The 55,265-nt window shown below is 65.3% G+C and carries 57 protein-coding genes, 1 pseudogene and 2 riboswitches (1 of these 60 only partly in view); of the genes and pseudogenes, 27 read left to right on the forward strand and 31 right to left on the reverse strand.

The window, feature by feature from the left end:
- Positions 1–551 carry the 3' portion of a PulJ/GspJ family protein gene (locus HU772_RS14065; RefSeq protein ID WP_189664895.1) on the forward strand. Its footprint begins 7 nt before the window's first position, so the window shows 551 of its 558 coding nt (coding positions 8–558); its start codon lies off the left edge, out of view; it ends in the stop codon at positions 549–551.
- Here HU772_RS14065 and HU772_RS14070 read toward each other — a convergent pair.
- Genes HU772_RS14070 through HU772_RS14080 form a run of 3 tightly spaced genes read right to left on the reverse strand, consistent with a single transcriptional unit; the run spans position 544 to position 2,665 of the window.
- Positions 544–1,449 (reverse strand): FecR family protein, encoded by a 906-nt coding sequence (locus HU772_RS14070; protein ID WP_186654763.1) that lies wholly within the window; start codon positions 1,447–1,449, stop codon positions 544–546. The two genes, HU772_RS14065 and HU772_RS14070, sit on opposite strands and share 8 nt — an antisense overlap.
- Positions 1,450–1,478: 29 nt before the next feature.
- Complete coding sequence (locus HU772_RS14075) at positions 1,479–2,021, reverse strand: RNA polymerase sigma factor (RefSeq protein WP_186654757.1); 543 nt, start codon at positions 2,019–2,021, stop codon at positions 1,479–1,481.
- Complete coding sequence (locus tag HU772_RS14080; RefSeq protein WP_225923024.1) at positions 2,018–2,665, reverse strand: secretin and TonB N-terminal domain-containing protein; 648 nt, start codon at positions 2,663–2,665, stop codon at positions 2,018–2,020. The genes HU772_RS14075 and HU772_RS14080 overlap by 4 nt, the downstream gene beginning before the upstream one ends.
- 159 nt (positions 2,666–2,824) lie before the next feature.
- Here HU772_RS14080 and HU772_RS14085 point away from each other — a divergent pair, with 159 nt between their 5' ends.
- A complete protein-coding gene (locus HU772_RS14085) occupies positions 2,825–3,139 on the forward strand; it encodes a hypothetical protein (protein WP_186654744.1) in 315 nt (104 codons plus the stop codon).
- A 40-nt stretch (positions 3,140–3,179) separates the two neighbouring features.
- Here the strand turns inward: HU772_RS14085 and HU772_RS14090 are convergent, their stop codons facing one another.
- The 12 genes from HU772_RS14090 to HU772_RS14145 form a co-directional block, all read right to left on the reverse strand.
- Complete coding sequence (locus HU772_RS14090) at positions 3,180–3,440, reverse strand: DUF1652 domain-containing protein (protein WP_186654738.1); 261 nt, start codon at positions 3,438–3,440, stop codon at positions 3,180–3,182.
- A gap of 160 nt (positions 3,441–3,600) precedes the next feature.
- Entirely contained in the window at positions 3,601–4,536 is a 936-nt protein-coding gene (locus tag HU772_RS14095; RefSeq protein WP_186654731.1) for a DNA-3-methyladenine glycosylase family protein, read from the reverse strand.
- A gap of 42 nt (positions 4,537–4,578) precedes the next feature.
- Entirely contained in the window at positions 4,579–5,484 is a 906-nt protein-coding gene (locus HU772_RS14100) for a LysR substrate-binding domain-containing protein (RefSeq protein ID WP_186654724.1), read from the reverse strand.
- A 244-nt stretch (positions 5,485–5,728) separates the two neighbouring features.
- Positions 5,729–6,169, reverse strand: coding sequence for a hypothetical protein (locus HU772_RS14105; RefSeq protein ID WP_186654705.1), 441 nt, complete (start codon positions 6,167–6,169; stop codon positions 5,729–5,731).
- A gap of 81 nt (positions 6,170–6,250) precedes the next feature.
- Entirely contained in the window at positions 6,251–6,883 is a 633-nt protein-coding gene (gene ureG / locus HU772_RS14110) for an urease accessory protein UreG (protein ID WP_186654700.1), read from the reverse strand.
- An 11-nt stretch (positions 6,884–6,894) separates the two neighbouring features.
- Positions 6,895–7,569, reverse strand: coding sequence for an urease accessory protein UreF (locus HU772_RS14115; RefSeq protein ID WP_186654689.1), 675 nt, complete (start codon positions 7,567–7,569; stop codon positions 6,895–6,897).
- A complete protein-coding gene (locus HU772_RS14120) occupies positions 7,569–8,114 on the reverse strand; it encodes a HupE/UreJ family protein (protein WP_186654683.1) in 546 nt (181 codons plus the stop codon). Before HU772_RS14120 ends, HU772_RS14115 begins: the two co-directional genes overlap by 1 nt.
- 15 nt (positions 8,115–8,129) lie before the next feature.
- Positions 8,130–8,603 carry an urease accessory protein UreE gene (gene ureE, locus HU772_RS14125; protein ID WP_186654676.1) on the reverse strand — a complete coding sequence of 158 codons (474 nt, stop codon included), beginning with the start codon at positions 8,601–8,603 and terminating at the stop codon, positions 8,130–8,132.
- 10 nt (positions 8,604–8,613) lie between these two features.
- The gene (ureC, locus tag HU772_RS14130) at positions 8,614–10,317 is read right to left on the reverse strand and encodes an urease subunit alpha (RefSeq protein ID WP_186654669.1); all 1,704 of its coding nucleotides are present in this window, start codon (positions 10,315–10,317) and stop codon (positions 8,614–8,616) included.
- Entirely contained in the window at positions 10,314–10,631 is a 318-nt protein-coding gene (locus HU772_RS14135; RefSeq protein ID WP_186655336.1) for an urease subunit beta, read from the reverse strand. Before HU772_RS14135 ends, ureC begins: the two co-directional genes overlap by 4 nt.
- A gap of 10 nt (positions 10,632–10,641) precedes the next feature.
- Positions 10,642–10,944 carry an urease subunit gamma gene (locus tag HU772_RS14140; RefSeq protein ID WP_186654665.1) on the reverse strand — a complete coding sequence of 101 codons (303 nt, stop codon included), beginning with the start codon at positions 10,942–10,944 and terminating at the stop codon, positions 10,642–10,644.
- Positions 10,945–10,954: 10 nt separating this feature from the next.
- Positions 10,955–11,788: an urease accessory protein UreD gene (locus tag HU772_RS14145; protein ID WP_186654661.1), complete on the reverse strand. Its 834-nt coding sequence runs from the start codon at positions 11,786–11,788 to the stop codon at positions 10,955–10,957.
- Positions 11,789–12,023: 235 nt separating this feature from the next.
- Between HU772_RS14145 and HU772_RS14150 the strand changes: the two genes are divergently transcribed.
- The 8 genes from HU772_RS14150 (at position 12,024) to HU772_RS14185 (ending at position 18,074) form a co-directional block, all read left to right on the forward strand.
- Positions 12,024–12,587: a helix-turn-helix domain-containing protein gene (locus HU772_RS14150; RefSeq protein WP_186654658.1), complete on the forward strand. Its 564-nt coding sequence runs from the start codon at positions 12,024–12,026 to the stop codon at positions 12,585–12,587.
- A gap of 81 nt (positions 12,588–12,668) precedes the next feature.
- Entirely contained in the window at positions 12,669–13,253 is a 585-nt protein-coding gene (locus HU772_RS14155) for an HD domain-containing protein (protein ID WP_186654654.1), read from the forward strand.
- A complete protein-coding gene (locus HU772_RS14160) occupies positions 13,250–13,756 on the forward strand; it encodes a GNAT family N-acetyltransferase (RefSeq protein WP_186654649.1) in 507 nt (168 codons plus the stop codon). The genes HU772_RS14155 and HU772_RS14160 overlap by 4 nt, the downstream gene beginning before the upstream one ends.
- Positions 13,757–13,783: 27 nt before the next feature.
- On the forward strand, positions 13,784–14,149 hold the full coding sequence (locus HU772_RS14165; RefSeq protein ID WP_186654643.1) for a glyoxalase superfamily protein: 366 nt from the start codon (positions 13,784–13,786) through the stop codon (positions 14,147–14,149).
- Positions 14,149–14,499, forward strand: a complete 351-nt coding sequence (locus tag HU772_RS14170) for a hypothetical protein (RefSeq protein ID WP_186654638.1) — start codon at positions 14,149–14,151, stop codon at positions 14,497–14,499. Before HU772_RS14165 ends, HU772_RS14170 begins: the two co-directional genes overlap by 1 nt.
- Before the next feature lie 204 nt (positions 14,500–14,703).
- Positions 14,704–15,723, forward strand: coding sequence for a branched-chain amino acid aminotransferase (locus tag HU772_RS14175; protein WP_186654634.1), 1,020 nt, complete (start codon positions 14,704–14,706; stop codon positions 15,721–15,723).
- 310 nt (positions 15,724–16,033) lie between these two features.
- A complete protein-coding gene (locus tag HU772_RS14180; RefSeq protein WP_186654627.1) occupies positions 16,034–16,714 on the forward strand; it encodes a response regulator transcription factor in 681 nt (226 codons plus the stop codon).
- A complete protein-coding gene (locus tag HU772_RS14185) occupies positions 16,692–18,074 on the forward strand; it encodes a sensor histidine kinase (protein ID WP_186654625.1) in 1,383 nt (460 codons plus the stop codon). Before HU772_RS14180 ends, HU772_RS14185 begins: the two co-directional genes overlap by 23 nt.
- Positions 18,075–18,141: 67 nt before the next feature.
- Here HU772_RS14185 and cysS read toward each other — a convergent pair whose 3' ends face one another.
- Both cysS and HU772_RS14195 read right to left on the reverse strand, forming a co-directional pair.
- Positions 18,142–19,524, reverse strand: coding sequence for a cysteine--tRNA ligase (gene cysS / locus HU772_RS14190; RefSeq protein WP_186654620.1), 1,383 nt, complete (start codon positions 19,522–19,524; stop codon positions 18,142–18,144).
- A 9-nt stretch (positions 19,525–19,533) separates the two neighbouring features.
- Positions 19,534–21,237 (reverse strand): glutamine--tRNA ligase/YqeY domain fusion protein, encoded by a 1,704-nt coding sequence (locus HU772_RS14195; RefSeq protein ID WP_186654615.1) that lies wholly within the window; start codon positions 21,235–21,237, stop codon positions 19,534–19,536.
- Positions 21,238–21,496: 259 nt separating this feature from the next.
- Here HU772_RS14195 and HU772_RS14200 point away from each other — a divergent pair, with 259 nt between their 5' ends.
- Together HU772_RS14200 and HU772_RS14205 are read left to right on the forward strand one after the other, a co-directional pair.
- On the forward strand, positions 21,497–21,997 hold the full coding sequence (locus tag HU772_RS14200; RefSeq protein WP_186654611.1) for a peptidylprolyl isomerase: 501 nt from the start codon (positions 21,497–21,499) through the stop codon (positions 21,995–21,997).
- Positions 21,994–22,716 (forward strand): UDP-2,3-diacylglucosamine diphosphatase, encoded by a 723-nt coding sequence (locus tag HU772_RS14205; RefSeq protein ID WP_186654606.1) that lies wholly within the window; start codon positions 21,994–21,996, stop codon positions 22,714–22,716. Before HU772_RS14200 ends, HU772_RS14205 begins: the two co-directional genes overlap by 4 nt.
- Before the next feature lie 35 nt (positions 22,717–22,751).
- Here HU772_RS14205 and HU772_RS14210 read toward each other — a convergent pair whose 3' ends face one another.
- Positions 22,752–24,077 (reverse strand): sigma-54 dependent transcriptional regulator, encoded by a 1,326-nt coding sequence (locus HU772_RS14210; protein WP_186654600.1) that lies wholly within the window; start codon positions 24,075–24,077, stop codon positions 22,752–22,754.
- Positions 24,078–24,410: 333 nt separating this feature from the next.
- Between HU772_RS14210 and HU772_RS14215 the strand changes: the two genes are divergently transcribed.
- Entirely contained in the window at positions 24,411–24,677 is a 267-nt protein-coding gene (locus tag HU772_RS14215) for a hypothetical protein (RefSeq protein ID WP_186654594.1), read from the forward strand.
- Positions 24,678–24,782: 105 nt separating this feature from the next.
- Here HU772_RS14215 and HU772_RS14220 read toward each other — a convergent pair whose 3' ends face one another.
- Genes HU772_RS14220 through cobW form a run of 4 tightly spaced genes read right to left on the reverse strand, consistent with a single transcriptional unit; the run spans position 24,783 to position 31,284 of the window.
- A complete protein-coding gene (locus HU772_RS14220) occupies positions 24,783–25,397 on the reverse strand; it encodes a vWA domain-containing protein (protein ID WP_225923026.1) in 615 nt (204 codons plus the stop codon).
- 53 nt (positions 25,398–25,450) lie between these two features.
- Positions 25,451–26,449 carry a magnesium chelatase ATPase subunit I gene (locus HU772_RS14225; protein WP_186654589.1) on the reverse strand — a complete coding sequence of 333 codons (999 nt, stop codon included), beginning with the start codon at positions 26,447–26,449 and terminating at the stop codon, positions 25,451–25,453.
- Between the two features lie 2 nt (positions 26,450–26,451).
- Positions 26,452–30,213 carry a cobaltochelatase subunit CobN gene (gene cobN / locus HU772_RS14230; protein ID WP_186654571.1) on the reverse strand — a complete coding sequence of 1,254 codons (3,762 nt, stop codon included), beginning with the start codon at positions 30,211–30,213 and terminating at the stop codon, positions 26,452–26,454.
- A 3-nt stretch (positions 30,214–30,216) separates the two neighbouring features.
- Positions 30,217–31,284, reverse strand: a complete 1,068-nt coding sequence (gene cobW / locus HU772_RS14235; RefSeq protein ID WP_189664886.1) for a cobalamin biosynthesis protein CobW — start codon at positions 31,282–31,284, stop codon at positions 30,217–30,219.
- A 100-nt stretch (positions 31,285–31,384) separates the two neighbouring features.
- A riboswitch (cobalamin riboswitch) is annotated at positions 31,385–31,564 on the reverse strand.
- Between the two features lie 60 nt (positions 31,565–31,624).
- Positions 31,625–31,793: riboswitch (cobalamin riboswitch) on the forward strand.
- Positions 31,794–31,895: 102 nt separating this feature from the next.
- On the opposite strand from cobW, the gene HU772_RS14240 reads away from it, so the two are divergent.
- The 7 genes from HU772_RS14240 (at position 31,896) to HU772_RS14270 (ending at position 38,355) form a co-directional block, all read left to right on the forward strand.
- On the forward strand, positions 31,896–32,081 hold the full coding sequence (locus HU772_RS14240) for a CbtB domain-containing protein (RefSeq protein WP_186654556.1): 186 nt from the start codon (positions 31,896–31,898) through the stop codon (positions 32,079–32,081).
- A 10-nt stretch (positions 32,082–32,091) separates the two neighbouring features.
- Positions 32,092–32,784 (forward strand): CbtA family protein, encoded by a 693-nt coding sequence (locus HU772_RS14245; RefSeq protein ID WP_186654552.1) that lies wholly within the window; start codon positions 32,092–32,094, stop codon positions 32,782–32,784.
- A gap of 17 nt (positions 32,785–32,801) precedes the next feature.
- Positions 32,802–33,194, forward strand: coding sequence for a cobalamin biosynthesis protein (locus HU772_RS14250; RefSeq protein WP_186655319.1), 393 nt, complete (start codon positions 32,802–32,804; stop codon positions 33,192–33,194).
- Positions 33,195–33,223: 29 nt separating this feature from the next.
- A complete protein-coding gene (gene cobM / locus HU772_RS14255; RefSeq protein WP_186654551.1) occupies positions 33,224–33,976 on the forward strand; it encodes a precorrin-4 C(11)-methyltransferase in 753 nt (250 codons plus the stop codon).
- A gap of 63 nt (positions 33,977–34,039) precedes the next feature.
- Positions 34,040–34,282, forward strand: a complete 243-nt coding sequence (locus HU772_RS14260; protein WP_186655317.1) for a DUF1272 domain-containing protein — start codon at positions 34,040–34,042, stop codon at positions 34,280–34,282.
- Between the two features lie 173 nt (positions 34,283–34,455).
- Positions 34,456–35,070, forward strand: a complete 615-nt coding sequence (locus HU772_RS14265) for a response regulator transcription factor (protein ID WP_186654548.1) — start codon at positions 34,456–34,458, stop codon at positions 35,068–35,070.
- 3 nt (positions 35,071–35,073) lie between these two features.
- Positions 35,074–38,355 carry a transporter substrate-binding domain-containing protein gene (locus HU772_RS14270; RefSeq protein ID WP_186654543.1) on the forward strand — a complete coding sequence of 1,094 codons (3,282 nt, stop codon included), beginning with the start codon at positions 35,074–35,076 and terminating at the stop codon, positions 38,353–38,355.
- Here the strand turns inward: HU772_RS14270 and HU772_RS25285 are convergent.
- The 3 genes and pseudogenes from HU772_RS25285 to gntR all read right to left on the reverse strand — a co-directional run bounded on the left by HU772_RS25285 (position 38,330) and on the right by gntR (position 40,879).
- A complete protein-coding gene (locus HU772_RS25285) occupies positions 38,330–38,899 on the reverse strand; it encodes a methyl-accepting chemotaxis protein (RefSeq protein WP_437182440.1) in 570 nt (189 codons plus the stop codon). The genes HU772_RS14270 and HU772_RS25285 overlap by 26 nt on opposite strands.
- 15 nt (positions 38,900–38,914) lie before the next feature.
- Positions 38,915–39,688: pseudogene (locus HU772_RS25290) on the reverse strand (PAS domain-containing protein); the annotation flags it as partial.
- A 171-nt stretch (positions 39,689–39,859) separates the two neighbouring features.
- Positions 39,860–40,879, reverse strand: coding sequence for an HTH-type transcriptional regulator GntR (gene gntR, locus HU772_RS14280; RefSeq protein WP_186654530.1), 1,020 nt, complete (start codon positions 40,877–40,879; stop codon positions 39,860–39,862).
- Between the two features lie 207 nt (positions 40,880–41,086).
- Between gntR and HU772_RS14285 the strand changes: the two genes are divergently transcribed.
- The 3 genes from HU772_RS14285 to HU772_RS14295 all read left to right on the forward strand — a co-directional run bounded on the left by HU772_RS14285 (position 41,087) and on the right by HU772_RS14295 (position 43,498).
- Positions 41,087–41,626: a gluconokinase gene (locus tag HU772_RS14285; RefSeq protein WP_186654526.1), complete on the forward strand. Its 540-nt coding sequence runs from the start codon at positions 41,087–41,089 to the stop codon at positions 41,624–41,626.
- A 114-nt stretch (positions 41,627–41,740) separates the two neighbouring features.
- Positions 41,741–43,093: a GntP family permease gene (locus tag HU772_RS14290; RefSeq protein WP_186654520.1), complete on the forward strand. Its 1,353-nt coding sequence runs from the start codon at positions 41,741–41,743 to the stop codon at positions 43,091–43,093.
- A 105-nt stretch (positions 43,094–43,198) separates the two neighbouring features.
- Positions 43,199–43,498, forward strand: coding sequence for a hypothetical protein (locus HU772_RS14295; RefSeq protein WP_186654517.1), 300 nt, complete (start codon positions 43,199–43,201; stop codon positions 43,496–43,498).
- Between the two features lie 152 nt (positions 43,499–43,650).
- Here HU772_RS14295 and HU772_RS14300 read toward each other — a convergent pair whose 3' ends face one another.
- The 4 genes from HU772_RS14300 to HU772_RS14315 all read right to left on the reverse strand — a co-directional run bounded on the left by HU772_RS14300 (position 43,651) and on the right by HU772_RS14315 (position 49,016).
- Positions 43,651–45,078, reverse strand: a complete 1,428-nt coding sequence (locus tag HU772_RS14300; protein WP_186654512.1) for a sigma-54-dependent transcriptional regulator — start codon at positions 45,076–45,078, stop codon at positions 43,651–43,653.
- Positions 45,047–46,540 (reverse strand): sensor histidine kinase, encoded by a 1,494-nt coding sequence (locus HU772_RS14305; protein WP_186654509.1) that lies wholly within the window; start codon positions 46,538–46,540, stop codon positions 45,047–45,049. Before HU772_RS14305 ends, HU772_RS14300 begins: the two co-directional genes overlap by 32 nt.
- A gap of 292 nt (positions 46,541–46,832) precedes the next feature.
- Positions 46,833–48,281, reverse strand: coding sequence for a sensor histidine kinase (locus HU772_RS14310; RefSeq protein WP_186654502.1), 1,449 nt, complete (start codon positions 48,279–48,281; stop codon positions 46,833–46,835).
- A 126-nt stretch (positions 48,282–48,407) separates the two neighbouring features.
- Positions 48,408–49,016 carry a lytic transglycosylase domain-containing protein gene (locus tag HU772_RS14315; RefSeq protein ID WP_186654496.1) on the reverse strand — a complete coding sequence of 203 codons (609 nt, stop codon included), beginning with the start codon at positions 49,014–49,016 and terminating at the stop codon, positions 48,408–48,410.
- A 187-nt stretch (positions 49,017–49,203) separates the two neighbouring features.
- On the opposite strand from HU772_RS14315, the gene gspG reads away from it, so the two are divergent.
- Positions 49,204–49,629 (forward strand): type II secretion system major pseudopilin GspG, encoded by a 426-nt coding sequence (gene gspG, locus HU772_RS14320; protein WP_186654492.1) that lies wholly within the window; start codon positions 49,204–49,206, stop codon positions 49,627–49,629.
- An 11-nt stretch (positions 49,630–49,640) separates the two neighbouring features.
- A complete protein-coding gene (locus HU772_RS14325) occupies positions 49,641–50,819 on the forward strand; it encodes a type II secretion system F family protein (protein ID WP_186654476.1) in 1,179 nt (392 codons plus the stop codon).
- A 15-nt stretch (positions 50,820–50,834) separates the two neighbouring features.
- On the opposite strand, the gene HU772_RS14330 is transcribed toward HU772_RS14325, so the two are convergent.
- Positions 50,835–51,749: a site-specific integrase gene (locus HU772_RS14330; RefSeq protein WP_186654471.1), complete on the reverse strand. Its 915-nt coding sequence runs from the start codon at positions 51,747–51,749 to the stop codon at positions 50,835–50,837.
- A 214-nt stretch (positions 51,750–51,963) separates the two neighbouring features.
- On the opposite strand from HU772_RS14330, the gene HU772_RS14335 reads away from it, so the two are divergent.
- Both HU772_RS14335 and HU772_RS14340 read left to right on the forward strand, forming a co-directional pair.
- A complete protein-coding gene (locus HU772_RS14335) occupies positions 51,964–53,145 on the forward strand; it encodes an NnrS family protein (protein WP_186654459.1) in 1,182 nt (393 codons plus the stop codon).
- Positions 53,146–53,223: 78 nt separating this feature from the next.
- Positions 53,224–53,871 (forward strand): DUF1345 domain-containing protein, encoded by a 648-nt coding sequence (locus HU772_RS14340; RefSeq protein ID WP_186654455.1) that lies wholly within the window; start codon positions 53,224–53,226, stop codon positions 53,869–53,871.
- On the opposite strand, the gene HU772_RS14345 is transcribed toward HU772_RS14340, so the two are convergent.
- Positions 53,797–55,026, reverse strand: coding sequence for a pyridoxal phosphate-dependent aminotransferase (locus HU772_RS14345; protein ID WP_186654452.1), 1,230 nt, complete (start codon positions 55,024–55,026; stop codon positions 53,797–53,799). The two genes, HU772_RS14340 and HU772_RS14345, sit on opposite strands and share 75 nt — an antisense overlap.
- Positions 55,027–55,265 lie beyond the last annotated feature (239 nt).

A 55,265-nucleotide genomic window follows, 5' to 3' on the forward strand; every position in this document is an offset into this window, starting at 1 on the left:
CCATTCTCTTGATGGCAGTGGTCAGCCTGATTGCCTGGCGCGGGCTGGACAGCGTCAGCCGCGCCGATCGCCATGTGCGCCAGGCCAGCGAAGACAACCAGGCCGTGCTGCGGGTGTTCCAGCAACTGGAACGCGACCTGGCCTTGCGCGCCACCGTCGAACTGGTCGAACCGCCCCTGCCCGGCCGCGAACCGCCCGGCAAACCGTTATTGCCCGCCGTGCGCGCCCGTGCCGAACGCCTGGAACTGGTACGCAGCGGCGCCGTGCCAGGCAGTGGCTGGCAGCGGGTGCGCTGGTTCGTGCGTGGCGGTACCTTGTACCGCGCCGCCGCGCCCCTGCGCGACCGTTACCCGTTGCCCGCGCCCAAAGCGGCAGTGGCGGTTCTGGAAAACGTGACCGACTTCAGCCTGCGCGCCTGGCAGGCTACGGCAGGCTGGCAGGCGCCAGGTGGCGAGGCCCGCGATGATCCGGCCGGCCTTGAGGTGCGCCTGGCTTGGCGCGGCCCGCAAGGCGAGGAGCGTTATCGCCAGGTGCTGGGCCCGCTTAACTGACCAGCACCACGCCGCCTGGCAGCTCCAGGCAACGAGCGCCATAGGCGGCGCGGATCAGCTCGGCGGCCTGAGGCAGCTGATCGAAGCTGAAGCGGGCCTGCACCCGGCGTCGGCCCAGGGAAGGATTGAGCAGCACCAGCCGCCCCTGGCGATAACGGTTGATCTCGTCGATGACCTGGGCCAGGGAGGCATCACGCAACACCAGCATGCGCTCGCGCCACGCCATCACCTGGCTGGCATCGAAGCTCTGCGCCTTGCCCAGGCCCTGGGCGCCATAGCGCTGCTGGCGGCCCGCGGGCAGCGCTTCGACCCGCCCACCGGCGGCAATCCGCAACGCGCCACTCAGGCAGGTGACACAGACCCCTTCATCATCCTCGCGCACATTGAAACGCGCCTGCTCGGCACTGATAACGCCAGCTCCGGCCCGTACCTGCACAGCCTGGTGTGCCTGCACCTCGATTTCGCCGCTCAACAGGGCGATCCCCTGTCGCTCGCGACCGATCCGGGTGCGTACGTTCAGCTCCAGCTCGATGCCTGGGGCCAACTCTATACGTCGCTGCTCGCCAGTCTCGGTGGCAAAGGCCGCCGGCGCCACCGCGAAGCCCTCCAGCCAGCCGCCACGCCACACCAGCAATGCCGCCGAGGCTGCCACCGCGCCGCCAAGCACGGCGCGCCGGCTCACAGTCGGCATGGCCGCCTGGCGGGCCTGCCGCGCCGCCGGGCCCAGCAGTTGCCACAGCTGGCGGGCCTGGGCAAACGCCTCGGCATGCGCCGGACTGCGCGCGCACCAGAGCCGCAGGGCCTGGGCGTCGGCCTCGGTGGCCAGGCCGGATGTCAGCCGTACCAGCCAGTCCTGGGCCTGGCGCTGCAAGTCGGGGTCGGGCGGAATCTGGGGCATGGTGCTCACATGAATGGGTCGACTATTGATCAAGACGGTTTTCCCGCGCCTGGACCGAAGCGCTGAAACACTTTTCTGTCCAGGCGCGCCGCGCAGTGCCCCAGCGCAGCCTTGAGTTCCTTCTCCACCGTGCGCGTTGAAATGCCGAAACGTTGGGAGATTTCCAGGTGCGAGGCCTCTTCCAGGCGCGCGGCAATGAAGATCCGTCGGCGCCGCGCCGGCAGTTCGTACAGGGCGCCCAGCAGGCTCTGGATCTCGCGCTGGCCGCCGACGATACGCGCCGGGTCCTGGTCTTCGCCGACCTGCAGCAAAGCCTCCACCTCGGCACCGGTGAGCAGCCGCGCGTCGGCCTCGCGTCGGTCGGCGGCGACATTGAGGGCCATGCGGTACAGGTAGGCGCCAGGCTTTTGCACATCGTGCACCGCCTCCAGGCGATCGACTCGCAGGTAGGTTTCCTGCAGCACGTCGTTGGCCAGGTCGTCCGAACCGAGCCGGCGCTTCAGGCGCACCCTGAAGGCGTCGTAGGAGGACAGAAACAGTTTCACCAGCACACTGTCCCGGGGTTTGTTCATGCCGCCGCAGCTCCTTGCGAAAATGGGCAATCCAGAGGTACCGGGCGCAGCAGCAGGGTGACCGGCTGCGCCAGGGATGTCGGCGGCGCCCCTTCCAGGCGCACCGCTCGCAGACGTTCGATCACTGCGGCATCGCGCACAGGGTCGCCGGTCGAGGCCAGCAGGCGGCTTTGCAGCAGTTGGCCACGGCCATCGATCCACACTTGCAGCGCCGCCCGATAGCCACCCGGTCGGGTCAGCGCCGAGCCACACAAGGCGCGCTCCACCGCCTGTTGCAACGCCAGGGCGTAGCTGCCTGCCAGCACGCCACCCTCGCGCTTGCGCGGCAAAGTGTCGTTGATGCGCATCGGTTGCACGGTAAAGCCACCGCTGCCGCTGTAGCGCGCCTGCAGCCCGGTCCCCTGCAACAGACGCTGCAATCCCTCGCGCGCGGCATAGCGGCCACTGACGGGGCTGGAGCGCTGCCCGGCCACCAGCGCCTGGTCGACCAGCACCGCCAGGCCGCTTTGCCGGGCGAAGCTGTCCAGTGCCCGGTCCAGGGCTTGCGCCGGAATTTCCAGGGTCAGCAACGGCTGGCCGCGCAGCGGTGTCGCGATAAGCGACCAAGCCAGCAGCAGCGCACCGGCCACGAGCAATGCACGCACGGATGAACGGGCCTCCTTGCTGGCCGCCGTCGCCGGGGAAAGGTCATCCTGGGGCTTGTGTATGACGCTGTGGTGACAGCCCATGGCAACCAAAGCTTCACCCCGAGGAAGGCGGGCGGGCGCTAGACTTCTGCCTGGACTTGATCAAGGAGCCTCACCATGGGCCGCTTTTCGCTCACCACCTTGGCATTGCTGCTGGGCACCGCTGGACTGGCGTTGGCCGAACAGCCAAAGACCGCACAGGGTTGCATCGATGTGCAGGTCGGCCAGTCACGGGCACTGGCCTACGACTGCCTGACCGACCAATTGCAGGGCGGTGAGCCGCAGGCCGCCAAGGGCCTGCGCGAACAACTCGATCCGGCGCGACAACTGCAGCGCAAGGCCCCCAACCAAATGGGCCTGGCCACCCCGGCGGCGACCTCGACGCGCATGGGCAACAGCTTTGGCAACTCGGTGGCGCCGCAGCGCCCCTAGACAAGTACTGGCAGGAAAGTAAACGCTTGCGCGTGCGTACTCAGGCAATAGCCTTGAGCGATTGCGCCGGGCCTTGGCGCTGCGCCTTGAGTTGCGTCACCAGGTCGACCAGGTCGCGACAGCTGTTGAGGCTGGCCAACGGCACCCCGGTGACGGTCAGGCACGCGTCCAGGCTCTGGCCCTGGCCGAGCAGAATAGTGAGGTGTTCGCCATCCGGACAGCTCACCTCGCAACGATCGGGCAGGCATGCCTGTTCGATCATCTGCCGCATTTCAAGCATCGAAACGCCTATCAACGACATGGTACGACCCTCTCTAGGTAGTCGGTTGCTGGAGAAACCCAGGCGATGCTCCATTCGCCGAGGTCATGGACACTAGCACCTTAGTGGAAGAAACCTGTTGCAGGCAGGTCGTTCACCCGACAGCGACGCCGGACCGACAGGTGGTCCAACTGACCGGCCATCAGCCCGCTGGAAGCGCATCAGGCCCGCTGAAATCAGCCAGGGAGGCCCACAAGTGCTGTGCCGCATAGGCCCGCCACGGGCGCCAGGCCTGAGCGCGTTCGGCCAGCTGCGCCTGGGGGCCTTCGTGCAAGCGCAAGGCCTTGATCAGGGCAATATCCCCCAAGGGCAACGCATCGCCATCGCCCAGTTGGCGCAAGGCCAGATACTGCGCGCTCCAAGGGCCAATGCCCTTGAGCAGGCAAAGCCGTTCGACAGCCTCGTCGAGCGCTTGCCCGCGCTGCAGCAAGCTGGGTCGATCACACAATGCCCTGGCCAGGGTCGACAAGGTTGCGGCGCGCGCCCGCGGCATGCCCAACCCTTCCAGTTCAGCCGTCGCCAATGTCTCGACAGCAGGAAACACACGGCTCAGCAACGGCGCATCCACGCGCAGCGGCGGCCCATGCCTGGCCACCAGGCGTGCAGCCAAGGTCATGGCACCGGCCACGCTCACTTGTTGCCCCAGTACCGTGCGCATCGCCTGCTCGCAAGGCTCCCATCCCTTGGGCACCCGCAGGCCCGGACGCGCGGCGAGCAACCGGGCCATCAGCGCATCGGCTGACAGCGCGGCGGCTATCCGCGCCGGTTGCGCATCCAGGTCGAACACCCGGCGCAAGCGTGCGATCAGCCCCGGCACCTGGCGCGGGTCGACCCCGAGCAAGCGCACCTGCAGGCAGGCACCTGGCCTGGCCTCGAGCACGCCATGCCGCCCCGCGCAGACGAAGCTGCGTCGGTACACGCCATCGCTGCATGTCTCGATACCGGGGATGCAGCGCGCAGTCAGGAACGCCAGAGTCGATGGCCAGTGATAAGGCGGCTGGTAGCGCAGCCAGAGCAGATGCTGGCCTCCCGGGCTCAGGCTACGTCTGACGGCGTGCAAACGGGTAAGTGGGCTCATCGCGGCATCATGCGCACTCAGCCCGATCCCGGCAAGGCGTGGTCATAGGTTGGCCAGTTGTTCCCGGCAGAACTCGACGAACAACTGCGCGGGCTTGGTCAGTTGCATCCGTTTCAAGTGCGCGGCGGCCAACCCCGACAGGGCCACCGGCTCGGCGATATCGAGGGTCACCAGGCGTTGCCCGTCATAGGTGAATTCGGAGTGCGGTCGGGTAACCAACAGCGAAAAACCGAAGCCCTGCCCCACCATGCCACGCACCATCTCGATCGACGGCGAGCTGAAGACGATGTTCGGCGTCAACCCCAGGTCGTTGAACAGGCTGACGAAGTAGGTGCGGCTGGGCGCCACGTCGAGCAGGATCATCGGCTCCGGACACAGGTCGCGCAGCGACACCTGAGCCTGACCGGCATAGCGGTGCTTCTCCGGCAACAGCACGTAGGGTTTCTGCGGCGGCATCAGGGGTTCGGTTTCGATGGTGCCGTCGAGGTCGTGGTCATAAAGGAAGGCCAGGTCGAAGGTACCGGCGGTCAGCCCCTGGATCAGATCCTGCTGCTCGCCATCGCGCAGGCGGATGTCCACGCCGGGATAGCGCTCGCGAAAGCCCGCGATCAAGCGCGGCAGGTACAGCGGCGCCACGGTCTCGAAGCAGCCGATGTCGATCTGCCCCGCGACCGTGTCATTGTCGGCCAAGGCGTTCTGCTCGAACTCATGGGCCATCTGCAGCAAGGCCCGGGTCTTGGCATAGAAGCGCTTGCCGCCTGGGGTCAGCGAGACGCCCTGGGCATGGTGGCGGATGAACAGCTGCACGCCAAAGCTTTCCTCCAGGCTCTTGATCGCCGTGGAAATCGAAGGTTGCGCGATATACAACTGGCGGGAGGCTTCGGCGACACTGCCTGCCTCCACGGTGGTGACGAAATACTTGAGTTGACGCAAGGTGTAGGAAGCCACAGGTACCTCTCAGCCGCCATGGGCGGCGCCGCAGGTTTTCCTGTCACTTTACCGTGCCAGCCGGGTATTCGGCGGGTTGTCTGACAAAGCATTTGCCTATGCCTTGAACATATTTTCCAGCTAAGCGGCATGGCGGGTTGGCCATCGCCCGCACAGTGCTGTCGCGCGCGATGGCTCCTGCCGGTCAGTCGTAGCAGCGGCTATCCATCAACATCTTCTTGATCTGCCGCATACCACGGCCTGGTTAGTCAAAGTCGAAATCAGGCTGGCAATGCCCTGCCCCGGTGCGATAAGTGCCTTCTGGACACTCGATGGGTGGAAGGCCGCCCAGTGACGCCAACATGGAAATACCGACCTTGTTGATTTCATGCTGGGCGAACGGTGAAACGACGACGGACGCGTCCTGGCTTACTGACGGGACAGTATTGGCATAAGCAACCTGTGCCACACCTGCGACAAGCAGAAAAAAGCGGCAAACATTGGCTTCTTCATGGAGGTTTCCTTGAATGGATGGACTGACTGTCAACGGCTGGGAAACTTTCGTACTCCTCATTGCCGCCAGGCCACCTACTTTAAGGCGTACGCCCACTATCGCCTGTAGGCATACGCCCGGTTTGCCCAAGAATACCTGCTCGCGCAATGTAGGATTTTTATGCGAGACAACCAACAAAGCGAAGCTTTTCACACAAGCTAGTTACCCATGCCTGTCGTAATCAGGTGTCGCCGGAGCGAGTATTCCTTCACACCTTTACGTAATCCAGCGCTTTCAAGTCCGACGTCCAGCCTTACTCAGCATCCCCCGCTCGACGATGAACTCGATGATCGCCTGCAGCCCTTCTCCTTTCTTCAGGTTGCTGAACGTCCACGGCCGCTGTGGGCGCATGCGCTGGGTATCACGCTCCATCACCTCCAGCGAGGCCCCCACGTACGGCGCCAGGTCGGTCTTGTTGATCACCAAAAAGTCCGATTTGGTGATCCCCGGCCCGCCCTTGCGCGGAATCTTCTCGCCCTCGGCGACATCGATCACATAGATGGTCAGGTCAGCCAGCTCCGGGCTGAAGGTGGCGCTGAGGTTGTCACCACCACTCTCGACGAAAATCACTTCAAGATTGCCGAATTTGCGCGCCAGCGCCTCGACCGCGGCCAGGTTCATCGAGGCATCCTCGCGGATCGCGGTGTGCGGGCAGCCACCGGTTTCCACGCCGACGATGCGCTCGGGTTCCAGGGCGCCGGCCTCGGTGAGGATACGCTGGTCTTCCTTGGTGTAGATGTCGTTGGTCACCACGGCGATCTGGTAGTCATCGCGCATGGCCTTGCACAAGGCTTCGAGCAGCGCGGTCTTGCCAGACCCGACCGGGCCACCGACGCCGACTCGCAGGGGTTGCTGATAGTTTTGCATCTGGGCGGTCCTCAGGATCGGAACAAACGGGTGTACTGGGTTTCGTGACGCGATGAAGCGATGGCCAGCAATGGCAGGCCGCCGCCGAGCTGGTCGTCGTCCAGCGCCAGGGCCTGGTCGAGCACGGCGGGCAATTGCGCGCCAAGGTCGCGTAGCAGGGTCTGGGCGGCTTGCTGGCCAAACGGCACCAGCTTGATGCCAGCCATCACCGCCCCCTCCAACCAGGCAAAGCCATGGCCGAGGGCGAGCTGACGCAGCGGAATCGACCAATGCGCGCCCAACCAGGCCATGCCACCCAGTTGGCTGAGTTCGAGACTGGCACGCCAGGCCGGGTCCTGGCCCAGCTGCCAGCCATCGATCAGGCGCGCCAGGGCGCTGCCGCGCTGGGTCTCCTCCAGGCGTAGTTCGGCGGTCTCGCGATTGGCCAGCAAAAAACGGCTCCATTGCGCGAAGGCGCTTGCATCTTCTGCCAGGCACGCCTGGTACAGACGTGCCAGCACCGGCCAGTCGAGATGGCCAAGGGTGTCGCGCAGTTGCTCGCGCTGCCAACTGGCAAAGCCGGCGGCATCCTTCACCCAGCCGGCCTCCACGGCCCACTCCAGGCCCTGCGAGTAGGTAAAGCCCCCAACCGGCAGCCCCGGGCTGGCCAGCTGCAACAGGCGCAGCAACGCCAGGTCGCTGCTCATCAGCCGGCCAGCACCAGCGCGGCGCCGGCCAACATGCCGCCACCAAAGGCTTTCTGCAGGCCGGCGTGACGGCGCAGCAGGCAGCCAACGCCGAAACCTGCCGCCAGCAACAGGCCACTCACCGTCACAAAGCCGGCACTGAACAGCCAGAACGCGCTGGGCGTGGCCTCCACCCCATGGGCCCAGCCATGAAACAAGGCGAACACCGGCATGATTAGCGACAACAGCAACTGGCGGCTCGGCAACAGCATCGCTGCGCCTGCCACCAGCAACGAACCGACAATCATCTGTTCCATGCCGATGACATCACCAAACAGATGGCCACACACCGCACCGCCGAACATCGCCGCCAGGGTCGCCAACGGCAGGACCAGGGTGCGCCCGGTCAAGGCTGCGAGCACACCAGTGCCCAGCAGCATCAGCAAATGATCAAGACCGGTCAGCGGGTGCAGCAAGCCATCCTGCAGCGGATTGGCGTCGTGCCCGGGATGGGCGAAGGCCGGCAAGGCCACCATCAGCAGTACAAGGGCGAAAGTCTTTTTCATCACAAGCTCCAAGGGTCAGGAATGAGCGTTAAGGCGTACGAACGGGTGGTCATGGCTATGGGCGGTACTCTGGTAAGCGCCGGCCTCGGGCTCGAACGGCGCGTGCTCGGCTTCGACCTGCAGGCCCAGGCCGCGCAGCATGGCGTCGAGCACATGATCGCGCTGGTAGCGCAGCAAGCCTGGCTCGATCTGCAACGGTACATGGCGATTGCCCAGGTGGTAGGCGGCACGGGCCATCAGGTGCGGGTCGGCGCAACGCGCGGTGGACACCGCCTCAGGGGCGGCCAGCACGCGAATGACCTGGGCGCCCTGGGCATCGGCCAACAGTTCGCCGCCACGCAGCAGGTGGCCGCGCTCGAGCATCAACCCGGCCTCACGGCCATCGTCGAGGGTGACGCGCAGGCGGCTTTTGATCCGGCTGTCGACATCGAGGGTGACGGTGCCGGTGACCATGGCGGCGTCGCCGAGTCGTTGGGTCAGTACAATCATGTTCGCTCCTTCAGAACAGGAAATAACGCTGGGCCAGGGGCAGTTCATGGGCCGGCTCGCACACCAGCAACTCGCCGTCGGCACGCACCTGGTAGGTTTGCGCATCGACTTCGATCAACGGCTGCAGGGTGTTGTGGAGCATGTCGGCCTTGCGCACCCGGCGACAGCCCTGGGCCACGCCGATCAGGCTGCGCAGGCCAAGCTCTTCGGCCAGGCCACGCGCCATGGCGGCCTGGGGCAAAAAGGTCATGCGCGTGGCATGCCGCGCCGCGCCCAAGGCACCGAACATCGAGCGGTAATGCACCGGCTGCGGCGTGGGAATCGAGCCATTGATATCGCCCATCGGCGCCATGGCGATCATCCCGCCCTTGAGCACCAGCGCCGGCTTGACCGCGAAGAACGCCGGCGCCCATAGCACCAGGTCAGCCAATTTGCCGACCTCCACCGAACCAACCTCGTGGGCGATACCGTGGGTCAAGGCCGGGTTGATCGTGTACTTGGCGATGTAGCGCTTGACCCGGAAGTTGTCGCTGTAGCTGTCATCCGGCGCCAGCGGGCCGCGCCGCAACTTCATCTGGTGCGCCACCTGCCAGGTGCGCAGCACCACCTCGCCGACCCGGCCCATGGCCTGGGAGTCGGACGAGGTCATGGCGAAGGCGCCCATGTCGTGGAGGATGTCTTCGGCGGCGATGGTCTCGCGGCGGATGCGCGACTCGGCGAAGGCCACGTCCTCGGCGATGCTCGGGTCCAGGTGGTGGCAGACCATGAGCATGTCCAGGTGCTCGTCGACGGTGTTGACCGTATACGGCAGGGTCGGGTTGGTCGAGGACGGCAACACATTGGCCTGCCCCGCCGCGCGAATGATGTCCGGGGCATGTCCGCCGCCGGCGCCTTCGGTGTGGAAGGTGTGAATGGTGCGCTCGCCGATGGCGGCCAAGGTGTCCTCGATGCAGCCCGACTCGTTGAGGGTGTCGGTATGGATCGCCACCTGGATGTCCATCTCCTCGGCCACGCCCAGGCAACAATCGATGGCGGCGGGCGTCGAGCCCCAGTCCTCGTGCAGTTTCAGGCCCACGGCGCCGGCGGCGATCTGCTCGCGCAGGGCCTCGGGACGCGAGGCGTTGCCCTTGCCCAGCAGGCCGATGTTGATCGGCAGGCAATCGGCGGCCTGGAGCATGCGCGCCAGGTACCAGGGGCCGGGCGTGCAGGTGGTGGCGTTGGTGCCGGTGGCGGGGCCGGTACCGCCGCCGATGAAAGTGGTGACGCCGCTGGTCAAGGCTTCCTCGACCTGCTGCGGGCAGATGAAGTGGATATGCGAGTCGATACCACCGGCAGTGACGATCTTACCCTCGGCGGCGATCACCTCGGTGCCCGGCCCCACCGCAATCGTCACGCCGGGCTGCACATCCGGGTTGCCGGCCTTGCCGATGGCGGCGATACGGCCATGCTTGACGCCGATGTCGGCCTTGACGATGCCCCAATGGTCGATGATCAGGGCGTTGGTAAGTACCAAGTCCATGGCCTCGGCGGCCAGCATCTGGCCCTGGCCCATGCCGTCGCGGATCACCTTGCCGCCGCCAAACTTGACCTCCTCGCCATACAGCGTGAAATCCTTCTCCACCGCCACCCACAGCGCGGTATCGGCCAGACGCACGCGGTCGCCGACGGTGGGGCCGAACATGTCGGCGTAGGCCTGCCGGGAAATACGGCTCATGTCCGACCCTCCAGCGCGCCCATCACCTTGCCTTGAAAGCCATACACCTCGCGCTTGCCGGCGTAGGCCACCAGCCGCACGGTACGTGCCTGGCCCGGCTCGAAGCGCACCGCGGTGCCGGCCGGGATGTCCAGGCGAAAGCCCCGGGTCGGCTCGCGCTCGAACACCAAGGCATCGTTGACTTCGTAGAAGTGATAGTGCGAACCGACCTGGACCGGACGGTCGCCATGGTTGGCCACGCTGACACTGACCGTTTCACGGCCGACATTGAGTTCGATGTCGCCAGCGGCGACCTGGATCTCTCCGGGAATCATGGGCAGCACCTCAGACAATGGGGTCATGCACGGTCACCAGCTTGGTGCCGTCGGGGAATGTGGCCTCGACCTGGACGTCATGCAGCATCTCGGGCACACCGTCCATCACCTGCCCGCGCACCAGTACCTCGCGGCCCAGGCTCATCAGCTCGGCTACCGTGCGCCCATCGCGGGCGCCCTCGAGCACCGCGGCGCTGATCAGCGCCACCGCTTCCGGGTAGTTGAGTTTCAGGCCACGGGCCAGGCGCCGCTCGGCCAGCAGCGCGGCGGTGAACAGCAGCAGTTTGTCTTTCTCTCGCGGGGTCAGCTCCATGGCGGCTCTCTCAGGTGGCCCAGATGCGCGGCGGGCACGGCGCCAGGCCAAGCACGGCCGGACGCAGCAGGTGCCAGAGGCGCTGCAGGTTGTGTTGCAGGTGTTGGTTGTCGTGGTCGAGCAGGCGGATCACCAGCAGTGAGCCGAGCAACGTGGCGCCGGCGGGTGTGGGCAGCGCTTCGAGCAACGTGCGGACGTGGTCCAGTACGGCCTGGTCGGCGGGCGCGGCGCAAAAAGTGGCGAGCAAGGGGTGACTACCGAGTTTGTCCAACTGCCCGCCCTCGATCCGCAGGCGCTCATGCAACCCAGGCTCATTCGGTAGTTCGATGCGCAGACGGCTGTCCAGCGCCCCTTGCTCGAACCGCTCGCTCATCACCGGGCGACCCAGGCACAGGGTCTCCCAGGCCAGCAGGCGAGCACCGGGCTCGAGGCTGAAACGGCTGTCGAGGCTGGCCCGGGCGCCGTTGAAGAAGATGCTGTCCTGGGGCAGCCACTCCAGGGTGCTACCGGCGTGCAGGTGGAAACGCTGGGCCAGCCGTGCGGTCGGGCCAATGCTGCGGTAGAACTTGCTGGCGCCAGGCATGGTCAGCAGCGCGTGGCTGCCGGCCTCCAGCTGGATATCCAGCTCCAGGCGATCGCCGGCGACGATACCGCCGGGCGGGTGCAGCACATAGACATGGCACGGCGCGCCCTCTGGATAGAATGGCCGCTGCACCAAAAGAGGACCGACGTGGCGCCGCGCACCAAGGCGGGTCACGCCATCACGCAGGATGAAGCGCAATTGCAGGTGGGCGCTCCAGCCCGGGTCGGCCTGCGGTGGTTCGATCTGCTGCGCCAATGACATCCTGCAACCCCTGAAATCCGTGGCCGTACAGCCGTCTGGAGGGTCAAGCGCCGGTCACGCGCAGGGCGTTCGGGCTGACCACTCGATCAAATTCGCTGGCTGGATATAGCAGGGAGCGGGCCAACTGCGCAGGTGAACGATGATGAAACTTGCGGACCAGTGGTCAGCCTGCCTTGCCCCGTCCTGGCGCCCGCGCGACACTGGCAGGCCCCACTTGCGCGCAACAGGTTCGAAGATGCCCACCACTGCCCTGCCCCAGGCCGCCGAGCTGGGTGTCGCGCTACGCCGCTGGCGCCTGTTGCATCGGGTCAAGCAAGCGCATGCCGCCCAACTGTTCAGCGTGGCGCAGTCGACCATCTCGCGCTGGGAAAACGGCCTGCAGGCCATGAATCCTGATGAGCAGGCACGGCTCGGGCAGTTGCTCGGCGCACGCCTGAGCGCGGCGGCCGATCAGGCCCTGGCGCGCCTGGTCGAAGGCAGCCAGCAGCCGGTGCACCTGGTCTGCGACCTCAGCCATCGCCTGCTGGCCTGTTCGCCCGCCCGCGCCGCCGAGTTCAGCCTGCCGCTGTCGGCGCTCATGGGCCGCTCGCTGTGGCGGTTCAGCAGCGAGGCGATCATCCAGCGCGAAGCAAGCCTGCAAGCCTTGGGTTGGCGCGAGCAACTGGCGCCACCGGCGCTGGCGTTCGATACCGGCTGCAATCGCTCGCGGGTGGTCCCCATCAGCGCCGGGACCTGCCGCTGGACGCGGCTGATCCTCGCCGATGGCAGCGCGGCGCGCCTGGTCGAGACCCTGGCGTGAGCGACCGCGCATTATTTATCCGTGGCACCGTCGCCGCCAGCCTCCTAGGCTATCGGCCCCTACTCATCTCGGAGCCCCGACATGGATCTCGACCTGCTCGCCAGTCGCCTGGCGTTTCTACGCGAGGCCGAACGCCTCAAGGATGTGCTACGCAGTGCCCATACCTCATCTGGGCGCACGGAAAGCACAGCAGAGCATAGCTGGCGATTGTCCCTGATGGCGCTGGTGTTCGCCGACCAGATGCCAGGTCTTGACCTGCTGAAAGTCATCCAGCTGTGCGTGGTGCACGACCTGGGCGAGGCGTTGCATGGCGATATCCCCGCCGTCGACCAGGTGCCGGGCCAGCACAAGGACCAGCAGGAGTTCGAAGACCTGCAACAGCTCTGCGCCAGCCTCGACGCCCCCTTGCGCGCGCAAATCCTGCAACTGTGGCAGGAATATGCCGCGGCCCACAGCGCCGAAGCCAAGACGGTCAAGGCCCTGGACAAGCTCGAGACCCTGCTGCAGCACACCCAGGGCGCCAACCCCGGCGACTTCGACTATGCCTTCAACCTCGACTACGGGCGTCGCTATACTGACGCCGCGCCGCTGTTTCGCGCCTTGCGCGAACAGATCGACAACGACACGCGCCAGCGTATGACACACATTGCCCAGAAGACACCATGACCCTGACTATTCGCCGCGAATCCGCGCATGACACCACCGCCATCGCCGAGTTGACGCAACAGGCCTTCCTGGAGGCGCCGCACAGCAGCCATACCGAGCAGTTCATCGTCGATGCCCTGCGCCGCGACGGCCAGCTCAGCCTGTCATTGGTAGCCGAGCACGACGGGCAACTTGTCGGTCATGTGGCGCTATCCCCAGTCACGCTTTCCGATGGGACCCCAGACTGGTATGGCCTGGGACCAATTTCGGTGCAGCCAGACCGGCAAGGCCAAGGCATCGGCACGCAACTGATGCGGGCCGCGCTAGCCGAGCTGCCCGACATGGGCGCACGGGGTTGCGTCGTGCTGGGGGATCCTGGCTATTACCAGCGCTTCGGTTTCAGCGTGCACCCGGGGCTTGTGCTCGACGGCGTGCCAGCCGAATATTTCCAAGCGTTGCGACTTGGTGGTGACTGGCCGACCGCCAAGGTCAGCTACGCCCCAGGTTTTGCGGCAACCGCCTAGCGCCAGCCACATCAATAGGGACATTGCATGTCGTTTTCCCCCGCCATTCCTATCCTGCGTATCTTTTCCATCGACAAAGCCCGGGAGTTCTACCTCGACTTCCTGGGATTCACCCTCGACTGGGAACACCGCTTCGCCGCCGACCTGCCGCTGTACATGCAGGTCCATCGCGGTGACCTGATCCTGCATTTGTCCGAGCACCATGGCGATGCCACCCCAGGCTCGGCAGTCTTCGCCCGGGTCGACGACCTCAAGGCCCTGGAGCATGAGCTGCTGGCCAAGCAATACGGCTACGCCCGCCCACAGGCCGAAGCGGTGGACTGGGGCCTGGAAATGCAGATCAGCGACCCGTTCGGCAACCGGCTGCGCTTCTGTCAGCAGATCGACGACTGATGACCGGCAACAAACGTGCGCTCGCCCGCCTGGAACGGGAGATGATTGCCTGCCTGACCGAAGCCTGCAGCATCGCCCAAGCCGAGATCGTCGGCTTTGCCTGGCTCACCCACCAGGTCGACCTCGACGATTTTCCCGCCAGCCTGCGCGTCACCTGGGTGTTCACTGACGACACCGACAAGGCCCGGGCACTGGCCGGCGCGGACAAGGCGCGGATGATCGCGCTGACGGCGCAGGCGCTAAGCGACGCGGGGATCGAGTTGGACCATGTGGCCTGGCATGTGCGCTTCGACAGCGAGGAGGCATGCTGGCGCGATCATGGTGGAGACTGGAATCGGCGCTTGCGCTGAGTTCGTGACCATTCTGGATCGTCTGGGGGCCGGCACCTGATGACCCAGCTCAAAGCTTGAATCGACCAAGAACCAAGCCCCCCACTCGCTCGCCCGGCGGATTATGTGACTGGCCGTTCCCGATCCGCGCCGGATGTATTAAGGTGGCGGGGTGCGCATATAAAAGCAGCCCGCCGTGTTCGGGCGTAGAGCAATGAGGGTGTCATGAGTAACGAAAGCATTAACTGGGACAAGCTGGGTTTCGACTACATCAAGACCGACAAACGTTACCTGTCCGTATGGCGTAACGGCGAGTGGGACAAGGGCACCCTGACCGAAGACAACGTGCTGCACATCAGTGAAGGCTCCACCGCCCTGCACTATGGCCAGCAATGCTTCGAAGGCCTCAAGGCCTACCGTTGCAAGGACGGCTCGATCAACCTGTTCCGCCCCGACCAAAACGCCGCGCGCATGCAGCGCAGCTGCGACCGCCTGCTGATGCCGCGCGTCTCGACCGAGCAGTTCATCGAGGCCTGCAAGCAAGTGGTCAAGGCCAACGAAAAGTTCGTTCCCCCGCATGGCAAGGGTGCGCTGTACCTGCGTCCGTTCGTGATCGGCACCGGTGACAACATCGGCGTGCGCACCGCCCCCGAGTTCATCTTCTCGGTGTTCGCCATCCCGGTCGGTTCGTACTTCAAGGGCGGCATGACCCCGCACAAGTTCCTCATCTCCGACTTCGACCGCGCCGCCCCGCAAGGCACCGGCGCGGCCAAGGTCGGCGGCAACTACGCCGCCAGCCTGCAACCGGGCTACGAAGCCAAGAAAGCCGGCTTCGCCGACTGCATCTACCTCGACCCGCTGACCCACAAGAAGATCGAGGAAGTCGGCTCGGCCAACTTCTTCGGCATCACCGCCAACAACGAGTTCGTCACCCCGAAATCGATTTCGGTGCTGCCAGGCATCACCCGCCTGTCGCTGATGGAACTGGCCGAATCGCGCCTGGGCCTGAAGGTCATCGAAGGCGATGTGGAAATCGACAAGCTCGAGCGCTTCATCGAGGCCGGCGCCTGCGGCACCGCCGCGGTGATCACGCCGATTGGCGGCATCCAGTACAACGGCAAGCTGCACGTGTTCCACAGCGAAACCGAAGTCGGCCCGGTCACCCAGAAGCTCTATGCCGAACTGACCGGCATCCAGAGCGGTGACGTCGAGGCCCCGGCGGGCTGGATCGTCAAGGTCGCCTGAGGCATACACCCGCAGTAACAACGGGGCATGCCAGCAATGGCATGCCCCGTTTTGTTTGAGCATGGGTTCTGCAGAAGATCACCTGCGCTATCGCGCAGGGAACGGTCATCTCAAGCGCACCACGCCCTTCTGTGGGAGCGGGTTCACCCGCAAACACCAGCAGAGCTGGTGCCAGACACCGCGGCGCTTGTGTCGCGGGTAACCCCGCTCCCACAGGGCGTCGAAGTGTCGCGTAGATGAATTTTTCTTAAATCGCCGTTTGTCTATTCTTTGGCACAATCAGGTCTCCACTCGCCGCCCAGGAACCAGCATGCCTCGCGTACTGACCATCGAAGACGACGCCGTCACCGCCCAGGAAATCGTCGCCGAACTGTCCAGCCACGGTCTGGAAGTCGACTGGGCCGACAATGGCCGCGAGGGCCTGGCCAAGGCCATCGCCGGCGGCTACGACCTGATCACCCTCGACCGCATGCTGCCCGAGGTCGATGGCCTGACCATCGTCACCACCTTGCGCAACCTGAAGATCGCCACGCCGATCCTGATGATCAGCGCCCTGTCGGACGTCGACGAACGGGTCCGCGGCCTGCGTGCCGGTGGCGACGACTACCTGACCAAGCCATTCGCCTCCGACGAGATGGCCGCCCGGGTCGAGGTGCTGCTGCGCCGCAACAGCGTGCCGATGACCCAGACCCGCCTGCAAGTGGCCGATCTGGAGCTGGACCTGATCAGCCATGAAGCCCGTCGTGGCGAACAGTCGCTGAACCTGCTGCCCACCGAGTACAAGCTGCTGGAGTACCTGATGCGCCATTCTGGCCAGGTGATCACCCGCATGATGATCTTCGAGGAAGTCTGGGGCTATCACTTCGACCCCGGCACCAACCTGATCGATGTGCACATCGGCCGCCTGCGCAAGAAGATCGACTCGCCCGGCCAAAGCCCGCTGATCCGTACCGTGCGGGGCTCCGGCTATGCCATTGCCGAACCCGTCTAAAGGCTGGAGCTCCTCGACCAGCCGCCTGCTGGCACTGTACAGCTTCCTGTTCGTGGCCTGGAGCAGCATCCTAATGGGCGTGCTGTACTTCGAGGTCACCAGCTACCTGAACAAGCTCACCCGCCACTCCATGCTGCAGCGCCAACACCTGTTCGCCCATATGAGTGGCAAGCAGCTGGACGACGCACTGATCGCCAGCCAGGCCTTCGAGGAACGCAGCTTCGATGCCTACGGGCTGTTCGACCCCCAGCTCAACCCGATTGGCGGACGTATCCGCAGCATCCCGGCCGAGCTGAACCTGGACGGCAAGGTCCACGAGCTCAAGCGTTGCCTGGACGCCGACGACCCACACCTGCCCGCCGACAGCTGCGATGCGGTGGCGATCAAGGTCCAGGATGGCCGCTGGCTGGTGCTGGTGCGCGACAACGGCTCGCTGTTCGTGGTCACCCAGATCATCCTCCATGCCTTGCTCTGGGGCATTTCGCTGACCCTGATTCCCGGCTTCGCCGGTTGGTACCTGCTGCGCCGCCGGCCACTCAAGCGCATCCGTGCGATCCAGGACCAGGCCGAACTGATCGTCGCCGGCGACCTCACCCACCGCCTGCCGCTCTCGGCAAGGCGCGACGAGCTGGACATGCTGGCGGCCATTGTCAACGCCATGCTCGACCGCATCGAGCGCCTGATGCATGAGGTCAAGGGCGTGTGCGACAACATCGCCCACGACCTGCGCACCCCGCTGACCCGCCTGCGCGCGCAGTTGTATCGCATCCGCCAGCAGAGCGCCGCGGGTTCCGCCGAAGGCGAGGCTTTGGACCAGGCGATTGGCGAGACCGACACACTGATGGCACGTTTTCGCGGGTTACTGCGCATCAGCGAGCTGGAAGACCGCCAGCGCCGTGCAGGCTTCGTCCAGCTCGACCCGCAAGGGCTGCTGGTGGAGCTGCATGATTTCTATCTACCGCTGGCCGAGGACGGCGGCATTCGTCTGCAATTGAATCAGCCGGCGCAACTGCCGGCGCTGCATGGCGACCGAGAGTTGCTGTTCGAGGCCCTGGCCAACCTGGTGGGCAATGCGATCAAGTTCACCCCTGAGGGTGGGCAGGTGCGGATCGTCGCGACCCAGAACGCCCAGGGCGTGCAAATCGCGGTCGAAGACAGCGGGCCGGGGATCCCGACGGAGGAGCGTGAGGCGGTGTTGAAACGCTTCTATCGCAGCGAGGAAGGTCATCGCCATGCAGGGTTCGGGCTGGGGCTGTCGATCGTCGCGGCGATCGTCGACTTGCATGGATTCGGCCTGGAGGTGTGCGCCAGCGAGCTGGGTGGGGCGAGACTGGTGCTGCACTGCCCCAAGGCAGCCTGAAAAGCATCACCGGGCAAGTCGCATCGGTGCGCCGATGCGACTTGCCCGGTGATAGGGCTTCAACTGATCAGTCAGCCAGGCGCCAGGTGGTGGTGCCTTTGCTGTCTTCCAGTACCACGCCCATGGCGGTCAGCTGGTCGCGGATGCGGTCGGACTCGGACCAGTTCTTGTCGGCGCGCGCTTGCAGACGCGCCTGGATCAGCGCCTCCACTTCGGCGGCATCGACCTTGCCCTCGGCACCGGCACGCAGGAAGTCATCAGCCTCCAGTTGCAGCACGCCCAGCACATCACCCAGCTCACGCAGGCGACCCGCCAGGCCGGCAGCGGCCTCGGGGTCGCTGTCGCGCAGACGGTTGATCTCGCGCACCAGGTCGAACAGCACGGCGCAGGCTTCCGGCGTGCCGAAGTCGTCGTTCATCGCCACGGTGAAACGCTCGACGAATGCCTCGCCACCCTTGGCCGCGACCCGCGGCAAGCCGCGCAACGCGTGGTAGAAACGCTCGAGCGCGCCCTTGGCGTCGCGCAGGCTGTCCTCGGAGTAGTTGATGGCGCTGCGGTAGTGACTGGCCACCAGCAGGTAGCGCACCACTTCCGGGTGGTACTTGTCGAGCACGTCGCGAATGGTGAAGAAGTTGTTCAACGACTTGGACATCTTCTCGCCATTGATGCGGATCATGCCGCAGTGCATCCAGGCGTTGGCGTACGGCTTGCCAGTCGCGGCCTCGCTCTGGGCGATCTCGTTCTCATGGTGTGGGAACTCCAGGTCGCTGCCGCCACCGTGAATATCGAAGCTCTCACCCAGGCAGCAGGTGGACATCACCGAGCATTCGATGTGCCAGCCCGGACGACCTGGGCCCCACGGCGAATCCCAGTATGGCTCGCCGGGCTTGACGCCCTTCCACAGCACGAAGTCCAGCGGATCCTGCTTGGCCTCGTCGACCTCGATGCGGGCGCCGATGCGCAGGTCTTCGATCTTCTTGCGCGACAGCTTGCCGTAGCCGACGAACTTGCCGACCCGGTAGTACACGTCGCCGTTGCCCGGGGCGTAGGCGTAGCCCTTGTCGATCAGGGTCTGGATCATCGCGTGCATGCCGGGGATGTGGTCGGTGGCGCGCGGCTCCTGGTCTGGCGGCAGGATGTTCAGGCGCCGCTCATCCTCGTGCATCGCGTCGATCATGCGGGCGGTCAGCGCATCGAACGACTCGCCATTCTCATTGGCCCGGTTGATGATCTTGTCGTCGATGTCGGTGATGTTGCGCACGTAGGTCAGCGCGTAGCCGCTCTTGCGCAGCCAGCGGGTGACCAGGTCGAAGGCCACCATGCTGCGGCCGTGGCCCAGGTGGCAGTAGTCGTACACAGTCATGCCGCAGACGTACATGCGCACCTTGTTGCCATCGAGCGGCTTGAAGGCTTCCTTGGTCTTGCTCAGCGTGTTGTAGATCGAAAGCACGGCGGTTCCTCAGCTGCCCCAGGAGTCACGCAGGGTGACGGTGCGGTTGAACACCGGACGACCCGGCTGGCTGTCCTTCAGGTCGGCGCAGAAGTAGCCTTCGCGTTCGAACTGGAAGCGGTCCTCGGCCTGGGCCTGGCCCAGCGACGGCTCGGCGCGGCAGCCAGACAGCACTTGCAGCGAATCGGGGTTGATGTTGTCGAGGAAGCTGCCGCCGTCTTCGGTCTTCTCCGGGTTGGCGGAGCGGAACAGACGGTCGTACAGGCGCACTTCGCACTCGACGCTGCCTTCGGCCGGCACCCAGTGGATCACGCCCTTGACCTTGCGGCCCTCGGGGTTCTTGCCCAGGGTGTCCGGATCGTACGAGCAGCGCAGTTCGACGATGTTGCCGTCGGCATCCTTGATCGCCTCGTCGGCACGAATCACGTAGCTGCCGCGCAGGCGCACTTCACCGGCCGGTTCCAGGCGCTTGTAGCCTTTTGGCGGCTCTTCCATGAAGTCGTCGCGGTCGATGTACAGCTCACGGGCGAACGGCAGCACGCGCACGCCCATGTCCTCTTTCGGGTGGCGTGGCAGTTCGAGCTGCTCGACCTGGCCCTCGGGGTAGTTGCTGATGACCACCTTCAGCGGACGCAGCACGCACATGGCGCGCGGCGCGGTACGGTCAAGGTCGTCGCGGATGCTGAACTCGAGCATCGACATGTCGACCACGCCGTCGGAACGGTTGGTGCCGATCATCTCGCAGAAGTTGCGGATCGAGGCCGGGGTGTAGCCACGGCGACGGTAGCCCGACAGCGTCGACATGCGCGGGTCGTCCCAGGCCTCGACATGGCCTTCGTCGACCAGTTGCTTGAGCTTGCGCTTGGAGGTGATGGTGTAGTTCAGGTTCAGGCGGCTGAACTCGTACTGGCGCGGGTGCGCCGGCACCGGCAGCTTGTCGAGGAACCATTCGTACAGCGGACGGTGGCTTTCGAACTCGAGCGTGCAGATCGAGTGGGTGATGCCCTCGATGGCGTCCGACTGGCCGTGGGTGAAGTCGTAGTTGGGGTAGATGCACCACTTGTCACCGGTCTGGTGGTGGTGGGCATGGCGGATGCGGTACATGATCGGGTCGCGCAGGTTCATGTTCGGCGAGGCCATGTCGATCTTGGCCCGCAGCACGCGCTCGCCATCCTTGAACTCGCCGGCCTTCATGCGCGCGAACAGGTCGAGGTTCTCTTCGACGCTGCGCTCGCGGAACGGGCTGTTCTTGCCAGGTTCGGTCAAGCTGCCACGGTATTCCTTGGCCTGCTCGGGGGTCAGGTCGCAGACATAGGCATTGCCCGACTTGATCAGGTCCACCGCCCAGTCGTGCAACTGCTCGAAGTAGTCCGAGGCGTAGCGCACCTGCCCTGCCCAGTCGAAGCCCAGCCACTTGACATCACGCTGGATGGAGTCGATGTACTCCTGGTCTTCCTTGGCCGGGTTGGTGTCGTCGAAACGCAGGTGGCAAACACCGCCGAACTCCTTGGCCAGGCCGAAGTTGACGCAGATCGACTTGGCATGGCCGATGTGCAGGTAGCCATTGGGCTCCGGCGGGAAACGGGTGACGATGCTCTGGTGCTTGCCCGCGTCCAGGTCGGCCTGGACGATCGGCCGCAGGAAGTTCACAGGGACGGCGGGGGCGCCTTTGGCAGCGGCGTTTGGCGCGTTGTCGGCAGTGGGCTTGCTCATAGTGTCCTTGAATGCAGGTAGCCGGCCGGGTAGGCCGATTGAATCAAAGCGCCTATCATAGCCGAAGCAGTCAAGCCGCTGACAGCCAAAGTGCCCACAAAAGTGCCGACAAAGTGGCACGTTTTGTCGCCCCGAGGCGGCGCAATCCGGCACAATGACGGCCCAGCGGCCTGCGTCACGGTTGCCTGATCCTGCGTCAGGTAGCAAAAGCGCCCTGCACAACTAATTCCCGAATGCCTTGAAAAGAGCGAATTTCAGCATGTCCAAAGTCAAACTGAGCACCAACCACGGCGACATCGTCCTGCAACTGGATGCCGAAAAAGCCCCGCTGACCACCGAAAACTTCGTTCAGTACGTCAAGGAAGGCCACTACAATGGCACCGTCTTCCACCGCGTGATCAAGGGCTTCATGATCCAGGGCGGCGGTTTCGAGCCAGGCATGAGCCAGAAGAAAACCCGCGCCAGCATCCAGAACGAAGCCGACAACGGCCTGAAGAACACCAAGTACAGCATCGCCATGGCCCGCACCATGGAGCCGCACTCGGCCTCCGCGCAGTTCTTCATCAACGCCTCCGACAACGACTTCCTCAACCACAGCGGCAAGAACGTGCAGGGCTGGGGTTACGCGGTGTTCGGTGAAGTGATCGAAGGCAAGGAAATCGTCGACGCCATCGAGAAAGTCGCCACCGGCTCCAAGTCTGGCCACCAGGACGTGCCAAAAGACGACGTGATCATCGAGAAAGCCGAGATCTTTGAGTGATTCTGCTGATCTCCGATCTGCACCTGCAAGAAGAACGCCCGGACATTACCCGGGCGTTTCTTGATCTGCTCGACGGTCGCGCGCGGCATGCCAAGGCGCTGTACATCCTCGGCGACTTCTTCGAGGCCTGGATCGGCGACGACGCCATGACCGCGTTCCAGCAGTCGATCTGCCAGGCCTTGCGCCGGCTGGCCGACAGCGGCACGGCGATCTACCTGATGCACGGCAACCGCGACTTCCTCATCGGCCAGGCATTCTGCCAGGCCGCTGGCTGCACCCTGCTCGACGACCCCTGCGTGGTCGAGCTGGGCGGCGAGCCGGTATTGCTGATGCACGGCGACACCCTGTGCACCCGCGATATCGGCTACATGAAGCTGCGCCGCTACCTGCGCAACCCGCTGAGCCTGTGGATCCTGCGGCACCTGCCGCTGTCGACACGGCAGAAGCTGGCGCGCAAGCTGCGCAGCGAGAGCCAATCGCAGACGCGCATGAAGAACACCGAGATCGTCGACGTCACCCCGGACGAAGTGCCGAAAGTGATGGCGGCCCACGGCGTGCGCACCCTGGTGCATGGCCACACCCATCGCCCGGCACTGCACAAGCTGGTGGTCGACGGCCAGCCGGCGCGACGTATCGTGCTGGGTGACTGGGATCGACGGGGCTGGGCGTTGCAGGTGGATGAACAGGGTTTCCAACTGGCCCCGTTCGAGTTCGCCTGAGCCGAGGTTGCGCTCGACATCCCCGCCTGGGGATCTCAGCGGATCTGGTGCTTGTGCAGCAGGCGATAGAACGTCGGCCTGGACACCCCCAGCACTTTCGCCGCGATACTCAGGTTGTCACTGTGGCGGTTCAGCACATCGCACAGGGCCTGGCGCTCGGCGCGGTGCTTGTAGTCCTCCAGGGTTCCCAACGGCTGGTCCTGCTCCGGCAGTTCCTGCAAACCCAGGTCCTGGGCTTCGATCTGCCGCCCTTCGGCCAGCACCAGGCCGCGCCTGACCCGGTTGGCCAGCTCACGCACATTGCCTGGCCAGTCGTGCCGGCCCATGGCCGCCAAGGCCGACTCGCTGAATGAACGCGGGCGCCTGCCCGTTTCCAGGCTGTAGAACTGTGAAAAGTGGCTGGCCAGCATCGACAGGTCGCCATGCCGGTCGCGCAAGGGCGCGGTCACGACCTGCAGGACATTGAGGCGGTAATACAGGTCCTCGCGAAAACGCCCTTGCCCGATGGCCTTTTCCAGATCCACATGGGTCGCCGCAAGCACCCTGACATCCACCGCGATGGGCTGGTTGCCGCCAACCCGTTCGATGTGTTTTTCCTGCAGGAAACGCAGCAAATTGGCCTGCAACTCCAGGGGAAGATCGCCGATCTCGTCGAGAAACAGCGTGCCGCCATTGGCCGCTTCGATGCGCCCCACCTTGCGCTGATGAGCCCCGGTGAAGGCGCCCTTCTCATGGCCGAACAACTCGGACTGGATCAAGTGCTCGGGGATGGCACCGCAATTGATGGCGATGAACGGTTTGTCACGGCGTTGGCTCTGCCGGTGCAACGTACGCGCCACCAGTTCCTTGCCCGTGCCGCTTTCACCGCGGATCAGTACCGGCGATTCGGTGGGCGCCAGCTTGCCCAGTAACTTGCGCAATTCGCGGATTGGCCGGCTTTCGCCGAGCAATTCGTGCTCAGGCTCATCGACCCGCACCGCCCCTTTGCCGCGCAGGCGTGCCATGCCGAACGCGCGCCCCAGGGTGACCTGGACCCGCGAGACATCGAACGGCAAGGTATGAAAGTCGAAAAACCACTCGCAGACGAAGTCGCCGACATTTTGCAGGCGTAGCTCTTCGGTACTGAGCACGGCGATCCATTCGGTGTTGCTGCGTTTGATCAGGTCCTTGACCGCCTCGGGATGGCGCAGGTGCGAGGCCTGCAACCGGACCAGACCGACGTCGCAGGGCTGCTCGAGGGCGGCATCCAAGGTGCAACTGCGCACCTCCCAACCGACGCTGCGCAAACCAGGGAGCAAACGGTGGCAATCGTCGCAGGGGTCGACGATCAGCAAGCGGCGCAGGGAAGCAGGTTCAAGCATGACCGTTCCTTGGCGCCAGTTTTTGGTTTTTAACGTATAAACAGTTAGTTGCGACGCCAAAATTAACAGTAGCAACGAACTTGACGCCCTCCATGACCGTTGGTCAGCCCGCCCCGTCCGTTAAAAGCCCACCAGGAATTCTCGCCGGTATTTGCCGTCATAGGCGGCGGACACATCCACAATAAAGCCCACGCCGTTAAAAAATTTTCTACAGCCATGTGACTTCAACCCTGACCTGGAGCATCAGTACGAATAACCCCGCGCTGTAGACTTTCGTACAACTGCCGCGCGGAACTTAATTCCGCTGTTTGGGACCATGAGAGAGACCGAACCATGAATGCCCCGCTCCGTGTCAACGAAGCACTGCTGATCGCCGACCACGCCTTCGAGCCCTTCCAGTGCGTTGCCTGGGATGCCCCCAACGGGACTGGTGAACTGAGCCTGGCAGTGATCGACCGGACCAGCACCCGCATCGGCAGCAAGCAAGTGTCCTCGCGGGTCTATTCCGACCCTGCGCAATGGGCCAGCCTGATCGAGGAAGTGCGCGCCGAACTGTCGCGCCAGGGCTATGACCTGCAACCCTGGTCGATGCCGAAGTAAACATTGCATCCATGCCAAGTGCGTGCCTGGCACGCACTTGTTGCACTGCCCGTCTTTAATTCGCAGCAACTTCACACTTGTGACAAAGTGTCGCACCCGCTACGTTCAACTATCCGGCGTGAACTGTTCGATATGTCGATAGTCGGCATTTAGTTGCTCGGCAAGTTGCCGTGCGCGACCGACACGCACCGCCGTCATTTCCATGTCCACCAGCAAGGTAGCGCACGGCATGGGTTGCGGTGTGCGCCATTGGCGCAGACGGCCATCCGTCAGCACCAGGCAGCGCTGCACCTCATGGGGCAGGCGCTTGCCGCGCGCCAGCAGCCACAGCCGAGCCTCCTCGAGCGCCGCGAACAACGGGGTTCCACCACCCGCGCCCAGGGCCTGCAGCCAAGGCTGTAACGCCGCCGACGCCTTGAGCCCATGGCGCTGCCATTGCGGCTTGCTGCCGCTGGCCGTTAGCAACGCCAACCGCGCCCGTTGTCGATAGGCCTGGTCGAACAGACCGGCCAGCAAGCCTTTGGCCTGAGCCAGGGCCTGGTGGCGACGGGTCGAGGCCGAGGCATCGACGATCACCAGCCACAGCTCGGGGGGCTGGGCCTGGCGCTGTTGCCAGCACAGGTCGCGGCGCTGAAGCGGCCGCCCCTTGAGCAAGGTTGGCAGCCAGGCGATACGGCCACTGTCGGCCGCGCGCGCGCGACCACGGGCAGCACCCGACAATTGACCGACGCGGGGTCTGGCATCCGTCGCCTGGGCGTTGCGCGCGCGGATGCTCAGGGCTTTTTTGCCCAGTTCGGCACCTCGCGACGAGGCCCGCCGCCCACCAGCTGGGGTGGCAAGGCGCCCCAGTCGCCCTGCCCGGCCTGGAGATCCTGCGCCGGCGACGGCTCGCCCGCCGACGTGGACTGCGGCGCCGGCGCATCCGCACGGCGTCGATGGCGCAAGGCAAACTCAGCCACCGCCTCGACATCCACTTCCTCGATCCGCGTGCCAGCACGCCAGGCCGCATGAGCCCGAGCAGCGCGCAGCCAGACCAGGTCGGCGCGCAGGCCATCGACCCCTGCGGCGAAACAACGCTCGGTAATCCAGGCCAGGGCCTGGTCGTCCAGGGCTATGCCGGCCAGGCGCTCGCGTGCGGCCCGGCAGCGCTCGCGCAAGTCGGCCTGCGCAGCGGCCCAGTCGGCGCAGAAGGCCTCGGGATCGGTGTCAAACGCCAGGCGCCGGCGAATAATCTGTTGGCGTTCCTGCGGGGCCGGCAGGCCCTCGAGGGCGACGTTCAGGCCAAAGCGGTCGAGCAGCTGCGGGCGCAGCTCGCCCTCCTCCGGGTTCATGGTGCCGATCAGTACGAAACGCGCCGCATGACGATGGGAAATGCCATCGCGCTCGACACGGTTGGTACCGCTGGCAGCCACGTCCAGCAGCAGGTCGACCAGTGGATCGGGCAACAAGTTGACCTCGTCCACGTACAGCACGCCCCCATCGGCCTGGGCCAGTACGCCGGGGGAAAAACGGGCCTGGCCCTGGCCCAGCGCGGCATCCAGATCGAGCGTACCGACCAGGCGCTCTTCAGTGGCGCCCAAGGGCAAGGTCACGAACGGGCCATCGCCCAGCAGGTCTGCCAGGCCCCGGGCCAGGGTGCTCTTGGCCATGCCGCGCGGGCCTTCGATCAACACGCCACCGATCTTCGGGTCGATGGCGGTCAGGCACAGGGCCAGTTTGAGATCGTCGGCAGCGACCACGGCCGCCAGGGGAAATTGCACGGGTTCGCTCATGTTCAGCAGTCTTCCTCGCCGTCGAGCAACTGCTGCTCGAGGCTGTCGCGGTATTCGCCCGGCTCCTGCCACAAACCGCGCTGCTGGGCTTCCAGCAGGCGCTCGGTGAGGTCGCGCAGGGCCTCTGGGTTGTGTTCGCGGAGAAAATCACGGGTGCCAGGGTCGAGCACATAGGCATCGGCCAGGCCTTGGTAATGGTGATCGTCGATCAGGTGCGTGGTGGCGTCGAAGGCAAACAGGTTGTCGACTGTCGCCGCCAGCTCGAAGGCGCCTTTATAGCCATGGCGCTTGGCACCGTCGATCCACTTGGGGTTGAGGGCGCGGGCGCGGATCACCCGGTTCAACTCTTCCTTCAAGGTACGGATGCGTGGCCGGTCGGCCTGGCTGTGATCACCGTGGTAACTGGCCCGGGTGGTGCCGGCCAGGGTCTCGGCGGCGGCAAGCATGCCACCCTGGAACTGGTAGTAGTCGTTGGAGTCGAGCAGGTCGTGCTCGTGGTTGTCCTGATTCTGCAGCACCGCCTGCACCTGGGCCAGGCGCTGGGCGAAGCGGGCCCGGGCCGGGGTGCCGTCGTCGCTGGCGCCATAGGCGTAGCCGCCGTGATTGAGGTAGACCTCGGCCAGGTCGTCACGACTGTGCCACAAGCGCCCGTCGATGGCGTTCTGCACCCCGGCGCCGTAGGCACCGGGCTTGGCGCCGAACACCCGCCAACCTGCCTGACGCGCTGCCTGGTCGGCGTCCAGACCCTCGGCGAGTAGGGTTTGCCGCTCGGCACGCACACGGGCGGCCAGCGGGTTCCAGTCGTCCGGCTCGTCCAGCGCCGCCACTGCCTGCACCGCCGCGTCGAACAGACGGATCAGGTTACCGAAGGCATCGCGGAAGAACCCGGACACCCGCAGTGTCACATCCACCCGCGGCCGGTCAAGCAGGCTCAAGGGCAAGATCTCGAAGTCGTCGACCCGCTGGCTGCCGGTGGCCCAGACCGGGCGCACGCCCATCAAGGCCATGGCCTGGGCGATATCGTCACCGCCGGTGCGCATGGTCGCCGTGCCCCACACCGACAGACCCAATTGGCGCAAGTGATCGCCGTGGTCCTGCAGGTGGCGTTCGAGAATCAGGTTGGCCGAGGCGAAGCCCAAGCGCCAGGCCGTGGTGGTGGGCAGGTTGCGCACATCGACGGTATAGAAGTTGCGCCCGGTGGGCAGCACGTCCAGGCGCCCTCGGCTGGGGGCGCCGCTGGGCCCGGCCGGCACGAAGCGTCCCGCCAGGGCCGCCAGCAAGCCATCCATCTCGGCATCACCGCAAGCGTCGAGACGGGGTGCGACATCCGCCACCAGCGCCGCCAGCACTGCTCCCACCGGCTGCCAGCCAGGCGCTTGCGGCAGCTCGACAGCTGCGCTCAACGACTGCTTGATCAAGCTCAATGCCAGCAGTTCCAAGCGTTCGCGGGTATCACCGCAGGTCCGCCACAAGGCGCCGTCCAGCGCCTGCAGCTGCGCGGGGCGCGGCCCGTCCCAGGCCTGGCCAAGGTCGCAATCCAGCGGATCGAAGCCCAGCTCAAGCGCCTTGGCCAGGACACGAATCAAGCTGGCATTACCGCCCTTGCCATCGCCCCGGGCCACCCGCAGCAATGCCAGCAGCGTATCGTCGCGCAAGCGCCCGGCAGGCGACTGGCCGAACACATGCAGGCCATCGCGGATCTGCGATTCCTTGAGGTCGCACAGGTAGGTATCCAGGCGCGGCAGCCACACGGCCGCATCGTCCAGCTGGCCTTCGAGCTGCAATTCGCGGTCGATGTGGTTGCGCTTGAGCAGCTCGAGAATGTCCCGTTGCAGCTCCTGGGCCCGGCGCGGATCAAGCAGCTGGGCTTCGTAGTATTCGTCGGCCAGCTGTTCCAGGTGGCGCAGTGGGCCGTAGCTCTCGGCGCGGGTCAGCGGCGGCATCAGGTGGTCGATGATCACCGCCTGGGTGCGACGCTTGGCCTGGGCGCCTTCGCCTGGGTCGTTGACGATGAACGGGTAGATGTTCGGCAGCGGTCCGAGCAGCGCATCCGGCCAGCACTCGGCGGACAGCCCCACGCCCTTGCCCGGCAGCCACTCCAGGTTGCCGTGCTTGCCGACATGGATCAGCGCATCGGCGGCATAGCCGTTGCGCAGCCAGAAATGGAACGCCAGGTAGCCGTGCGGCGGTACCAGGTCCGGGTCGTGGTACACCGCGCTGTGATCCACCTGATAACCGCGGGCCGGCTGGATGCCGACGAAGGTCAGGCCATAGCGCAAGCCGGCGATCATCATCCGCCCGCTGCGGAACATCGGGTCTTGTTCGGGTGCCCCCCAACGCGCCAGCACGGCACGCTGGTTGGCCTCGGGCAGCGCGGCGAAGGCCGCCTGGTAGTCGGCCAGACTCAGGCTCTGGGCACAGGGGCGTTGATCGAGGTGGTCGAGGTCGTTGGTCACCCCGCCCAGCAGTTGATGAATGAGCGCGGTGCCGCTGTCCGGCAGCCCAGCCACCGGATAGCCCTGCTCCTGCATCGCCTTGAGGATATTCAACGCGGCGCCAGGGGTATCCAGGCCGACCCCGTTGCCGATGCGCCCGTCACGGGTCGGGTAGTTGGCCAGCACCAGCGCCACGCGCTTTTCCTGGTTGTCCAGGCGCGCCAGCGTCACCCAGCGCCGCGCCAGTTCGGCGACGAAGTCCATGCGCTCGGGGTGGGCGCGGTAACAGACCACGTCGGACTGGCTGCGCTCGCTGCGCCAGGCCAGGTCCTTGAAACTCACCGGGCGCGTGATGATGCGCCCGTCCAGCTCGGGCAAGGCGATGTGCATGGCCAGGTCGCGCGCGCCCAGGCCCTGCTCGCTCTGCTCCCAACCGGGCTGGTTGTCCTGGGCGCAGATGGCCTGCAACACCGGCACGTCGCGACGCAGCGGCCTCAGGTTGGGTTGCTCGGGGCTGGACAGGGCAAAGCCGGTGGTGTTGATCACCACCTCGGCCTGCACCTCATCGAGCCAGGCTTCGACCTGCCCCAGGCAGGCGCTCTCCTTGAGGCTGGCCACGGCGATCGGCAACGGATTGAGCCCGCACGCTTGCAAGCGCTGGCAGAACACATCGATGAACGCCGTGTTGGCCGCCTGCAGGTGCGAGCGGTAGAACAGCAGCGGTGCCACCGGGTACTCGGGGTTCCACTCGCCGTACCAATCCTGCAACTGGGCACTGGGCCGTGACGGGTGATAGACCGCCGTGCGCGGCAGCGGCTGGGGCTCTTCCCAGGCGTAGTCACGCCCCAGCCATTGACTGGCCAGGCAGTTGAACAGGTTGATCGCGTTGGCCTTGCCGCCTTGGCGCAGGTAGTGCCACAGGCGTTCTGCCTGGGCACCACGCACCGTGCCCAGATCGGTGAGTTCCGGGTCCGGGCGGTCGTCGCCCGGCACCAGGATCAGCTGCACGCCACGACTGGCTAGCGCCACCAGTTGTTCTACGCCATAGCGCCAGTAGCCGACGCCGCCGTGCAGCGACACCAGGATCACCTTGGCATGGCGCAGCACCTGGTCGACATACAGGTCGACCGAGGCGTGGTTCTGCACCTGCATAGGGTTGGCCAGGCGTACGCTGGGAAAATCGTTTGGCAACTGCTCGGCGGTTTCGGCGAGCAGTGCCAGGTGGGAGTCGCCGCTGCAGAGAATCACCAGCTCGGCGGGGGTCTGGCCAAGGTCGGCGATGCTGTCGTCCGGCACGAAGCCGCCGGGCTGGGTCCGCAGCAGGTGCATGGGTCAGGCGCCCAGGGCCTGGCGCAGGCGCGCTTCCAGTTGCACGGCGTCGAGGTCCTGACCGATCAGCACCAGGCGGGTGATGCGCGGCTCGTCGCTGCGCCAGGCGCGGTCGAAGTGCTTGTCGAAACGCGTGCCCACGCCCTGGATCAGCAGGCGCATCGGCTTGCCGGGAATGGCGGCAAAACCCTTGGCGCGCAGGATGCCGAATTCGCCGACCAGCTGGGTCAGGGCATCGAGCAGCAGGCTTTCGTCGGCCTCGGGCAGATCGATGGAGATCGAGTCGAAGGCATCATGATCGTGATCGTCGTGATCATCGCCGTCGTGGTGCGAATCGTGGTGGGTGCGGCGACCGTCGATATGCGCCTCGGATTCGGCCCCCACGCCCAGCAGCACGTCGAGCGGCAGGCGGCCACTGCTGGCCTCGATCACCTTGACCGCCGGCGGCAGTTCCTCGGCCACCTCGGCACGCACCTTGGCCAGGCCGGCGGCGTCGATCAGGTCGGCCTTGTTCAGCACCACCAGGTCGGCGCTGGCCAACTGGTCGGCGAACAGCTCGTGCAGCGGCGACTCGTGATCCAGGTTGGGGTCGAGCTTGCGCTGCGCGTCGACCTGGTCCGGGTAGGCGGCGAAGGTGCCAGCGGCCACGGCCGGGCTATCGACCACGGTGATCACCGCATCGACGGTGCAGGCGTTGCGGATTTCCGGCCATTGGAAGGCCTGCACCAAAGGCTTGGGCAGGGCCAGGCCGCTGGTTTCGATCAGGATATGGTCGAGGTCGCCACGGCGCGCCACCAACTCACGCATCACCGGGAAGAACTCTTCCTGCACGGTGCAGCACAGGCAGCCGTTGGCCAGCTCGAAGACTCGGCCGAGCGCCTCTTCCTCGGTGCAGCCGATGCTGCACTGCTTGAGGATCTCGCCGTCGATGCCCAGCTCGCCGAATTCATTGACGATCACCGCGATACGGCGGCCTTGGGCGTTGTCGAGCATGTGGCGGAGCAAGGTGGTCTTGCCCGAGCCGAGGAAGCCGGTGACGATGGTGACGGGGAGCTTGGCCAGTGTTTTCATGTCGCGTTGCCCTTGGCGGCTATGGCGCGGGCATGCGGGACGGCGGCCGCGGCCATGCTGGCCGGGCGCGTTCGCCACCGGATCACCCCGCCCGGTTGAAAGTCGAAAACGTCGCGAGGCAGGTCTCCTGGCTTGCACCCGTCCGGCGCCTTCCCGCGCGCCTGCGCAGTGGCCTGTGCCGAACCTTTCAGTGCTTACAGTTGCGGGGGCAGCCGCGGCTTGTACCGCGTTCCCGTCTTAGCTCAGGCCAGGCCTGAGAACCTCGAAGCGGCAAGGCTACGCATCCACCCGACAGCGGTCAACCGCCGCCGCGATTGACGCCGGCTACGCCCCGTGATTTGCTAGCGCACTGCCCTCAGGTGCCCCATTGGGGTGAAACGGGAAACCGGTGCGTCGCGCGGCCTTGGAACCAAGCCCCGACAAAGCCGGTGCTGCCCCCGCAACGGTAAGCGACCGGAGCCCTGCTCCGCCTCGCCAGCCCGGAGACCGGCCTGTGGTGCTCGATGAACAACCCCGCGGTGGGCGGGTGCTGTCGCTTGCCCTGGGCCCTCCGCGCCCGGGGGCGTCGCGCTTGCCCGTTGCCCAAAACAAAAGCAGCAGAGGAACGCGTCATGCCCATCACCAGTGCCAAACACAGCCTCGCCACCCCCGTCAGCCTCAGCCAGCGCATGCTCGTCGCCGTGGGTGCCAGCCTGCTGGGCCTGTGCCTGGTGTACTTCGCGGGCTTCTCGCACATCGAAGCGGTGCACAACGCCGCCCACGACACCCGCCACAGCGCCGCCTTCCCCTGCCACTGAGTACGCCCGCATGATTACGCGCATCGCCCGCACCGCGGGTTTCAGCGGGCTGCTGGCCGCCCTGCTGCTGACCCTGCTGCAAAGTTTCTGGGTCGCCCCGCTGATTCTCCAGGCGGAAACCTTCGAGAACGCCGGCCCAGTCGCCGAACATCACGAACACGACGAGGCCCCCGGCCACAGCCATGAGCACAGTGCCGAGGCCTGGGCGCCGGAAGATGGCTGGCAGCGCGTGCTGTCGACCACCGGCGGCAACCTGGTGGTGGCAGTCGGCTTCGCCCTGATCCTCGCCGCGTTGTACAGCCTGCGCGAGCCAGGCCGTACCGCCACGGGTGCGCTGTGGGGCCTGGCTGGCTTCGCGGTGTTCTGCCTGGCGCCGACTCTGGGCCTGCCTCCCGAGCTACCCGGGACCGCGGCCGCCGACCTCGGCCAGCGCCAGACCTGGTGGATCGGCACCGCAGCCGCCACGGCAGCCGGCCTGGCCTTGCTGGTGTTTGGCCGGCATTGGCTGCTCAAGGCCCTGGGTGTGGTCTTGCTGGTAGCCCCCCATGTGGTCGGCGCACCGCAGCCTGCGGTGCATGAAAGCCTCGCGCCGGAAGCCCTGGCCACTCAGTTCAAGATCGCTTCGTGGCTGACCAACGCCGCGTTCTGGCTGGCCCTGAGCCTGCTCAGCGCCTGGCTGTTCCGCCGCGCCCGCCAGGCCTGATGCACGAGCTCAGCCAAGTGCCCGCGCTGTACGCGGGCTTCGGCTGTCGCCGTGGCTGCCCCGTCGAGACCCTGGCGGTGCTGTTGCGCAGAACCCTGGCCAACCATGCCCTGCCCCATTCGGCCCTGCGCGCCATCGCCAGCATCGACACCAAGGCCCGCGAGCCGGGCCTGCTGGCCCTGGCCGAGCGACTCGGCGTGCCCTTCGTCTGTTTCGACGCCACGCACCTGCTCGCCTTCGAACCCTTGCTCAGCCAACGCTCGGCCATCGCCTTTGCCCAGACCGGTTGCTGGGGCGTGGCCGAAAGCGCCGCGCTGGCCCTGGCCTCGCGCGCGTCGTCGCAACCCAGGCTGCAGGTACCACGGCAAGTCCTTGCCGGCGCTACCCTGGCACTGGCGTTCGGCGGATAATCCGCCTTCATTATCTGCAAGGAGCCGCCATGACGGTCTACTTCATCGGCGCCGGCCCCGGCGATCCGGAACTGATCACGGTCAAGGGCCAGCGCCTGATTCGCCAGTGTCCGGTCATCATCTACGCAGGCTCCCTGGTCCCGCCGGCGGTACTCGAAGGCCATAGCGCACGGACAGTGCTCAACAGCGCGGAACTGCACCTGGAGCAGATCATCGACGCCATGCGCCAGGCCCATGCCGAGGGCCTGGACGTGGCCCGAGTGCACAGTGGCGATCCCAGCCTGTATGGCGCCATCGGCGAACAGATTCGTCATTTGCGGGCACTGGGCATCGACTACCAGATCATCCCTGGGGTCACCGCCACCGCCGCCAGCGCCGCACTGCTAGGCTGCGAACTAACCCTGCCGGACGTCGCCCAGACCGTCATCCTTACCCGCTACGGCGACAGCTCGCCGATGCCGCCCGGCGAACAACTGGCCGACCTGGCCCGGCACGGCAGCACCTTGGCCATCCACCTGGGGGTCAAGCACCTGCCAAGGATCGTCGATGAACTGCTGCCGCACTATGGAGCCACTTGTCCGATCGCGGTGGTGCACCGCGCCACCTGGCCGGACCAGGACTGGGTCAGCGCAACCCTGGCTGACATCGTCGAACGGGTCGCGGAAAAAGGCTTTCGCCGCACCGCGCTGATCCTGGTAGGCCATGTGCTGGGCGATGCGCCGTTCTCCGAGTCGGCGCTGTACCGCGCCGGGCACGCGCACCTGTACCGCCAAGGCCACTGAGGCGATTGCCGCCGGGGCGGCGGCGTTGCACACTGCACACACCCCGCCAACGGAATGCCTGCCATACTCGAACTACGCCCCAACTGCGAATGCTGCGACCGCGATCTACCGGCAGAAAGCCCGGATGCGCTGATCTGCTCCTTCGAGTGCACCTTCTGCCGCACCTGCAACGGCCGCCACTTCCAGGGGCAGTGCCCCAATTGTGGCGGGCAACTGGTGGCTCGCCCTACCCGCACAGGCAATGCCTTGCTCAACAACCCGGCGGCTACCCAGCGGGTCAACAAGCCACACACTGTTTGCACCTGACATGAATTTGTAGGAATTTTCAACAAGCACACGAAGGTTTTTCAACAGGCCTATACTCGCCTATTACCAAGGCTCCTGATTGTCCGTAAGGTGCGCGCAGCCCAGTTGGCCCACCGCCTTGCGTATGCAATAGAACGCAGGATGCGGGCTGCACTTTGACAGGAGTTCCCCAAATGACATCCGTGTTGCTGGTTGATGACCACCACATTGTTCGATTGGCCGTACGCATGCTGCTTGAACGTGAACGCTTCACCGTCGTGGGTGAGACCGGCAGCGGTAAGGAGGCCGCGCGCCTGGCCAGGGAAACCAAGGCCGAAGTGGTCATCCTCGATATCGGCCTGCCCGACCTCGATGGCATGGAGGTGATCAAGCGCCTCAAGCTACTGGAGCCCGCGCCGAGGATCATGGCCCTCACCGGCCAACCTGCCGACCTATACGTGCGCCGTTGCATGGACGCAGGCATCTCTGCGTTCGTCAACAAGGATGAAGACCTCGATGCCTTGGTGTTCGCCCTCAAGGCCTTGGTCAAAGGCTACTCGACCTTTCCACAGATGGCGCTCAACAGCAATACGCTGGAGAGCGAAAGCGAGCGCCTGCGGCTTTTGTCCAATCGCGAGATGGAGGTACTGCGCCGCCTCAGCGGCGGCCAGTCCAACAAATTCATCGGCGAGCAGATGAACCTCAGCGCCAAGACCATCAGCACCTACCGCGGCCGCATCATGGAGAAGCTCAAAGTCGAGTCGTTGGTGGAAATGGTCGACCTGGCCAAACGTAACCACGTGGTCTGAGCGATGACCGGGCGCACACTGCTGTGCCTGTTGCTGGCCCTGTTGTCGCCATTGCCCGCCACTGCCGAGGTACAAAGCGAAAACCGCCAACTGTTGGCACGGGCATTGAGCGCAGCGTCACCATTGCAACTCGACGACGCGGATCGCCGCTGGCTCGAAATGCGCGCCGGCCTGGTACTGGGCAGCTCGCGCCCCGACTATCCACCGTTCGACATCAACACCAGCCAGGCCGACTACGAGGGCCTGAGTGCCGACTACGCAGGGCTGATTGGCGAGCAACTGGGGGTACCGATCAAAGTCCGGCGCTATGCCAGCCGGGCCTTGGCGCTGACGGCACTACGCGCCGGCGAGATCGACCTGCTCGGCACCTCCAACGCTTTCGAGGCCAACGATGCAGGGCTGACCCTGAGCCAGCCGTATGCCGACGACCTGCCGGTGATCGCCTCGCGCCACGCGCGCGCAGGGTACGAAGACAGCAACCTGGCCGGCCTGCAACTGGCGATGGTCGACCATTACCTGCCCATGCAGACCGTGCAACAGCTGTTTCCCCAGGCGCAGTTGCGCCTCTACCGTTCGACCCTGGCCGGTATCGCGGCCGTGGCCCTTGGCCAAGCGGATGCCTACCTGGGGGACGCCATCAGCACCGATTACGTGATCGCCAAGGGGTACCAGGGGTTCGTCAAGGTCGATCAGTTCGTCAAGGCCCCCGCCAGTACCTTCGCGTTCGCCGTGTCCCGTGACAACCCACGCCTGCTGAAACTGGTAAACCTTGCCCTGGGCCGAATCGCCGACAGCGAGCGCCTGAATATCCTGCGCCGCTGGACCAGTGGCAGCACTAGCATCCTGCTCGACCGCCGCCTGGCCGCGCTGACGCCGGAGGAGCGCGCCTGGATCGAGCAGCACCGCCAGGTCAAGGTCATGATCAATACCACCCTGGCGCCATTGAGCTTTACCGACAGCCAGCAGCAACCCCGTGGCATCGCCCTCGACCTGCTGGAGCGCATCAGCCTGCGCACCGGCCTGCAATTCCAGATCGTCGAGTCCGAATCCTTCCAGGACATGGTCGAACAGACCGCTCGCGGCCAGGTCGACATGATCGGCGCCATCGGCTACGGCATCCACCGCGCCCTGCGCCTGCGCTACAGCCGCCCCTACATGATCAGTCCGCGGGTACTGGTCACCCGGCAAAACGCACCACCACTGATTGGCGACCACCCCCTGAGCGGCTTGCGGGTGGCACTGCTGCGCGGATCACCGCTGCGTGATGGCCTGGAGCGCCAGGCCATCGGCATCCGTGTGGTGGAAGTGGAGAACCCGCTGCAACTGATGGAGGCGGTAGCCAACGGCGATGCCGACGTGGCGATCAGCTCGCACATCAACGCCGCCTACTTCATCAACCAGGTGTTCAAAGGCCGCCTCAAGATCGCCGGGCTGCAAGGCGACGAGCCGGCACTGGCGGCGTTCGCCGTGAGCCCGGGGCAGCCGCAACTGCAGGCGATCCTTGACAAGGCCCTGCTGAGCATCCCACCGGATGAGCTGGAACAGTTGGTCAATCGCTGGCGCACCAATGCCGTGGTCAGCGACAGCCCCTGGGCCAACTACCGCACCCTGGCCTTGCAAGTGCTGGTGCTGGCCGCCTTGCTGCTGGCCGGCGTGGTGTTCTGGAACACCTACCTGCGCAAACTGATTCACCAACGCACCGAAGCCCAACGTGCCCTGCAGGAACAGTTAGCGCTCAGCCGCGGCCTGCTGGAACAATTGCGTCAGGCCAAGGACGACGCCGAACGAGCCAGCCAGGCGAAAAGCACGTTTCTGGCGGTCATGAGCCATGAAATACGCACGCCGATGAATGCGGTCATCGGTTTGCTCGAACTCGCCCTGGAAGACAGCCACCACGGACGCAGCGACAGTCACGCCCTGAAAACCGCCCACGACTCGGCGCTTGGCCTGCTCGACCTTATCGGCGATATCCTCGACATCTCCCGCATCGAGTCTGGTCATATGACCTTGCAGCCACAACCCGTGGATCTGCTCGAACTCATTCGCTCGACGTTGCGGGTGTTCGAAGGCAATGCGCGCGCCAAGGGTCTGCCGCTGCGCGCCGTCCTGCCCGAGACGCCCTGCTGGGTGCGGGCCGACACCTTGCGACTCAAGCAAGTGCTGTCCAACCTGATCAGCAATGCCATCAAGTTCACCGACCAGGGCCAGGTCGAGGTGACGCTCTGCGTCACACCACTCGACACACAACAACTGAGGGTCACACTGCAGGTCCGCGACAGCGGCATGGGCATCAGCGCCGCCAACCAGGCACGCCTGTTCAACGCCTTCGCCCAGGCCGATGGCCGTCAAGCTCGCCAGGGCGCAGGGCTGGGCCTGGTGATCAGCCGCGAACTGTGCGAGTTGATGGGCGGGCAGTTGACGCTGCAAAGCCTCGAAGGCCTCGGCACCCAGGTCGAAGTCCAGCTCACCTTGCCATCCAGCGCCGCGCCCAGCGACGAGTCCGCGCCAGGCCTTCCCTCGCAGACTACCGTCGGGCCGCTGCAAGTCCTGGTGGTCGATGACTATCCAGCCAACCTGCTGTTGCTCGAGAAACAACTGAACTCGTTGGGACATCAGGTCGTGCTGGCCGACCAAGGCGAGGCCGCCCTGGCACTGTGGCAGGCCAGCCGGTTCGATATAGTGCTCACCGATTGCAGCATGCCGGTGATGGACGGTCATCAACTGACCTTGCGTATTCGCGCCCTGGAACAGCAAGGCTCGCAGCCCGCCTGTCGCATCATCGGCATCACCGCCAATGCCCAGGCTGAAGAGCGCCAGCGCTGCCTGGACAGTGGCATGGACGACTGTCTGTTCAAGCCGGTCAGCCTGCAGGCGCTGAGAAGCGTCCTGGCACAGCTCCACCAGGGCACCCAGGCGCCATCCCTCCCCGAGCCACGCGCCTCAGGCTTCGACCTGGAGCAACTGCGTCACCTGACCCAGGACGACGAGCAGTTGATCATACGCCTGCTGGAACAGCTGGCGGCCAGCAATGCCGAAGACCTGCGGGCCTTGCGTGCGCTGGGCGAAACGCCGTCGGCCGAAGCCCTGGGCCCGGTCGTGCACCGGATCAAGGGCGGCGCCAAAATGCTCAAGGTCAGGACCCTGGTGCAGGATTGCGAAGCCCTGGAGCAGGCTATCGCCCACCACCAGCCGTACAGCTCGTTGCTCGAGCGCCTGCATGCCAGCCTGGACACTCTCGAGCGGGAGTTACGCCAGGGCCTCAGTGCAATTGCAGGGTCGAACTGATTTGGCTGATGGCGTCCACCACGTGCCGTGAACCCTGCTGGATTTCCATGATCACCGTACCGGCCTCGTTGGCCAGCTCCACCCCCAGTCCGGTACGGGTCAGGCTCGACTGCATGCTCGCCACCGCGGTCAACGACAAATCGTGGTTCTGCCGCACCACTTCGACGATTTCCAAGGTGGCCTTGCTGGTACGCGCCGCCAGGTTGCGCACCTCGTCGGCGACCACGGCGAACCCTCGACCGTACTCGCCGGCACGGGCCGCCTCGATCGCCGCGTTCAGTGCCAACAGGTTGGTCTGGTCGGCAATACCGCGAATGGTCAAGACGATCTGCCCGATGGCCTCCGACTGCTTGCTCACCGCATCGATACTTTGCGCGGCCTGGTTGAGCTCGGCGGAGATCTGCTCGATCACCTGCACAGTCTGCTGCACCACCTGGGTGCCCTTGCGCGCGCAGGCATCGGTCTGCACCGAACTGGCATGGGCGGCGTCAGCGGCAGTTTGCTGGGTGCTGACCTGATTGGTGATGTCGCTGGCGAACTTCACGACTTTATAAAGGCGCCCCTTGTTGTCGAAGATCGGGTTATAGGACGCCTCCAGATAGACGGTCTGGCCCTGCTTGTTGACCCGCTCGAAGCGATGCGAATGGTACTCGCCACGGTTGAGCGAAGCCCAGAAATCGCGGTACTGCGCCGACTCGCGTTCATGGGGCAGGCAAAACAGGCCGTGGTGACGGCCCACCACCTCGTCCAGGCGATAGCCCATGGTATCGAGGAAGTTCTGGTTGGCCTTGATCACCCGCCCCGCCGGGGTGAACTCGATCACCGCCATGGAGCGACCGATGGCCTTGAGCAGGCTTTCGCTCTCGTGCTCTTCATTGACATGACGGGTAATGTCGGAGGCCACCTTGATCACGCTGGTGACCTGCTGGCGCTCGTCGATCACCGGCATGTAGCTGGCCTCCAACCAGACTTCGCGGCCAGCCTTGTCGAGGCGTTCGAAGGTACCGCTGATGGCCTTGCCCTGCCCCAGCTCACGCCAAAGTTGCTGGTATTCGGCGCTCTTGGCATAGGCCGGGTCGCAGAAGATACGGTGGTGCTTGCCACGGATCTCGTCGGCGCTGTAGCCCATGGTGTTGCAGAAATGCTCGTTCACGTCGAGGATCGTGCCGTCCGGCGCGAACTCGATCATCGCCATGGAACGGCTGATCGCCGCCAGCTTCGCCTCCATGCCCGCCAAGGCCTGGCGGCAGCGCTGGATCTCGACCAGATCGGACTTGCGATGGTATTCGAACATGAGCCGAGGCTCCTTCTGCTCTGGGATGAACCTGAGCATAGATCGGCGTTTTCGCCGTGCAAGCGATCTGATATCACTTTTGGATTAGATATTTGTGGCCGTTTGTCTGGTGGTTTTCAGCGGGTGATCTGGCCCCTGCCCAGCAGGAGCCAACCATGCTGACGAACCAGGCACGGTGGTCGGTGGCAGCGGCCCGCCGGCCCCATGGGTTCAGGAACTCTCGCGTACCACCAACTCGAATCCCAGGTCCTGCTGTCCATCCGCTCCACGCTTGCCATCGAGCATCCCCAACAACGCCTGCGCCGCGCCTCGGCCGACCGCCGCCCGCGGCGTGCGAATAGAGGTCAGACGCGGCACCATGTGCGCAGAAGCCGGCAAATCGTTGAAGCCGACCATCGCCACCTGGCGAGGTACTTCGACCCCTTGACGCAAAGCTTGCAGAATAGCGCCCTGGGCCAGGTCGTCGTTGCAGAAGAAGATGCCATCGACATCCGGCGCGCGGGCCAGCAGCCGGCTGAACAGCTCCCCACCCAGGCCAATCGAGGACGGTAGCGGATCGAGCATCTCCAGTTCGGGGGCTTGCAGACCGGCTTCGGCCAGCGCCTGGCGGAACCCCTCGGCCCGCTGCATCACCCGTGGATCCAACTGCGCAGCGATGAAGCCCAGGCGTCGCCGCCCCCGTTCGATCAGATGACGTGCCGCCGCGCGTCCGGCCTCGTGCTGGGAGAAACCGACCGACAAGGCGCCCGCCTCCCCGCCGAGTTCCATCATGTGCACGCAGGGCACCTGGCTGGCCGCCAGCATCTGCCGCGATGCTTCGCTGCGCTCGAAACCGGTCAGCAGGATGCCGCACGGCTGGTATGCCAGGTAGTTGCGGATCAGGTTCTCTTCCTCGGCGGTGTCGTAGTGGTAGTTGCCGATCAGCACTTCCAGGCCGCGGGGGCGCATCACCTCGTGGATGGCCTCGAGGGTGTCGATGAACAGCTGGTTGGACAGTGACGGGATCAGCACCACCACCGACTGGCTGCGCGCCGAGGCCAGCGCGCGCGCCGCCGGGTTGGCGACATAGCCCAGGCTGGCCGCCGCGGCCATGACCTTCTGCGCCAGTTCCGGCGCGACCGTGCTGACGCCGCGCAGGGCGCGGGAGGCAGTGATGGGGGAAACCCCGGAAAGCCTGGCGACTTCAGCCAGGGTGGGACGACCGGTAGTGCGCGAGCCTGTGCGGGACATGTGAGTTGTAATTTTATCACTTGCAGGAATGGGGAACGGTCACTAAGGTAGCGCTGTCTCTGAATGCAGGCAATGCAATCTTGGTAGCAGGCATGCGTTCAGCGTCCATACTGCCAAAGACAAGATCAATAACACCCGGGAGGGTGGCGCACGACTTTCGGCTTGTCCCGGCCAAGACAGCGCTATCTCACCCAGCAGGAGGTACAGATGAACCCTTCCCTGTCCGCGATCGTGGTCATGGGCGTGGCCGGCTGCGGCAAGAGCAGCGTTGGCGCCGCCATCGCCACCCGCAGCGGCGGCCGCCTGATCGAAGGCGATGCCTTCCACCCTGCCGCGAACATCGCCAAGATGAGTGCCGGCATTCCCCTGGACGACGACGACCGCGCCGGCTGGCTGGTGCGCCTGGGCCAGGAGCTGCAAGACACCCTGGCCGCTGGCGAGCGTCCGATCCTGACCTGCTCGGCCCTCAAGCGCCGCTACCGCGAAACCCTGCGCCAGGCTGTGCCCGGACTGTGCTTCGTGTTCCTTGAACTGACCCCGCAGGAAGCCGAGAAGCGCGTACTGGCCCGTCCCGGCCACTTCATGCCGGCCAGCCTGATCGACAGCCAGTTCGCCGCGCTGGAGCCGCCGCACGCCGAACCCCTGACCCTGGCCCTGGATGCCACCCGCCCGCTGATTACGCTGGCCGAGGACGTGCACCAATGGCTAAAGCCTTGCGGTGAGCAGGGGCTGGCGCGGACTGCCTGATCCGGCGGTTTTTCCAGCTCACCAAAGACAGCGCTGTCTACATGCCTCTCAAGACGCAATGACGCAAGACACGCGACACCAAAACAACAACGAAAAGACCGAGGTTCACGAACCATGTTCGGACTGGCTACCGATACTTTCCTGTTGCTCGACGCACTGGTCACCATCGTCGGGCTCATCCTGCTGATCACCCATTTCAAGGTCCACCCCTTCGTCGCCCTGACCCTGGCCGCGGGCTTTCTCGGCCTGACCTCCGGCATGCCGGTGGCCAAGGTGATGAAGTCGTTCCAGGACGGCTTCGGCGGCGTGCTCGGCTTCGTCGGCATCGTCCTGGCCCTGGGCACCATGCTCGGCAAGCTGATGGCCGACTCCGGCGGCGCCGACCAGATCGCGCAGACATTGATCCGCGCCTTCGGCAAGCAGAAGGTGCACTGGGCAATGATGTTCGCCGCTTTCCTGGTGGGCATCCCGCTGTTCTTCGAGATCGGCTTCGTGCTGCTGATCCCGCTGGTGTTCATCGTCGCCCGCCGCTCCGGCGTGTCGCTGGTGAAGATCGGCATCCCGCTGCTGGCCGGCCTGTCCGTGGTCCACGGCCTGGTGCCGCCGCACCCGGGCCCGTTGCTGGCGATCGGCATCTTCCACGCCGATATCGGCAAGACCATCTTCTATGGCCTGCTGGTGGCCCTGCCCACTGCGATTATCGCCGGCCCCTTGTTCGGTAACTTCATCTCGCGCTACATCCCGGGCAACCCGTCCCAGGAGCTGATGGACCAGATCGCCCGCGAGTCGGACCAGCAGAACCTGCCGAGCTTCAGCGTGACCCTGATCACCGTGCTGCTGCCGGTGGCGCTGATGCTGCTCAAGACCTTCGCCGACGTGGTACTGCCCGCCGAGCACATCGTGCGCCAGTGGATGGACCTGATCGGCCACCCGATCACCGCCCTGCTCGCTGCCCTGCTGCTGGCCTTCTACACCTTCGGTTCGGCGCGCGGCTTCAACCGCCAGCAGATCATGAAGATGCTCGACCAGAGCCTGGCGCCCACCGCGGCCATCGTGCTGATCGTCGGCGCCGGCGGCGGCTTCAAGCAGATGCTGGTGGACACCGGTGTCGGCAACGTGATCGGGCAGATGGCGGTGCAGGCCGAAATCTCGCCGATCCTGCTGGCCTGGCTGGTGGCAGCGGTGATCCGCATCGCCACCGGTTCGGCGACCGTGGCCACCATCACCGGCGCGGGTATCGTCGCCCCGGTGATCGACCTGGTCCCCGGCGTGAACCGTGAACTGCTGGTGCTGGCCACCGGCGCCGGTTCGCTGATCCTGTCCCACGTCAACGACGCCGGGTTCTGGCTGGTCAAGCAATACTTCAACATGACCGTGGCTGAGACTTTCAAGACCTGGAGCATGATGGAAACCATCCTCTCGGTGGTCGGCATCATCTTCATCATGTTGCTGTCGATGGTGGTGTGACCGTCGGTCGCCATGATGGCACCTTGCTGACGGGCCACAGGCCCAAGTGAGACAGAGGCCCTGCGCAGGCAGGGCCGCTTTCTCCGTCGCAAAGGAGCCTGCCCCATGAAACACGCCTTCCTCCTCGCCGCCCTGCTCGCCTCGCCCCTGGCCTTGGCCGTCGGCACTGGCGCCACCTACCCAGACGATCCGCACAATCCGGCGCCACAGCCGGGGGTCGATAGCACCCTCAATCCAATCGAGAAGCCCATGCCGCGCGATACCGACCCGCGGATCAAGGGCAATGACCCGGAAAGTCCGCCGGCCGAGCAGAACGATGATCGCGACCTGCCGGGGATGGACGGCAGCGGTTCGGAGGGGATGGGGCGTGGTGGCGATGGGGCAGGCAGCACGGGCAAGCCTTAACCCCTTTTACGCCCTCCTGTAGGAGCGGCCTTGCGCCGCGAAAGGGCCGTCCAGCGGCCCCAGCGACCTTCGCGGCAAAGCTAAACATGTGGGGCCGCTGTGCGGCCCTTTCGCGGCACAAGGCCGCTCCTACAGGGGGCGCGCTGGACTGGTCACCACTGGCGCTTGTCCGGTCGACTCAGCCCGAGTTTCTCGATCTTGTAGCGCAGCATGTCCCGCGAAAGGCCCAGCAATCGGGCCGACTTGGTGACATTCCAGTCGGTGCGGTCCAGCGTCCGGCAGACCATGTCGCGCTCCATGTCCGGCAAGCTGCCAGTCGCCTCCGGTTCATGGCGGTGCGCCTCGTACACCGCCATCGGCGCAGGCTGTAGCATCGGCTCGTCGACCAGGGTCATGCACAGGTTCAGCTGGTGCGCGCCGATTACCTCACTGGGCGCCAGCAGCACGGTCTGCTCGAGCATGTTACGCAGCTCGCGCACATTGCCTGGCCAACTGTAGCCAAGCATCAGCGCCTCGGCCTCGGCGGAGAACCGCAGGTTCGGTTTGCCATAGCGGCGCCCGTGGTGGGCCAGGAAATGCCGCGCCAGGCGCAGGATGTCCTGGCCACGGGCATACAGGCGCGGCACTTTCAAGGCGATGATGCGCAGGCGGAAGAACAGGTCACGACGGAACTTGCCCTGTTGCACCATCTGCTCCAGGTTGCAGTTGGTGGCACTGATCACCCGCAAGTCGACCTTGCGTTCCTTGACCGCGCCAATACGGCGGATAGTGCGATCCTCCAGCAACTTGAGCAGCTTGGCCTGCAGCACCAGGTCCATTTCGCCGATCTCGTCGAGGAACAAGGTGCCACCATCGGCTGCTTCGACCAGGCCCACGCGACGCTCCTTGGCATCGGTGAAGGCGCCTTTTTCATGGCCGAACAACTCGGCCTCCAGCAAGTTGGCCGGGATCGACGCGCAGTTGAACTCGATGAACGGCCCCTTGGCCCGACTACCGTCGAAGTGCAGGGCCCGGGCTACCAGCTCCTTGCCGGTGCCGGTCTCGCCTTCGACCAGTACCGGCGGCAGATCACCACTGGTCATGCGCTGCTCGGCGGCAAGCAACTGGCGCAGGGTGTGCTTGAGTTCGAGCATCGCCGGCGACTCGCCGATCAACGCTTGCAGGCCCGACCTCTGTGCCTCGCGCTCCTGGTAGAACGACAGCGTACGCTCCATGCGCTCGGTGGCCAGGGCCTTGTCCAGCATCAGCTTCAGCTCGGCCAGCACCACCGGTTTGGTCAGGTAGTGAAAAGCGCCCTCCTTCATGGCCAGCACGGCGTCTTCGACGTTGCCATAGCCGGTCATCATGATCACCTTCAGCTCCGGGGCCTGGGCCACCAGGGCGCGCAGCAGGTCGTGGCCACTCATGCCCGGCAGCGAGTTGTCGGTCAGCACCGCATCAGGCTGGACGCGCTTGATTTGCTCCAGCGCCAGCTCGGCGCTGTGGCACACCATGACCTCGAAGCCCTTGAGGCTCAGGTAGGTACGAATATTCTCGGCAAGGATTTCATCATCCTCGACCACCAGGATGCTGTGTTCCATGGTCCCCTCCCGCTGCGATATTGAAAGTCAGACTGACGCGGGTTCCTTCCTCTTCGCGACTGGTCAGTTCGACCGCGCCGCCAAAGCGTTCCATGATTCGTTTAACCAGGGCCAGGCCAACACCGAGTCCACCCTGCTTGGTGGTGAAGAACGGCTTGAACACCATGCGTCGCTGCTGCTCGCTCATGCCCTTGCCGGTATCGCTCAGTTGCAGTTGCACCTGCTGGCTCTCCAGCTGGCGTACTTCGGCACGCAGCTCGCCGCCCTTGGGCATGGCTTCCAGGGCATTGGCGAACAGGCTGTTGAGGATCTGCGTCAGTTGCAGTGGCTGGCTGGCCACCCACTGCGCCACTGGACCGTCGAAGCTGAAACGCACTTGGTTGCGCTCGATCTGCAGGGCGAAGGTCTGCCGGGTGTCCTCCAGGGCGGCCACCAGGTCCACCGCCTCGGGCTCGTCGCTGGTCGGGCGCAGCGACACCAGCAGGTCGCGGACCCAGCGCGACATGCGGTCGACCTGGGTAATGATGTCGCCGATGTTCTTCTGCGCCGCCGGGCTGGCGATGTCTTGCGCCAGCTCGGCGCTGGAGCGGATATTGGCCAGCGGATTGCGCAAGCTGTGGGCGACCGCCGAGGACATCTCGCCCAGGGCCACGTAGGTTTCGCTGGCCACCAGCCGGTCCTGCTGATGGCGCAGCAGGCTGGCGGCACGGCGCACGATCCAGAACAAGCCAAAGTAGATCAATGCACCGCCCACCAGGGTCGAGGCCCAGATCAGCACATAGCCCCGGTGGATGCGCCGCACCAGGTCCTGGGGCTCCTTGTAGATCTCGACCATGCTCAGCACCTGCTCGCCCTGGCTGTCGAACAGCGGGATGTAGTTCTCGATGAACAGGTGCCGGGGTTCACGCTGGAACTTCTGCTCCTCACGGTCCTCGTCGGCCTTGTGGTAGCTGGCCGACACCGACTTGCGCGAGCGGAAGGCCTGCTCGAGGTCGTCATCCTCCTCGATACGCTGACCTATCAGGTGTGGGTTAGTCGACCACACCACCGTGCGATCCCGGGCATAGACATTGGCCAGCAGGGTGTCGGGCAAGTGTTCGACATGATCGAGAAACTCCACGCGGGTGGCTTCGGCCAGTTGCGGGGTGAACTGCAGGTGCTGCTGGTCCAGGCGTGGGTCGAGCAGCTCGCCCATGGTCACCCCCGGCGGCAACTGCGAATGGCGTACCTCGGCCTGGGCCATGGCCTGGATGAACTGGGCGGTGAGCATGGCATCGCGCTCGACGCTGTCGCGCACCACGAAGCGCGTCGATACGTAACCCAGGCCACCGGCCACTGCCGCGATGATCAGCAGGCTGACCAGCGAGAACCAACGCAGCAGATTGAACTCGTGCAACGGCACGGCCAGGCCGCTGGCGGCTGGGGTGGTCTTGTCGGAGGCTTGGTGTTCGAGCGTCTGCATCGCGTCGTTCCCGCCTGGAAGCCGGTGAAAAACACCGGCACGCCGTCGCTACCCGAGGTAGCAAATGTATGGCAGAGGATCATGACGGAAGTCACAACCTATCGGCCTTGATGAGGTATAGCAAAAAGCTGGCCAGCACGAACAAAAAAACAAAAAAACATTTTACAACAACAAGTTAAATTAGCTTCCTAATGTCAATTAGCGAAAAATTCCCCACAAACGGGTAAAACCACCAAAAAATATTAAAAACCAATTTTTTCAACAACTTGCACGATAAATTAGATAAAAAGCTTTATATCTTGGCCACCCTGAAACTCAACGAAACCCGGGTCCCCACCCCTGCACGACTACTCAGTCTCACCGAGCCTCCGAAGCGCTCCATGATTCGCTTGACCAGTACCAGCCCAACCCCAAGGCCGCCCTGCTTGGTGGTGAAGAATGGCCGGAAAGCCAGGCGCTGCTGCTGCTCGCTCATGCCCTTGCCGGTGTCCGACACACGCAAGGTCAAGCCCCGCCGGTCATGCCGCACCACCTCGATCCGCAGTTCGCCGCCCGGCTCCATCGACTCCAACGCGTTGGCGATCAGGCTGCTGAAGATCTGCCCCAGTAACGCGGGGTGCCCCAGCACCTGCACCCGCGGCACCTCGGCCACGGACAGGCGGAACCCGCCACGGGTAAGCGTCGCGGCAAATGCCTGCAAGCTGTCGTCCAGCACCTGGGCCACATCCACGGGCTGTGCTTCGTCATTGAGCGGACGCAACGACTGCAGCAGCTCGCGCACCCACTGCGACATGCGGTCGACCTGGTTGATGATGTCGTTGATGTTCTTCTGCGCCGGCCCTTCGTCGAATGCCTGGGCCAACTCGGCGCTGGAACGAATGCTGGCCAGGGGATTGCGCAAGCTGTGGGCCACCGCCGAGGACACTTCACCCAGGGCCACGAAGGTCTCGCTACCGATCAGACGCCTCTGTTGCACCGCCATCACCCGCGCGGCCCGGCGCATGATGCCGTACAGCCCGATATAGACCAGCCCCGCCCCCACCGCGATGGCCAGCCAGATCAGCATCAAGCCATGCTCGATGCGCACGATCAGGTCGTGGGGCTCCTTGTAGATCTCGACCATGGCCGTGACATTCTCGCCATCGGCATCGAACAGCGGGATGTAGTTCTCGATGAACAACTGCTCGGGTGGGGTGACGAACTTCTGCTCGCTGCGCGCCTGTTCGAAGTCATGGTAGCTGGCCGACACCCGCATCTTGTATTCGAAGGCCCGGTCGAGGTCGTCGTCCGACTCGATCAGGTGGCCGATCAGGGCGGGGTTGCTCGACCAGATCACCGTGCGGTCCGGGGCGTAGATATTGGCCAAGAGCATGTCCGGCAGGTGGGCGATGTGGTCGAGGAACTCGCCGCGGGCCTTGCGCCGGGCCTCGGGGTCGACATCCGGCATGCCATGGTCGGTGCGCGGATCGAGCAGTTCACCCATGGTGCGCACATTAGGGATCGACACATGACGCACCTCGGCATCGGCGATGGAGGTGATGAACTGGGCTGTGAGCAGCGCGTCGCGCTCGACGCTCTCGTGGATGATGAAGCGGCTGGAGATCAGGCCCAGGCCCACTGCCACCGAGACGATGATCGCCAGGCTGACCCAGGCGTACCAGCGCAGCAGGTTGAACGGCCTGGGCGCCGCGCTGGGATCGGCGGCGGGCACGGCGGTATCGGGACGAGGGGCGAGGTCCATGGCGGGCTCCGCGGCTGGGCACCTCTACAGGTTATAGCCCAGAGTCGGGGAGTCCATGGGGCCCCGGGCGGCTAATGGTCGTGTTGGCGCCACCCGGCCGCTCAAGGCTGGCATCGAACACCCTGATCACAACGGCGAATCCTCGGCCAGCCCGCGCAGCAGTCGATACTCGCGCAACACCGTCGGTACATAGCGCTGGGTCTCGGCGAACGGCGGCACTACCCGTCCCCGACTCAACACCGCATCCGGCCCGGCATTGTAGGCGGCCACCGCCAGGGTGATGTCGTTGTCGAACAAGGTCAACATACGCTTGAGATAGCGGGCACCGCCGCGCACATTGGCCTCGGGGTCGAGCACATCCTTGACGCCCATCTCCTTCGCCGTGTCCGGCATCAGTTGCATCAGCCCGGCCGCGCCCTTGGCCGAACGCGCCTTGGGGTTGTAGCCGGACTCGGCCTTGATCAGCGCATGCAACAGCGCCTGCGGCACATCGCTGGCCAACGCGGCGGCAGCCACCACGTCGGCATAGGGCCGCCCGGTGACCAGTTGCGCATTGGCCGGCGCGCCGGCGCTGCCGGCCTCGCTGATTACCCGATCATAGTGCCGTCCTGGCCGATGCACATTGGACAGCACAAAGCCGCCCTTGCCGTCGCTGGAGATGTACACATCGGCCGGGGCGTCCAGCGCCACCAGCCCCGCCACCAGCCCGGTCAATCCCAGGATCAGTCCACGCATGTCGGTCGCCTCCCCGCCGTGTGGCCCCACTATTGGGGAAAATGCCCCGCGAAGCCGGGCTTTGCAGCGGTGACGCAAGCTGCGTGCCGCTTGCCATCGTGCTTCGTGCAAGGGCCCGAGGCAGACGTGCACGGCTGTTGCATGGCAGCCGATGCAGCATGCCCGCCCCTGCAACGGAGGATTCACCATGCGCCGCAACAACACTCTGCAACGTGGCTTCACCCTGCTCGAACTGTTGGTGGTGCTGGTGGTGCTCGGCCTGCTGGCCGGCATCGTCGCGCCCAAGTACTTCAGCCAGTTGGGTCGTTCCGAGGCCAAGGTGGCGCGGGCGCAGATCGAGGGCCTGGGCAAGGCCCTGGACCTGTACCGCCTGGAAGTCGGCCATTACCCCAGCAGCGAGCAAGGCCTGCAGGCGCTGGTGGCCGCGCCCAGCGGCGAAGCACGCTGGTCCGGCCCCTACCTGCAGAAGGCCGTGCCCCAGGACCCGTGGGGTCGCCCCTACATCTACAAGCAACCCGGCGAAAATGGCGGCGAATACGACCTGCTGTCCATGGGCAAGGACGGCCAGCCCGGCGGTGACGGGGAGAATGCCGAGATCACCAGCTGGCAATGAGGAGCCCGGCCATGCGCTATCAGCTCAAGGCCCTGGGCAGCCAGGGCGTGGTGCAACTCCAGGTGGAGGCCGAGGACATCGACCAGGCCCGACGCCAGGCCGAGGATCAGGGTTTGCGCGTACTCAGCGTGCGCAGCCGTGGCCTGGGCCTCAGGCGCCGCGCCGCGGCCTTCGACCTGGTGCTGTTCAGCCAGGAGCTCGGCACCCTGCTCACCGCGGGCCTGCCGTTGATCGACGCCCTGGAAAGCCTCGCCGAGAAAGCCCCCGGCGGTACCGCGCGCAAGACCCTCGAGCAGCTGGTACGCCAGCTCTACGAGGGGCGCTCGCTGTCCCAGGCCCTGAGCCAGCAGCCCCAGGTGTTCCCCGCCTTGTACGTGGCCCTGGTGCAATCCAGCGAGCGCACCGGCGCGCTGGGTGACGCCCTGGCCCGCTACATCGGCTATCGCCAGCGGCTCGACCTGGTGCGCCAGAAGCTGGTCGGCGCCTCGGTCTACCCCGTGCTGCTGTTGCTGGTCGGCGGCGGCGTGGTGCTGTTCCTGCTGGGTTACGTGGTGCCGCGCTTCAGCCTGGTGTTCGAGGGCATGGGCAGCGAACTGCCCTGGATGTCGCGGGTATTGATGCAGATTGGCCTGTTCCTGCACGCGCAGCAGCTGCCTCTGGGGTTGGCCAGCCTCGCCGGCATCGGCGCCCTGGTCGCCCTGCGCCGCCATCCCGCCGTGCGGCGCTGGGCCAGCCGCCAGCTGCGGCGCATTCCAGCCTTGCAGCACCGCCTGGTGATGTACGAGTTGGCGCGTTTCTATCGCTCGCTGGGGATTCTCCTGCAGGGCGGCATCCCCATCCTCACGGCCCTGGGCATGGCCCGAGGCCTGCTCGGCAGCGCCGCCAGCGAAGGCCTCGAGCACGCCACCCGGCGCGTCGCTGAAGGCCTGGCGTTGTCGGACGCGCTGGAGGCCGGGCAACTGGTGACCCCCGTGTCGTTGCGCCTGCTGCGCGCCGGGGAGCAGTCGGGCAACCTGGGCGAGATGCTCGAGCGTTGCGCCGACTTCCACGACCAGGAGATCGGCCGCTGGGTGGAATGGTTCGTGAAATTGTTCGAGCCGCTGCTGATGACCTTCATCGGCCTGCTGATCGGGCTGATCGTGATCCTGATGTACATGCCGATCTTCGAATTGGCCTCGAGCATCCACTGAGGCTTGTGCGGCGGCTCAGTAGTCGAAGCGCTCCACCGCCCGCCGTCGCTCGTTGTCGTCGCGCCGGTCATAGCCGGCGGTGGTCTGGATATTGGCGTGATGCGCCAGTTTCTGCGCGATCGACAGGTCGTGCTCCTCGATCACCCGGGTAATGAACGCCCGACGGAAATCATGGGGCATGATCTTCGCGCCGACCTGCGCCCCGCGCTGGCGGGCGATGTAGTAGATGGCGTGCTTGGTGATCCGTGCCCGGGTGATATGACTGCCACGGCGGATGCGGTTGAACAGGAAGCTATCGTCGCGCTCACCCTCGGCCAGGTGCTGACGCCGCAGGTCGAGCCAGGCCTGCAGTTTGTCGAAGGCCCAGGCCGGGGCGTACTTGATCAACTGGCGATTGCCCTTGGCCAGCACCTGCACACAGCGCTCCTGGAAATCCACCTGGGCCAGGTCTACATCCACCGACTCCGATTTGCGCATGCCGGTGCCGTACAGCAGCGCCAGGATCGCCGCATCGCGCACGCCCTGCGGACGTGGGTCGGCGGCGCAGACGTCCATCAACTCGCGGATCAAGCTGCGGCGCAGGTTGCGCCCCGGCGGCAGGCGGCTGCCGCTGGCCGGTTTGATCTCGCGAATCTTCAGCAGTTGCTCATGTTCGATCAGGCCCTGGCGCCACGCCTCGTTCATCACCCCCCGCACGGCATTGACGTACAGCGACGAGGTATTGGGCGCATAACCGTCGGCACGCAACGCCGCCACCAAGGCAATCACATGGCCGGGCTCGAGATGATGCCAAGGCACCTCGGCGATATCGCAGTCGACGAAGCCCAGGCGGTCGGCGGCATCCTGGAGGATGTAGCGCATGGTCAACTGGCTGGAGGGCGCCAGGCGGGCGAGGTATTGCAGCAGCGGGTTGCGCAGAAGATCGGTCACAACGGGGATCCTGTAGCGAAGCGACCTGGCGAGGTTAAAGCCAAGGCCGTGCAAAGCGAGTCTTATTGACAGCAGTCAATGTCAAAATGACTACAAACCTTAGAGTCATAATGACTCACGACAGTGCCATTGCCTTGATATTAAAGGGTTTAGCCGATGGCACGCTTCGTGATGGTACCCCATTCAACCTTTCTGATCGAACCAAGGTCCCGTCATGCTCGTCCAGCCCGTTACCGCTCGTCCGCGCCAGGCACTCTGGGCACTAGGGTTCCGTCCCTTCTTCCTTGGCGGCAGCCTGTTTGCCCTGCTCGCCTTGCTGCTGTGGGCCGGCGTGCTGGTCGGCGCGCTGCAGCCCAACCCACCCGGAGGCATGCTGGCCTGGCACCGGCACGAGATGCTGTTCGGCTTCGCCGCCGCCATCATTGCCGGTTTCCTACTGACCGCGGTACAGAACTGGAGCGGCATCCCCGGCCTCGGCGGTCGACCGTTGCAAGGCCTGTTTCTACTCTGGCTGCTGGGCCGGGCCAGCTGGTTCCTGCTCCTGCCGGCCTGGCTGATACTGTTGATCCAGGGTGCCTTCTTGCCGCTGGTGGCCTTGGCCCTGGCCAGGCCGATCATCCGGCGACGCCTGCGCAACAACTACCCGATCGTCATCCTGGTGCTGCTGATCGGCGCCTGCCAGTGGCTGACCCTGGCCGGTTGGCTGACTCAGAACGAAACCTGGCAACGCCGCGGCGTGCTCGCCGGGCTGTGGCTGGTGGCGGCGATGATGAGCGTGCTGGGCGGCCGGGTGATCCCGTTCTTCACCCGCCGCGGCCTGGGCAACCTGAGCCCGACACCTGCGCGGCCCTGGCTGGACCGAGCCTGCCTGGCCTGCAGCGTGGCGCTGCCGCTCAGCTACGTGGTCGGCCTCAATGACCGACCGCAGCCACCGATGGCGCTGCTGTTTGCCGCCCTGGCGCTGTTGCATGGCGCGCGCCTGGTGTTGTGGCACGACCGCGGCCTGTGGCGAGTACCGCTGCTGTGGTCGCTGCACCTGGCCTACGCCTGGCTGATACCGGCCTGCCTGGGGCTGGCCCTGTGGCATGCCGGGGTGGCGATCAACCCGAGTTTGGCGACCCATGCCCTGACGGTGGGCGCGATGACCGGGCTGATCGTGGCGATGATGGCGCGGGTCAGCCTGGGCCATACCGGGCGCCCGCTGCAGGTGCCGCGCAGCATTGGCTGGGCGTTTGCGCTGATCCAGCTGGCGGCGCTGGCCCGGGTGCTGGTGGTACCGTTCACGTCCCTGGCGCTGGAGTTGTCGGTATTACTCGGCAGTGGCGCGTTGCTCATCTTCTTGTGGCACTACCTGCCGATCCTGACCCGGCCACGGGTAGATGGCATGCCGGGCTGATTCAGGAGACACCGGCTTCGCCGGCAACCCGCAGGCCATGGTCTACAGTTGCACAGATCCCCCCGGCAACGAGGCACCATGGCTTTCCTTCGACTCACCCGCACCCATCCCCGCCTGAGCTTCGCCACGTTGGCCGGCCTGCTCGGTGGCTGGCTGATCCCAGCCGACGATAGTGTGCAACACATCCTCGCTGGCTGGAACCTCGGCGTCTGGCTCTACCTGCTGATGGTGCTGTGGCTGAGCCTGCGGGCCAATGCCGAGCAGGTGCGCAAAGTGGCCCGCCTGGAGGACGAGAACGCCGGCCTGGTATTGATCACCGTGTGCGTCTCGGCCATCGCCAGCCTCGCCGCAGTCACCTTGCAACTGGTCTCCAGCCGGGGTCTGGAAGGCAGCGCACTAGCCCTGCACTACCTGTATACCGGGTTGACGGTGGCGGGCTCATGGCTGCTGATCGGCTGCATCTTCAGCCTGCACTATGCCCGGTTGTTCTATACCGGCGACCGCCACGAACCACCGTTGCGCTTCGCCGATGGCGAACGCAACCCCGACTACTGGGACTTCCACTACTTCTCGTTCACCATCAGCGTCGCGGTGCAGACCTCCGATATCGGCGTCGCCGGCCGCGCCATGCGCCGTGTGGTACTGGCCCACTCATTGGTAGGCTTCGTGTTCAACACGGCGATTCTCGGCTTCACCATCAACATTGCCGCCGGCCTGCTCAACTAACACACGCTGTGCGCACGCCACGATGCGCCGGCACACCTCTTCAAGTGCCTCGACCGCCAGCACCAGGCCCAGCCGCACATGCCCCGCCGCGCTGAGGCCGAAGGCATCGCCGGGCAGCAGCGCCACGCCCTCCTCGTCCAGCAGGCGCTGGGCGAAGGCCTGGGCGCCAAGCCCGGTGCCACGGATGTCAAGCATCACGAACATGCCGCCAGCCGGCCGCTGGGCGCAAACCCCAGGGCAGCCTTCGAGCAAGGCGCAGACCCGGTCGCGCCGCTGCCGGTAGGTCTCACGCATCCGTCGCACCTGCGGCCAGTCCTGCTCCAGCGCCACGCAGGCCGCCTGCATGACGAACTCCGGCAAGCCGAACAGCATGGCCATGGCCAGGTTGCCCAGGTGCCCGGCCAGCGCTGGCGGGCCGATCACCCAGCCAACCCGCCAACCACTCATGGCATGGGACTTGGACAGGCTGTCGATGACCACGCAGCGCTCGGCCATGCCAGGCAGGGTCAACGGGCTCGGTGCCTTGCCGTCATACTGCAACCCTCGGTATACCTCATCGCACACCAGCCACAGATCATGGGCCCGGCAAAGCTCGGCCAGTTGCGCCAGCGCCGCGCCGCTTATGACCGCCCCGGTGGGATTGTGTGGGCTGTTGAGCAGCAGCCCGCGCGTACGCGGCGTGATGGCCCGCGCCACGGCCTGCGGATCCAGGCGAAAGCCCTGCTCCGGCTTGACCGACACCTGGACTGCCCGGGCACCGCAGGCCCCGAGCACCGCGTGATAGGTCACGTACATGGGCTCGGCCACGATCACCTCGTCTGCTGCTTCGAACAGGCACTGGCAGGTGGCATACAAGGCGCACTGCGCTCCGGCGGTCACCACCACCTGCTGCGGGTCCAGTGCCAGGCCACTGTGGCGCACGATGGCCTGGCGCAGGGCCAGGCTGCCGCGCACATCGCTGTAGTGCGTTTCCCCTCGGCGCAGGCTGGCCACGGCGGCCTCGACCACCGGGGCCGGGGTGTCGAAATCAGGGTCGCCCACCGACAGCAGGAACACCTCGCGCCCCTGCTCGCGCAAGGCCAAGGCCTGGTAATGGATATCCCAGGCCGAGGCAGCGTCGCCGGCGATCCGTTGGGTAAGCGTGGAATATCGCATGGCTACCTCCCTGTCTGCCCGCTCGGCGCCGCTGGTCCGAAAAGCGTTGCCGGTAAACATAGCAGAGCCCGGTCCCCTGCCAGCCTGCGGCCCTAGGGGAAAACGTTTGCCCTGGCCAATGGCCGCCAGCCGGTCAGTGTGACGGGACTGTGACCGCCGTCATGCATTAGTACATTTGCCATATTTTCCAGGGAACACTGCCATGGCAGGTGCTATGTTTAAGGTCCCGATGGCCAGGA

It is taken from the genome of Pseudomonas xantholysinigenes (assembly GCF_014268885.2).
GTDB classification, from domain to species: Bacteria; Pseudomonadota; Gammaproteobacteria; order Pseudomonadales; family Pseudomonadaceae; genus Aquipseudomonas; species Aquipseudomonas xantholysinigenes.

Excerpts from the sequence above, each read along its gene's own strand:
- HU772_RS14070 (WP_186654763.1), bottom strand. The coding sequence starts at position 1,449 with ATGCCCCAGATTCCGCCCGACCCCGACTTGCAGCGCCAGGCCCAGGAC.
- HU772_RS14075 (WP_186654757.1), bottom strand. The coding sequence starts at position 2,021 with ATGAACAAACCCCGGGACAGTGTGCTGGTGAAACTGTTTCTGTCCTCC.
- HU772_RS14085 (WP_186654744.1), top strand. The coding sequence starts at position 2,825 with ATGGGCCGCTTTTCGCTCACCACCTTGGCATTGCTGCTGGGCACCGCT.
- HU772_RS14090 (WP_186654738.1), bottom strand. The coding sequence starts at position 3,440 with ATGTCGTTGATAGGCGTTTCGATGCTTGAAATGCGGCAGATGATCGAA.
- HU772_RS14095 (WP_186654731.1), bottom strand. The coding sequence starts at position 4,536 with ATGAGCCCACTTACCCGTTTGCACGCCGTCAGACGTAGCCTGAGCCCG.
- ureG (WP_186654700.1), bottom strand. The coding sequence starts at position 6,883 with ATGCAAAACTATCAGCAACCCCTGCGAGTCGGCGTCGGTGGCCCGGTC.
- HU772_RS14115 (WP_186654689.1), bottom strand. The coding sequence starts at position 7,569 with ATGAGCAGCGACCTGGCGTTGCTGCGCCTGTTGCAGCTGGCCAGCCCG.
- HU772_RS14120 (WP_186654683.1), bottom strand. The coding sequence starts at position 8,114 with ATGAAAAAGACTTTCGCCCTTGTACTGCTGATGGTGGCCTTGCCGGCC.
- ureE (WP_186654676.1), bottom strand. The coding sequence starts at position 8,603 with ATGATTGTACTGACCCAACGACTCGGCGACGCCGCCATGGTCACCGGC.
- ureC (WP_186654669.1), bottom strand. The coding sequence starts at position 10,317 with ATGAGCCGTATTTCCCGGCAGGCCTACGCCGACATGTTCGGCCCCACC.
- HU772_RS14135 (WP_186655336.1), bottom strand. The coding sequence starts at position 10,631 with ATGATTCCCGGAGAGATCCAGGTCGCCGCTGGCGACATCGAACTCAAT.
- HU772_RS14140 (WP_186654665.1), bottom strand. The coding sequence starts at position 10,944 with ATGGAGCTGACCCCGCGAGAGAAAGACAAACTGCTGCTGTTCACCGCC.
- HU772_RS14145 (WP_186654661.1), bottom strand. The coding sequence starts at position 11,788 with ATGTCATTGGCGCAGCAGATCGAACCACCGCAGGCCGACCCGGGCTGG.
- HU772_RS14150 (WP_186654658.1), top strand. The coding sequence starts at position 12,024 with ATGCCCACCACTGCCCTGCCCCAGGCCGCCGAGCTGGGTGTCGCGCTA.
- HU772_RS14155 (WP_186654654.1), top strand. The coding sequence starts at position 12,669 with ATGGATCTCGACCTGCTCGCCAGTCGCCTGGCGTTTCTACGCGAGGCC.
- HU772_RS14160 (WP_186654649.1), top strand. The coding sequence starts at position 13,250 with ATGACCCTGACTATTCGCCGCGAATCCGCGCATGACACCACCGCCATC.
- HU772_RS14165 (WP_186654643.1), top strand. The coding sequence starts at position 13,784 with ATGTCGTTTTCCCCCGCCATTCCTATCCTGCGTATCTTTTCCATCGAC.
- HU772_RS14170 (WP_186654638.1), top strand. The coding sequence starts at position 14,149 with ATGACCGGCAACAAACGTGCGCTCGCCCGCCTGGAACGGGAGATGATT.
- HU772_RS14175 (WP_186654634.1), top strand. The coding sequence starts at position 14,704 with ATGAGTAACGAAAGCATTAACTGGGACAAGCTGGGTTTCGACTACATC.
- HU772_RS14180 (WP_186654627.1), top strand. The coding sequence starts at position 16,034 with ATGCCTCGCGTACTGACCATCGAAGACGACGCCGTCACCGCCCAGGAA.
- HU772_RS14185 (WP_186654625.1), top strand. The coding sequence starts at position 16,692 with ATGCCATTGCCGAACCCGTCTAAAGGCTGGAGCTCCTCGACCAGCCGC.
- HU772_RS14195 (WP_186654615.1), bottom strand. The coding sequence starts at position 21,237 with ATGAGCAAGCCCACTGCCGACAACGCGCCAAACGCCGCTGCCAAAGGC.
- HU772_RS14200 (WP_186654611.1), top strand. The coding sequence starts at position 21,497 with ATGTCCAAAGTCAAACTGAGCACCAACCACGGCGACATCGTCCTGCAA.
- HU772_RS14210 (WP_186654600.1), bottom strand. The coding sequence starts at position 24,077 with ATGCTTGAACCTGCTTCCCTGCGCCGCTTGCTGATCGTCGACCCCTGC.
- HU772_RS14215 (WP_186654594.1), top strand. The coding sequence starts at position 24,411 with ATGAATGCCCCGCTCCGTGTCAACGAAGCACTGCTGATCGCCGACCAC.
- HU772_RS14225 (WP_186654589.1), bottom strand. The coding sequence starts at position 26,449 with ATGAGCGAACCCGTGCAATTTCCCCTGGCGGCCGTGGTCGCTGCCGAC.
- cobN (WP_186654571.1), bottom strand. The coding sequence starts at position 30,213 with ATGCACCTGCTGCGGACCCAGCCCGGCGGCTTCGTGCCGGACGACAGC.
- cobW (WP_189664886.1), bottom strand. The coding sequence starts at position 31,284 with ATGAAAACACTGGCCAAGCTCCCCGTCACCATCGTCACCGGCTTCCTC.
- HU772_RS14240 (WP_186654556.1), top strand. The coding sequence starts at position 31,896 with ATGCCCATCACCAGTGCCAAACACAGCCTCGCCACCCCCGTCAGCCTC.
- HU772_RS14245 (WP_186654552.1), top strand. The coding sequence starts at position 32,092 with ATGATTACGCGCATCGCCCGCACCGCGGGTTTCAGCGGGCTGCTGGCC.
- cobM (WP_186654551.1), top strand. The coding sequence starts at position 33,224 with ATGACGGTCTACTTCATCGGCGCCGGCCCCGGCGATCCGGAACTGATC.
- HU772_RS14265 (WP_186654548.1), top strand. The coding sequence starts at position 34,456 with ATGACATCCGTGTTGCTGGTTGATGACCACCACATTGTTCGATTGGCC.
- HU772_RS14270 (WP_186654543.1), top strand. The coding sequence starts at position 35,074 with ATGACCGGGCGCACACTGCTGTGCCTGTTGCTGGCCCTGTTGTCGCCA.
- gntR (WP_186654530.1), bottom strand. The coding sequence starts at position 40,879 with ATGTCCCGCACAGGCTCGCGCACTACCGGTCGTCCCACCCTGGCTGAA.
- HU772_RS14285 (WP_186654526.1), top strand. The coding sequence starts at position 41,087 with ATGAACCCTTCCCTGTCCGCGATCGTGGTCATGGGCGTGGCCGGCTGC.
- HU772_RS14290 (WP_186654520.1), top strand. The coding sequence starts at position 41,741 with ATGTTCGGACTGGCTACCGATACTTTCCTGTTGCTCGACGCACTGGTC.
- HU772_RS14295 (WP_186654517.1), top strand. The coding sequence starts at position 43,199 with ATGAAACACGCCTTCCTCCTCGCCGCCCTGCTCGCCTCGCCCCTGGCC.
- HU772_RS14300 (WP_186654512.1), bottom strand. The coding sequence starts at position 45,078 with ATGGAACACAGCATCCTGGTGGTCGAGGATGATGAAATCCTTGCCGAG.
- HU772_RS14305 (WP_186654509.1), bottom strand. The coding sequence starts at position 46,540 with ATGCAGACGCTCGAACACCAAGCCTCCGACAAGACCACCCCAGCCGCC.
- HU772_RS14310 (WP_186654502.1), bottom strand. The coding sequence starts at position 48,281 with ATGGACCTCGCCCCTCGTCCCGATACCGCCGTGCCCGCCGCCGATCCC.
- HU772_RS14315 (WP_186654496.1), bottom strand. The coding sequence starts at position 49,016 with ATGCGTGGACTGATCCTGGGATTGACCGGGCTGGTGGCGGGGCTGGTG.
- gspG (WP_186654492.1), top strand. The coding sequence starts at position 49,204 with ATGCGCCGCAACAACACTCTGCAACGTGGCTTCACCCTGCTCGAACTG.
- HU772_RS14325 (WP_186654476.1), top strand. The coding sequence starts at position 49,641 with ATGCGCTATCAGCTCAAGGCCCTGGGCAGCCAGGGCGTGGTGCAACTC.
- HU772_RS14335 (WP_186654459.1), top strand. The coding sequence starts at position 51,964 with ATGCTCGTCCAGCCCGTTACCGCTCGTCCGCGCCAGGCACTCTGGGCA.
- HU772_RS14340 (WP_186654455.1), top strand. The coding sequence starts at position 53,224 with ATGGCTTTCCTTCGACTCACCCGCACCCATCCCCGCCTGAGCTTCGCC.
- HU772_RS14345 (WP_186654452.1), bottom strand. The coding sequence starts at position 55,026 with ATGCGATATTCCACGCTTACCCAACGGATCGCCGGCGACGCTGCCTCG.